General features: G+C 71.8%; 39 protein-coding genes, 1 tRNA gene and 2 pseudogenes. 25 read left to right on the top strand and 17 right to left on the bottom strand.

Annotated features, from left to right (window positions below; all coding sequences use genetic code 11):
* The 5 genes and pseudogenes from AB0G15_RS11770 to AB0G15_RS11750 all read left to right on the top strand — a co-directional run.
* On the top strand, positions 1–620 hold a 620-nt coding region (locus AB0G15_RS11770), incomplete at its 5' end, for a S41 family peptidase (RefSeq protein ID WP_362837781.1).
* An 11-nt stretch (positions 621–631) separates the two neighbouring features.
* Positions 632–1,786: an alpha/beta hydrolase gene (locus AB0G15_RS11765; protein WP_362837779.1), complete on the top strand. Its 1,155-nt coding sequence runs from the start codon at positions 632–634 to the stop codon at positions 1,784–1,786.
* Positions 1,787–1,831: 45 nt separating this feature from the next.
* Positions 1,832–2,050, top strand: a complete 219-nt coding sequence (locus AB0G15_RS11760; protein WP_362837777.1) for a transposase — start codon at positions 1,832–1,834, stop codon at positions 2,048–2,050.
* Between the two features lie 27 nt (positions 2,051–2,077).
* Positions 2,078–2,548: a transposase gene (locus tag AB0G15_RS11755; RefSeq protein WP_362837775.1), complete on the top strand. Its 471-nt coding sequence runs from the start codon at positions 2,078–2,080 to the stop codon at positions 2,546–2,548.
* Positions 2,469–2,687, top strand: a pseudogene (locus AB0G15_RS11750) (hypothetical protein); the annotation flags it as partial. The gene AB0G15_RS11755 and the pseudogene AB0G15_RS11750, both read left to right, overlap by 80 nt.
* A 456-nt stretch (positions 2,688–3,143) precedes the next feature.
* Here the strand turns inward: AB0G15_RS11750 and AB0G15_RS11745 are convergent.
* Both AB0G15_RS11745 and AB0G15_RS11740 read right to left on the bottom strand, forming a co-directional pair.
* The gene (locus tag AB0G15_RS11745) at positions 3,144–3,965 is read right to left on the bottom strand and encodes a hypothetical protein (RefSeq protein WP_362837773.1); all 822 of its coding nucleotides are present in this window, start codon (positions 3,963–3,965) and stop codon (positions 3,144–3,146) included.
* Positions 3,966–4,263: 298 nt separating this feature from the next.
* A complete protein-coding gene (locus AB0G15_RS11740; protein WP_362837771.1) occupies positions 4,264–4,461 on the bottom strand; it encodes a hypothetical protein in 198 nt (65 codons plus the stop codon).
* On the opposite strand from AB0G15_RS11740, the pseudogene AB0G15_RS11735 reads away from it, so the two are divergent.
* Positions 4,460–4,903 (top strand): annotated as a pseudogene (locus tag AB0G15_RS11735) (DUF418 domain-containing protein); the annotation flags it as partial. The gene AB0G15_RS11740 and the pseudogene AB0G15_RS11735 overlap by 2 nt on opposite strands.
* Before the next feature lie 225 nt (positions 4,904–5,128).
* Here the strand turns inward: AB0G15_RS11735 and AB0G15_RS11730 are convergent.
* Together AB0G15_RS11730 and AB0G15_RS11725 are read right to left on the bottom strand one after the other, a co-directional pair.
* Positions 5,129–5,200, bottom strand: a tRNA-Arg gene (locus AB0G15_RS11730).
* A 224-nt stretch (positions 5,201–5,424) separates the two neighbouring features.
* Positions 5,425–5,844, bottom strand: a complete 420-nt coding sequence (locus tag AB0G15_RS11725; protein WP_362837769.1) for a C40 family peptidase — start codon at positions 5,842–5,844, stop codon at positions 5,425–5,427.
* A gap of 1,322 nt (positions 5,845–7,166) precedes the next feature.
* On the opposite strand from AB0G15_RS11725, the gene AB0G15_RS11720 reads away from it, so the two are divergent.
* From AB0G15_RS11720 to AB0G15_RS11695, 6 genes are all read left to right on the top strand, one after another.
* Positions 7,167–9,944: an AAA family ATPase gene (locus AB0G15_RS11720; protein ID WP_362837767.1), complete on the top strand. Its 2,778-nt coding sequence runs from the start codon at positions 7,167–7,169 to the stop codon at positions 9,942–9,944.
* Between the two features lie 46 nt (positions 9,945–9,990).
* On the top strand, positions 9,991–10,578 hold the full coding sequence (locus AB0G15_RS11715; RefSeq protein ID WP_362837765.1) for an RICIN domain-containing protein: 588 nt from the start codon (positions 9,991–9,993) through the stop codon (positions 10,576–10,578).
* Between the two features lie 112 nt (positions 10,579–10,690).
* Positions 10,691–11,497 carry a class I SAM-dependent methyltransferase gene (locus tag AB0G15_RS11710; RefSeq protein ID WP_362837763.1) on the top strand — a complete coding sequence of 269 codons (807 nt, stop codon included), beginning with the start codon at positions 10,691–10,693 and terminating at the stop codon, positions 11,495–11,497.
* A gap of 149 nt (positions 11,498–11,646) precedes the next feature.
* Positions 11,647–12,168: a hypothetical protein gene (locus AB0G15_RS11705; RefSeq protein WP_362837761.1), complete on the top strand. Its 522-nt coding sequence runs from the start codon at positions 11,647–11,649 to the stop codon at positions 12,166–12,168.
* A gap of 160 nt (positions 12,169–12,328) precedes the next feature.
* The gene (locus tag AB0G15_RS11700) at positions 12,329–13,327 is read left to right on the top strand and encodes a serine hydrolase domain-containing protein (protein ID WP_362837759.1); all 999 of its coding nucleotides are present in this window, start codon (positions 12,329–12,331) and stop codon (positions 13,325–13,327) included.
* 152 nt (positions 13,328–13,479) lie between these two features.
* Positions 13,480–13,869, top strand: a complete 390-nt coding sequence (locus tag AB0G15_RS11695) for a response regulator (protein WP_362837799.1) — start codon at positions 13,480–13,482, stop codon at positions 13,867–13,869.
* Positions 13,870–13,927: 58 nt separating this feature from the next.
* On the opposite strand, the gene AB0G15_RS11690 is transcribed toward AB0G15_RS11695, so the two are convergent.
* Positions 13,928–16,744 carry an AAA family ATPase gene (locus tag AB0G15_RS11690; protein ID WP_362837757.1) on the bottom strand — a complete coding sequence of 939 codons (2,817 nt, stop codon included), beginning with the start codon at positions 16,742–16,744 and terminating at the stop codon, positions 13,928–13,930.
* 117 nt (positions 16,745–16,861) lie between these two features.
* On the opposite strand from AB0G15_RS11690, the gene AB0G15_RS11685 reads away from it, so the two are divergent.
* The gene (locus AB0G15_RS11685; RefSeq protein WP_362837755.1) at positions 16,862–17,482 is read left to right on the top strand and encodes a LysE family translocator; all 621 of its coding nucleotides are present in this window, start codon (positions 16,862–16,864) and stop codon (positions 17,480–17,482) included.
* A 206-nt stretch (positions 17,483–17,688) separates the two neighbouring features.
* On the opposite strand, the gene AB0G15_RS11680 is transcribed toward AB0G15_RS11685, so the two are convergent.
* A complete protein-coding gene (locus AB0G15_RS11680) occupies positions 17,689–18,528 on the bottom strand; it encodes an alpha/beta hydrolase (protein WP_362837753.1) in 840 nt (279 codons plus the stop codon).
* A gap of 505 nt (positions 18,529–19,033) precedes the next feature.
* Positions 19,034–19,822 carry a MerR family transcriptional regulator gene (locus AB0G15_RS11675; protein ID WP_362837751.1) on the bottom strand — a complete coding sequence of 263 codons (789 nt, stop codon included), beginning with the start codon at positions 19,820–19,822 and terminating at the stop codon, positions 19,034–19,036.
* 307 nt (positions 19,823–20,129) lie between these two features.
* Here AB0G15_RS11675 and AB0G15_RS11670 point away from each other — a divergent pair, with 307 nt between their 5' ends.
* On the top strand, positions 20,130–20,297 hold the full coding sequence (locus AB0G15_RS11670) for a hypothetical protein (protein ID WP_362837749.1): 168 nt from the start codon (positions 20,130–20,132) through the stop codon (positions 20,295–20,297).
* Between the two features lie 40 nt (positions 20,298–20,337).
* On the opposite strand, the gene AB0G15_RS11665 is transcribed toward AB0G15_RS11670, so the two are convergent.
* From AB0G15_RS11665 to AB0G15_RS11650, 4 genes are all read right to left on the bottom strand, one after another.
* On the bottom strand, positions 20,338–21,549 hold the full coding sequence (locus tag AB0G15_RS11665) for a hypothetical protein (protein ID WP_362837747.1): 1,212 nt from the start codon (positions 21,547–21,549) through the stop codon (positions 20,338–20,340).
* A 31-nt stretch (positions 21,550–21,580) separates the two neighbouring features.
* Positions 21,581–21,967: a Rid family detoxifying hydrolase gene (locus AB0G15_RS11660; RefSeq protein WP_362679598.1), complete on the bottom strand. Its 387-nt coding sequence runs from the start codon at positions 21,965–21,967 to the stop codon at positions 21,581–21,583.
* Between the two features lie 32 nt (positions 21,968–21,999).
* Complete coding sequence (locus AB0G15_RS11655; RefSeq protein WP_362837745.1) at positions 22,000–23,109, bottom strand: alanine racemase; 1,110 nt, start codon at positions 23,107–23,109, stop codon at positions 22,000–22,002.
* Positions 23,110–23,363: 254 nt separating this feature from the next.
* Entirely contained in the window at positions 23,364–24,887 is a 1,524-nt protein-coding gene (locus tag AB0G15_RS11650) for an amidohydrolase family protein (protein WP_362837743.1), read from the bottom strand.
* A gap of 219 nt (positions 24,888–25,106) precedes the next feature.
* Here AB0G15_RS11650 and AB0G15_RS11645 point away from each other — a divergent pair, with 219 nt between their 5' ends.
* Positions 25,107–26,807: a glycosyl hydrolase family 8 gene (locus AB0G15_RS11645; protein ID WP_362837741.1), complete on the top strand. Its 1,701-nt coding sequence runs from the start codon at positions 25,107–25,109 to the stop codon at positions 26,805–26,807.
* A 52-nt stretch (positions 26,808–26,859) separates the two neighbouring features.
* Here AB0G15_RS11645 and AB0G15_RS11640 read toward each other — a convergent pair whose 3' ends face one another.
* The 4 genes from AB0G15_RS11640 to AB0G15_RS11625 all read right to left on the bottom strand — a co-directional run bounded on the left by AB0G15_RS11640 (position 26,860) and on the right by AB0G15_RS11625 (position 33,738).
* On the bottom strand, positions 26,860–30,495 hold the full coding sequence (locus AB0G15_RS11640) for a DUF4153 domain-containing protein (protein WP_362837739.1): 3,636 nt from the start codon (positions 30,493–30,495) through the stop codon (positions 26,860–26,862).
* 166 nt (positions 30,496–30,661) lie between these two features.
* Complete coding sequence (locus tag AB0G15_RS11635) at positions 30,662–31,351, bottom strand: response regulator transcription factor (RefSeq protein ID WP_362837737.1); 690 nt, start codon at positions 31,349–31,351, stop codon at positions 30,662–30,664.
* 173 nt (positions 31,352–31,524) lie between these two features.
* Complete coding sequence (locus tag AB0G15_RS11630) at positions 31,525–32,496, bottom strand: GNAT family N-acetyltransferase (RefSeq protein WP_362837736.1); 972 nt, start codon at positions 32,494–32,496, stop codon at positions 31,525–31,527.
* A 228-nt stretch (positions 32,497–32,724) separates the two neighbouring features.
* Positions 32,725–33,738, bottom strand: a complete 1,014-nt coding sequence (locus AB0G15_RS11625) for a YafY family protein (protein ID WP_362837734.1) — start codon at positions 33,736–33,738, stop codon at positions 32,725–32,727.
* Between the two features lie 74 nt (positions 33,739–33,812).
* On the opposite strand from AB0G15_RS11625, the gene AB0G15_RS11620 reads away from it, so the two are divergent.
* The 3 genes from AB0G15_RS11620 (at position 33,813) to AB0G15_RS11610 (ending at position 36,606) form a co-directional block, all read left to right on the top strand.
* On the top strand, positions 33,813–34,904 hold the full coding sequence (locus tag AB0G15_RS11620; RefSeq protein ID WP_362837797.1) for an ATP-binding cassette domain-containing protein: 1,092 nt from the start codon (positions 33,813–33,815) through the stop codon (positions 34,902–34,904).
* Positions 34,901–35,650 carry an ABC transporter permease gene (locus AB0G15_RS11615; protein ID WP_362837732.1) on the top strand — a complete coding sequence of 250 codons (750 nt, stop codon included), beginning with the start codon at positions 34,901–34,903 and terminating at the stop codon, positions 35,648–35,650. Before AB0G15_RS11620 ends, AB0G15_RS11615 begins: the two co-directional genes overlap by 4 nt.
* 107 nt (positions 35,651–35,757) lie before the next feature.
* Complete coding sequence (locus tag AB0G15_RS11610) at positions 35,758–36,606, top strand: arylamine N-acetyltransferase (RefSeq protein ID WP_362837730.1); 849 nt, start codon at positions 35,758–35,760, stop codon at positions 36,604–36,606.
* 106 nt (positions 36,607–36,712) lie between these two features.
* On the opposite strand, the gene AB0G15_RS11605 is transcribed toward AB0G15_RS11610, so the two are convergent.
* A complete protein-coding gene (locus tag AB0G15_RS11605; RefSeq protein WP_362837728.1) occupies positions 36,713–38,413 on the bottom strand; it encodes a class I adenylate-forming enzyme family protein in 1,701 nt (566 codons plus the stop codon).
* 145 nt (positions 38,414–38,558) lie between these two features.
* Between AB0G15_RS11605 and AB0G15_RS11600 the strand changes: the two genes are divergently transcribed.
* The 4 genes from AB0G15_RS11600 to AB0G15_RS11585 all read left to right on the top strand — a co-directional run bounded on the left by AB0G15_RS11600 (position 38,559) and on the right by AB0G15_RS11585 (position 45,323).
* Positions 38,559–40,163 carry a protein kinase gene (locus AB0G15_RS11600; RefSeq protein WP_362837726.1) on the top strand — a complete coding sequence of 535 codons (1,605 nt, stop codon included), beginning with the start codon at positions 38,559–38,561 and terminating at the stop codon, positions 40,161–40,163.
* A 98-nt stretch (positions 40,164–40,261) separates the two neighbouring features.
* Positions 40,262–42,172, top strand: coding sequence for a hypothetical protein (locus AB0G15_RS11595; protein ID WP_362837724.1), 1,911 nt, complete (start codon positions 40,262–40,264; stop codon positions 42,170–42,172).
* On the top strand, positions 42,165–43,718 hold the full coding sequence (locus AB0G15_RS11590) for a serine/threonine-protein kinase (RefSeq protein ID WP_362837722.1): 1,554 nt from the start codon (positions 42,165–42,167) through the stop codon (positions 43,716–43,718). Before AB0G15_RS11595 ends, AB0G15_RS11590 begins: the two co-directional genes overlap by 8 nt.
* A 258-nt stretch (positions 43,719–43,976) precedes the next feature.
* Positions 43,977–45,323, top strand: coding sequence for a hypothetical protein (locus tag AB0G15_RS11585; protein ID WP_362837720.1), 1,347 nt, complete (start codon positions 43,977–43,979; stop codon positions 45,321–45,323).
* Between the two features lie 30 nt (positions 45,324–45,353).
* Here the strand turns inward: AB0G15_RS11585 and AB0G15_RS11580 are convergent, their stop codons facing one another.
* Entirely contained in the window at positions 45,354–46,271 is a 918-nt protein-coding gene (locus tag AB0G15_RS11580) for a helix-turn-helix domain-containing protein (RefSeq protein WP_362837718.1), read from the bottom strand.
* 258 nt (positions 46,272–46,529) lie between these two features.
* On the opposite strand from AB0G15_RS11580, the gene AB0G15_RS11575 reads away from it, so the two are divergent.
* From AB0G15_RS11575 to AB0G15_RS11565, 3 genes are all read left to right on the top strand, one after another.
* The gene (locus AB0G15_RS11575; protein WP_362837715.1) at positions 46,530–47,981 is read left to right on the top strand and encodes a carotenoid oxygenase family protein; all 1,452 of its coding nucleotides are present in this window, start codon (positions 46,530–46,532) and stop codon (positions 47,979–47,981) included.
* A gap of 35 nt (positions 47,982–48,016) precedes the next feature.
* Positions 48,017–49,186, top strand: a complete 1,170-nt coding sequence (locus AB0G15_RS11570; RefSeq protein WP_362837713.1) for an acetyl-CoA C-acyltransferase — start codon at positions 48,017–48,019, stop codon at positions 49,184–49,186.
* Positions 49,183–49,784: LLM class F420-dependent oxidoreductase (locus AB0G15_RS11565; protein WP_362837711.1), on the top strand; the 602-nt coding region annotated here is incomplete at its 3' end. The genes AB0G15_RS11570 and AB0G15_RS11565, both read left to right, overlap by 4 nt.

The following is a 49,784-nucleotide window of genomic DNA, read 5'->3' as shown; positions in this document are numbered from 1 at the left end:
AACGCGACCTGGACTCCCTGCAGGCGGTGAGATCGGAGCTGCTGGACGACGACATCGCCTACGTGCGGATGACCGGGTTCGCGCCCGACTCCGCCAACCGGGTCCTCAAGGCCGTCACCCGGCTGCGAAAGGGCCGGACACTGTCCGGCGTCGTACTCGACCTGCGCGGCAACGGCGGCGGCAGCCCCACCGAGGCGATCCGGCTGCTGAGCGCGTTCACCCACGGCAAGAACACCGCCTACCAGTGCACCGTCAACGGCACCTGCCAGGCCATGCCGACCGACGACACCGTCGAATTGCTGCACCTGCCCCTGGTGGTGCTCACCGACCGCGGCTGCGCCTCGGCCTGCGAGCACTTCAGCTCCGCGGTCAAGGACCTGCGCATCGGACAGCTGGCCGGCACCAGGACCGCCGGGGTCATCTCCGGCCCGGCCGGGTCCTACCTGCTCGGCGACAACACCCTCCTGAGCTTCCCCGAGAAGCACCACCTGGGGCCCGATCGCGAGGTGATCGACAAGATCGGCGTGCCGCCCGACCACCACCTGCCCCTGACCCCCAAGGACGCGGCCGCCGGGCGCGACCCCGCACTGGCCAAGGCCCTGGCCTTGCTACACAAGTGAATGGACCCCCCATGAGAAGACTCCTGATCCTCGCCGTGGGAATGACCGTCCTCGCCACGTCCGCCTGCTCCGCGCCCGCGCCCCCCAGAGCCGACGCCCCGCAGGCCAAAACGCCCGGCCCCGTCACCCTGCCCGCCCCCGCCGGCCCCCACCCGGTCGGCACCACCGCCCTGCATCTGACCGACACCTCCCGCCCCGATCCCTGGGACCTCGACGCCGACGCCAGGGAGCTCAAGGTCACCCTGTGGTACCCGGCCGAGCGGCGCGACGGGCAGCGCGCACCCTACATGACGGCCAAGGAGGCGGAACTCCTCCTGAGAGGCTCCGGGACCTCGACCGCGCCGTACGACACGCTGAGCAAGACGCGCACCAACGCCGTCAAGGACGCCGATCCCACGGGGCGCGGATTCCCGCTGGTGGTGCTCTCCCCCGGCTTCACCAAACCGATGAGCACCCTCACGTCCCTGGCCGAGGACCTGGCCGGCCGCGGATATGTCGTGGCCGGAATCGACCACACCCACGAGAGCCACGCCACCACCCTGTCCGACGGGCGGATCGCCGAATGCCTCGCCTGCGACAGCAACACCGACCCCGGCTTCGGCGCCAGGCTCGTCCAGGGCCGGGCGGCCGACGTCTCCTTCGTCCTCGACCGGCTGACCTCCGAATGGAAGCATTCCTCACTGATCGACCGTTCCCGGATCGCGATGGTGGGCCAGTCGATCGGCGGGGCAGCCGCCGTGGCGGCCATGGTCAAAGACCAGCGCATACGCGCCGGGATCGACATGGACGGCACCGGCTATGCCCGTATCCCCAAGAGCGGCCTCTCCCGGCCGTTCATGTTCCTGGGTTCGCGAGAGCATGTCCCGGGCGGCCGCGACACCTCCTGGGACCGTGACTGGAAGCTGCTGACCGGGTGGAAGCGCTGGCTCGTGCTGTCGGGCGCCGAGCACCAGTCCTTCACCGACATCCCCCTGGTGGCGGACGTCCTCGGCCTCGAACCTCTCCCCGGCATGCTGCCCGCGGCCCGAGGCGCGGAGCTCACCCGCACGTACGTGGCCGCCTTCCTCGACCGGCACCTGAAATCACAGCGGCAGCCCCTGCTGGAGGGGCCGTCGTCACGCTACCCCGAGGTCAGGTTCTGCCCCGCGACCTGCGGCCGATCCTGAGTAGGTGTTTGAAAGGTGATCGTTGGTCCGTTGTGCCAGGTGGGTATGAGTGGAGCACGACACGAGACCGGTTTTTACCCCTCTGACCTGACCGATGAGCAGTGGGCGCTGATCGAGCCGCTGCTTCCCGTCCCGCACTGGGATGGCGGCCCGGACAAGCATCCACGGCGCGAGGTCGTGGACACGATCATGTACGTGGTGCGTACCGGCTGCTCCTGGCGGCAACTGCCGGCCGGCTTCCCGCCCTGGCAGACCGTCTACTGACACTTCGTACGCTGGGAAGACCAAGGGGTGACCCAGAGAATCGTGGACGTGCTGCGCCGGCGGGCCCGCAAGGAGGCCGGTCATAAGGCCGAGCCGTCGGCCGCGGTCATGGACTCCCAAAGCGTCAAGGGCGCCGATACCGTCGGAGCCGACAGCCGCGGCTACGACGCGAACAAGAAGATCAACGGCCGCAAACGGTTCGTGGTCACCGACACGCTCGGGCTGTTGCTGGCGGTGATGGTGCGCCCGGCCGGCGTGCAAGATCGTGCCGGCGCCACCACCATGCGGCTGGGGCTGTACCTGACCGGTGGCTGCCGGGTGGTGTTCGCCGATCAGGGCTTCGCCGGACGGTTGGTGATCTGGGCGCGGCAGATGCTGAACATCGTGGTGCACATCGTTCGCCAAGCCCGCCGGTCAGCGCGGCTTTCGGGTGCATCCTCGGCGGTGGGTGGAGCGGGCGCTGGCTTGGCTGATGGCCTATCGGCGGCTGGCCCGTGATTATGAGCGCCGGCCATCGATCAGCGAGGCGATGATCCGCTGGGCCGTGATCAACATGCTGGCACGGCGCATCACCCGAGGCCACCTTGCCCATCGGCCCGGACCACGCCCCCTCACACGAGTCCGCCGAACGAAATGATCACTACTCAAACACGCAGTCAGCGATCGTACGCGCGCTCAGCGCTGTCGCGGCGGCCTGTGCGGCCTGGGGCCGGTCCCTGCCGGGACCGCACTCGGGCCGCCCGCCGCACCCACACCACACCTGTCAACGCACCACACATGGGTCGCACCGCCGTCCGGACGCAGCCCTTCCGATTGCCTGATGACGGCTGAGCTCTTGTGCGGTCAAGGGCGATCGGTGGGCCGTGACTTCGCTTCTCAGCCCCGGCCCACCGAATTGCCATAATGGTCAAGGGGCATATTCGGGTGCGACCCTGCAGGGGTTATGAGGACATGAGGAGGAGACCATGGATTCGCCGAATCCGGCCTGGTAGAAGCTCCAGAGTGAACTCGTCCGTACAAATCTCCCCGCAAAATCGTCAACCTCGACGGTCCGAGACGGATGCTCTCCGCGGCTTCATTAAGAATCAACGATTCAGCGAGATGACTGCTCGACGGTGAATTCACACCACGGCGACCATTCCGACACCGCGTCTCCCTCCTCAGCCCGCACGCGGAAATGATACGTGCCCGCCGTAGCAAACGCACCTGGCGGAGTGGAAACCGCGTAAATTTTTCCTACTACCACCAACGGTTCTTCGCCGGGACGGCCGATTTCGAATCTACCGATCAGGTTGGGGTTGTGAGGGTAGCTAAACGGGGTCGCGGTCGCTCCGAATGTCGGTTTGTTCACGGTGGAGATCACTGGGTTGCCGCAGAACTGGGAACCGGAGTACAGCGAGGCGGAGATTCGTAGTTCTGCGGGCACGCCGGGCTTCGGCACATTCACCGTGGCGACCGTGAAGGTGCACCAAGGCATCCAGGTTGACACCCCGTCGTCGTCCACGGTCCGCGCACGGAACCGGTACTCGCCCTCGGTGAGGATGTTCTCGGGCACCTGGTAGGTGGCGAGCGATCCGTAGAAGGGGACGGTGACGCGGACCAGTGGCGACCTCCCGACCGGGGCCACCTCGAATGTCGCCTGCAGGTCGGGGCGGTCAGAGTTGTAGGCGGGGATGCCCTTGTTGGTCCTGAGGAACGGCGTCAGGCTTCTGGACAGAGGTTTACCGTCGGAACAGAATTGCGGCGAAGTGAGAGAGGAGGAGCTCAGAGATGAGCCTATCGGCGGATGCGGCGGAGGCAGAACGGTCGCGGCCGATGTGGATGGCGCGATGGCCGCGCCCAGCGCGAAGACCGCCGTGAGAAGGACCGCTGTCCGGCGCCCCCATTTGCGCACCTTGGTATTGACTGAATTCACGAGTGTCGAACTCCTCTCACCGGAAGGGCAGATGAATTTATTTCACACCGTCATCGACCATCCGGTCACTATCAAATCGGTATACGTAAGAGATCTGTCATATTTCCCGCGCCTTGTCGTTATTGGTCGTCGAGCCAGGACTCGGTGTGAGTGGTTGTGGTTTCGGCCCGGCGCTCCCGAAGCTGCCCCCGCCGCAAGGTAGAGGGTTATCGCAGGTGGCCGCCGCGCACGGCCACTCGATCCGTCACCACAATTCGGCCTGGCTGGCTGTACTGCTACTGAGGTTGAAGGGCTGGGGTTACGGCGGTTCGAGGTCGAAGCCGGTCTGGGCGATGAAGCCGTCCAGCAGGCGGGATCGATACCGCATTCGCTTGAGTCTGGTGGCGACCAGTGCGGCGAGTTCATCGATGTCGTGAGGGGCGAGGTTGGCCAGAGCGCGCTTGAGCGCCGACCATACGCCCTCGGCTGGATTGAAGTTCATCGCCTGGCTGGGCATGTGGGCCGCCCGCAGCCGCGTCCTCGAAGAGCCGGCCCGTCACAAGACCCTGCTCAGGTGGACCGCCGTCCTCGGACTCGGCGTCGCCGTCGCCGGAGGTCTCCCGGCCGCCCTGGTCAGTGCCGGATGGCTGCACGTGAACGAGTCGGCCGCTGGTCTGATGCTGATGCTCCACGGCGCCAGCGGCATGTTCGCCGGCCCGGGTTACGTGGCCGTCTTCGGGCTGATCACCATGCGGGTCACCCGGTCCGGCCCCGTCGTCGGCGCGCTCTCGCCCCTGGGCCAGCGTTCCCTGTCCGGATACCTGTTCCAGTCGGTGGCCTGGCTGGTCCTCCTGGCACCCTTCACACTCGCCCTGGGCGGCCGTTTCGGCAGCCCCACAGTGACCGGCCTGATCATCGCGGTGGCCGTCTGGCTCGTGACCGTGCTGATCGCTCGCCTGCTCGACAAGCGCGAGCAGGCCGGTCCCGCCGAGATCGTCCTGCGCCGCCTGACCTACGGGCCTGGAGGAGGGGCCATCGGCGCACCTGAGAAACGGCGGATTGTCGGGTGCCATGTCGTGAAGGCACGTCCTCGCCATCATCGGTGGCACGGGATGGCACCCCCGGAACGCAGAAGGACCCGCGTTTCCGCGGGTCCCAGCGCATCTCACGATGCTGATCGAGTGTGCCCCCTGCAAGATTCGAACTTGCGCTCCCGGCTCCGGAGGCCGGTGCTCTATCCCCTGAGCTAAGGGGGCCAACGCGTGATTACATTACCAGCATCCTGAGGGAAACCGACACTCGGTTAGGGAAGCAAGTGATCTCCGAGGCAGGTCGAGGGCGACGGGAAAGCCGAGAGTGAGAGGTCATCGGGGCAGCCGGGCGCCGGCGGGGCGGCACGGGCCCGAGCCGCGCGGGGCGGGGCGCCGCCGGACGGGGGCGAGACGGCGACAGGTGGGGCGGACCGGCGGGACAGGGCGAGTCAGCGCGGGGTGGGGCGAACGGCGCCTCGATAACGGGAGAGATAGTAGGGCGAGGCGGCGAAGTCGGCCGTCCTGACGATGTCGCCGGTCTTGGGGGCGTGGACCATGACACCGTCTTTGACGTAGACGCCCACGTGGGTGGGGTCTCCGCTGCCTCCGCCGAAGAAGACGAGATCTCCCGGACGCAGCCGGGAGAAGGGCACCCGGCTGCCCTGCCTGAACTGGGTGCCGGTGTAGTGGGTGAGCCTGGCCCCCGCCTTGGCCCAGGCGTGCAGGGCGAGCCCCGAGCAGTCGAAGCCCCCGCCGGTCGGGCCCGCGCTCGAACCACCGCCCCATACGTATGGCCTGCCGACCTGGCGGAGTGCCGCGGCGGCCGCGATCCGGCCCCGCAGGGCCAAGGCGCCTTCGCGCGAGGACACCGCCTTCCCTCGCGAAGGCGCCGCCCGCCCGTCGGGGAAGGCCTTCCCTGGAGAGGACGCCACCCCTCGGCTGGAGGGCGCTTTCCGCTCCTCAGAGGGGCGCTGCGGCCATTTGATACCCGCCCGCGAGGATTCCGGTCCGGAGGAGGCCGGGAGATCTCTCTGTTCCGCTGAGGAGGATGCGCCGGTCCACACATCCGGGGTGTCCGAGGGCTCCACCGGCCCTCCCGGTTCCGGATCGGAAGGGCCGGGCGCCCACCCGGCACCCGCTCCCGAGAGCCCCGGCGGCCGTTCACCGAACGGAGCCGGGGCCGGGGCCGGAGCCGAGGTCGGGGCCGGGGCTGGGGCTGGGGCTGGGTCCGGTGCTGGGAAGGAGCCTCGCGAGGACATCGATCGACCGCCGCCCGCGTCCGGAGAGAACGGGGGCCGTGACTCGCAGGCGGCGGCCAGCGCGGCGCGGATCTCTTCCGGCAGCCAGTGAGGAGTGCCGTCCGGCGGGGCTGCCGGGAAGAGGGAGAGGAGGCGGTCCCAGGCGTCGCAGGCTTCCGGGGAGAGGCGGGGCGCGGGAAACGGGGAGCTTCCCGCGAGGGCCGCCGAGAGGATGGTGACGGTGACGAGTGCCGTGATCACGCACGCCCTCCTTGGGCTCGATGAAGGATCGAGGCCCCAGGATCGGCGGGAGGAGGTGATCGCCAACGAGCCGAACACGACTCTGTGGATAACGCGTGGACCATCCAGCCCGAGAAGTGATCGACTCCACCCATGGCGGAGGGGACGCGGGAGACGGGAACGGCAGTTTGCGGGTACCCACAACCATGGGGTCGCATCCAAGAGCCCGACGACCGTCTCCCAGGAGCCCCGCACCCTCGCCCTCCCCCCAGTCCGCCCTTGACCCGCGTCCCTCCGCCCTGCCGACCGGCACCACTCAGCCGGCCCCCGCCACACCCTCCCCCGCGTCGTGACCGTTCATCGGCCCCGTGAGGAGACCGGCATTCCAGACGGCTGCGGAACGTCATGGCCTCGCGTCTTGATCAAGGCTGCCGGGAGGCTCTGATCTGGTCTTTCTCGTTACTTGGAGCTGGTGGTACCGGCCCGGGCGGAGGGACTTGACCCAGAGGTTCGGCATCTTGGGCGAGAAGGACCTCGGGCTTACGCGCGCCGAACCCGGCAGGATCACATGAAGGTTCCCTACGCCCTCTTCCGTCTTACGGTGAACGGGTGCCTCGCATCGGTTTTGTCCGCCGTCCACCCAGGTGATCCAGGGCTCGCGGCAGGAGGGTATGGAGTTGGTGGGATTGATGGAGCCGCCAGGGGAGCGGATCGTGGGTCGGGCCACGGACATCGCGGTGATCGAGGAGCTCATTGAGGCTTCGGCCGACGGCCGTGGTGCGGCCGTGATGATCGTCGGCGAGGCGGGCATCGGCAAATCGCGGTTGCTGGCGGAGGCGTCGGCCCGGGCGTCGGCGGCGGGCATGGAGGTGCTGGCGGGCCGGGCGGTGCTGGCGGGAGGCACGTACCGGGCGCTGGCCACCGCGTTGGTCGGGCGGTTGCGGGATGCCGTGCTCGCGGGGGACGCCGAGCTGCGGCCGTATCGGGCGGCGCTGGGGCGGATCATTCCCGATTTCGGGCCGGCCGGCGATGCCGAGAAGGCCGACACGATGGTGGATCCCGCCGTGGTGGTGGGGGAGGGCGTGCTGCGGCTGCTGCGCGTGGTCGGCGCAGGACGCGGCTGCCTGCTGGTTCTGGATGACCTGCACTGGGCAGACCTCGACACGCTCGCGGTCCTGGAATACCTGGTCGACCAGGTGGTCGACCAGCGGATCATGATCTGTGGGGCGGCACGTGAGGAGCCGCGTGCCGCCGATCAGATCGAGCGGATCGGCCGGCGACCGGGCGTGCGGGTGCTGCGCCCGGCTCGGTTGGACGCGGCCCAGGTGGCCGAGCTGGCCGGCGATCGGGCCGGTGTGCCGCTCGCGGCGGCGACCGCCTCGTTCGTGGTGGAGCGCTGCGACGGGCTGCCGCTGCTGGTGGAGGAGCTGACGGCGGGGCTGCGCGAGACGGGCGTGGATCTGGCCGCCCCGCGGGAGGCGTTGAACGACATCGGGGTACCGCCGACGTTGCGGGCGCTCGTCGGTGAGCGGATGGCGGCCCTGGCCGGTGAGCACCGCCGGTTGCTGCACGTGGCCGCGGTGGTGGGGGTCGACCTGGGCTGGGACGTGGTGGCCTCAGTGGCGCAAGTGGACGAGGCTGTGTTGCTGGCGGGTCTGCGCGCCGCCACCCACGCGCATCTGCTGCGGGCCGAGGCCGATGAGCTGACCTGGCGGCACGCGCTCACCCGGGAGGCGGTGCTGGCGGGATTGCTGCCGCCGGAGCGGGCCGCGATAGCACGGCGCGCCGCGGATCTGCTTGACGGCGGTGGCGTTGGTGAGGCTGACGTACGGACCGCAGAACTGCTGGCTGCGGTGGGAGAGCGTGAGCGGGCCGGCCGGATCCTGCTCCGTCTGGCCCGCCACGATCTCGCCCGAGGGGCGTTGCGCAGCGCGCGGGCGCTGCTGGCCCGGGTGGAGGCCACCGGTGCGATCCGCACCGCGTGGGCCATCGAGCAGGTCCGGCTGCTGACTCTGGCCGGCGAGGTGGAAGCGGCGTTGCGTACTGGGGAACAGGCCATCGGCACCGCGACCGGGGACGAGTACGTCGAGCTGTGCCTGCAGCTGGCCCGTGGCTCCGTGGTGGGCGGACGCCGGGCGGCGGCGATCGAGTACGCCGAGCGAGCCGGCCGGCCGCACGATCCGCGTTTCGCCATCGTGCGGGCCGACGCCGCCTACGGGGAGGGGGATCCGCACCGCGCCGGCTCCCTCGCCGCCGACGCGGTCCGTGAGGCCGAGCGCGCAGGTGATGGCGAGTCTCTGGCGGGGGCGCTGCTGGTGCAGGGGCGCTGCCTGGCCCATCGTGATGCGGCTGCGGCGCGGGTGGCGTTCGGGCGGGCGGTGCAGGTGGCCGCCGAGCGCGGCCTGACCCCGCTGCGCGTGTCCGCCCTTTTCCACCTGGCCGCCGTTCAGCGTGGCCAGCCGGACCCGCCCGCGCTGGCCGAGGCCCGCGAGATCGCCGAGTCCGCCGGGCTGCTGGGGCAGCTGGCGTCGATCGACCTGCTGGTGGCCGATCTGGCGCTGGTGGCGCACGGTCCCCGCGTGGGTGAGCCGGTGGCCCGCAGCTGTGCCGAGCTGTCGGCACGGCTGCGGCTGACGAGCGTCCAGGCGGTCGCCGAGCTGTTCGTCGCCGCCGCCCGCGCAGGCGCCGGAGACCGCGACGGCGCGGAGCGATGGCTGCGCCGGGCCGGAGCCCGGCCCAACGCGCCGCGGGAGGTGCGAGCAGGCCTTGACCTGGTACGCGCGATCTGCTCAGTGGTGACCGGAGACCTGCCGGGCGCGGCCACGCAGGCGGATGACGGCGCCGCGATCCTGGCCGGTCACGCCTCGGCGGCCCCCACCCACTGGTGGGGGCTGTGGTTGCTGCTGCGCGAAGTGACCGGTCACGAGCCGCAGGACGCCCGCGCGGTGTTCCATCGCGCCCGGGCGGGCCGCCGGCGGGTCAACCGGGGCGCGCTGCTCTATGCCGACGCCGTCGCCGCGGGGCGTGAGGGCGGGGCGGAGGAGTCGATGCAGGTGCTGGCCCGCGGGGACGCGGCGCTCGAGGAGCATCCGTGGTGGCATCGACTGCTGCGGCTGCCGGTGTGGACTGCGGCGGTGAGCGAGGGATGGGGCGATCCCGTACCCGGGCTGCGCGCCGACCTGGCCTGGCACGAGCTCAACGGTGACGAGGCGCCGGCACGGCAGTGCCGGGACCTGCTGAGGCAGGCAGGTGCGCCGTCCCGCCGCAGCAGGGGCACGACCGTGCCGCCCCGGCTACGCGCCGCCGGGGTCACCGGCAGGGAGGCCGAGGTGCTCGCCCTGGTGGCCGAGGGGCTGGGCAACGCGCAGATCGCAGCACGGCTGCACCTGTCCGTACGCACGGTCGAAACCCACGTCAGCAGGCTTCTGGCCAAGACCGGCGCGGCCGACCGGACCCAGTTGCGTACGTACGCGCCCGGCCAACATCAGTAGTCGGCACGGACGCGTAGCCGGCCCTGACCCGGCGACCCTGGGGGACATGACCACAACACCCGACGACACCGCACAACCAGTCAAGGAAGGCAAGGGCGCCCGCGTGCGCAACATTGCCACTGCCACCGCACTCCTCATCTCGGCCATCACCGGCTTCGCCGGTGTGGCCTCGCCGGCCTCAGCCGGAACCACCGCCGACCAGATCGTGAAGATCAGGCCACTGCACACCACCGACAAGTGTCTGGACGTCCAAGACGGCAGCCACGCCAACAGCGCCAACCTGATCCAGTACGACTGCACCGGCGCCACGAACCAGAGATTCCGCCTGATCCGCGTGAGCGGCAATGATTTCGAGATCCGGCCGACCCACGTCACCGGGAAGTGCCTGGACATCCAAGGCGGCAGCCCGGCCCTGGGAGCGCGAGTGATCCAGTTCGACTGCACCGGCGCGTCGAACCAGCGCTTCACGCTCGACAACGGCGGGTCATCGCTGAACAGCATCAGGCCGCGGCACGTCTTCAACCTGTGCTTCGACGTTCCGAGCGCCGGCACCGCGAACAGCGTGAACATCATCCAGTTCACCTGCAAGGGCGGGGCCCGCAACCAGCTGTTCGAGTTCCTGCCGACGCTGTGACAACGATCGCGGGCGAGCCCGCGTCCGCCCCCAGGCCTATCTCGGGCGGCAGGGAGCGGGCGGTGTGGGCACGGCGCGACCATCCCTCCCGGCCATGAGGAGAACAACACCCATGCCACAAGACCCCTTGGCGAGCCCGCTGTTCCCGCGAACCTCGCGGTACCACCCCGACTGGATCCGCTCCAGCGTCAGCGGCGGAGCCAACTCACTCTGGCTGACCGAATGGCTCACCCATGCGATGACGCTGGAGCCCGGGATGCGGGTGCTGGATCTGGGCTGCGGCCGCGGCGCGTCATCGATCTTCCTGCACCGCGAGTTCGACGTCCAGGTCTGGGCAACGGACCTGTGGTTCGGTGCGGACGAGCGACTGCGCCGCATCCGCGACGCCGGCGCCGGCCACGCGGTGTTCCCGATCCACGCCGACGCCCGAGCCCTGCCGTTCGCGGCGGGCTTCTTCGACGCCGTCATCAGCATCGACTCCTTCGTCTACTACGGCACCGACGACCTGTACCTCAACTACCTGGCCCGGTTCGTCCGGCCGGGCGGCCAGATCGGCATCGCGGGCGCGGGACTGACCCAGGAGATCGACGGGCCGGTTCCCGAGCATCTGCGGGGCTGGTGGGAGCCGAGCATGGCCTGCCTGCACTCGGCCCACTGGTGGCACCGCCACTGGGAACGCAGCGGCATCGCCTCCGTGGACCTCACCGACACCATGACGGACGGCTGGAAGCACTGGCTGGAATGGCAACGGGCGATCGCACCTGACAACGAGCCGGAAATCAACGCCGTCACCGTCGACCGCGGTCGCCACCTCGGGTACGTACGCGCGGTCGCCCGGCGTCGAGCGGACACCGCACTCGACGAACCCATCTCCTCCATCCCTGTGACCTATGCGAAGCAGCCCCTGTATCGCGCCTGAACGGAGAGGACGGAGGAGAGCTGAAGACGTACCGCCGGTACCGGCGTACTTCGAGCGGGTCGGCCCACCGCCGGACCGTAACACCACCTATTCACTCGCATCACACGCTCACGCACGTACAAACCTCAACGATCAGACGGGATATCACCATGTCGCTCATTCACCGCTCCCTCACCGCTCTGGCGCTGGCGGGGACCAGCTTGATCACTGTCGCCGCCTCCGCCTCGCCCGTGCAGGCCGCGGCCGTCACCGCCGTCCATGTCAGCAGCCGCACAGTGTTCATCACGGGCACGTCCGGTGTTGACACCATCAAGATCGACATTCTTGAGGGCAAGGTCACCGTGGACAGCACATCAGGGGTGAGCGCCGGCGCCGGATGCATCAAGTCAGGTACCAACGTGGTGCAGTGCGCCGGGACCGGCAGCACGATCCAGTTCATCGACGCGGCCACCCTCGGCGGCAAGGACAGCGTGACCAACAACACCTCGCTGCAGTCGTCGATCTTGGGCGGGAGTGACAATGACACCCTGACCGGCGGTTCAGGCCGCGACGGGCTCAACGGCGGCGGTGGAGACGACACACTGAACGGCAACGGCGGCATCGATGTCGCCAACGGCGTCAGCGGCTTCGACACCTGCACCGCCGAAACCGAGAGCTCCTGCGAGGCCTGATCCGGACACACTCTCGCCGTGACATGGATCAACGACCCGGACAGCCGCGAGAGCGAGGTCCCCTCGCAGGCACAGAACAGCTGAAGCAGCCGTGTCTCACCGAGCTTGACAAGTTCCGATCGAGATTGCCGCCGAGATGTGCGTCAACTATGGTTGACGCATGGACGGCAGGCGGCCAACAGACTCGTACGGTGACGAAAAACTCGCGGCGCGGCTCCGCGAGCTCGTGGGCGACAGGCATCCTGTGATCGCGGTCGCGACGGTCTCGCCCAAGGGGACGACGGTGGCGAGTGCGGGCGCGCCCCTGAGCGCGGATTTCGAGATCGGCTCGGTCTCGAAGGGGGTGACGGGCCTGCTCTACGCCGACGCGCTCGCACGGGGAGAGATCCGCGCGACGTCGACCCTCGGCGAGTTCCTGCGGCTCGACGGGACGGCGGTGGCGGGGGTGACACTGGCGTCGGTCAGCACGCACCGTTCGGGACTGCCGGGGCTGCCCAGGTCGGCGGAACCGTGGCGGCGAACCCTCGCGCTGTGGCGGCACGGGACGAATCCCTACGGCGAGGACCTCGAACAGCTCCTCACCCAGGCCCAAGGAGTGAGAGTCGGGAAACCACGGGCCCGATATTCCAACTTCGGGTTCGAATTGCTCGGTCACGCGATCGCGCACGCGGCCGGGACGAGCTACCGCGATCTCGTCCGCACGCGGGTCGCCGAGCCCTTGGGGCTCGGCGTGTTCTACACGCCTTCGAGCCCGGAAGAGCTGCGGCCCGGCGCGGTCATCGGCAGGAGCAGGTCGGGACGGGTACGGCAGCCGTGGACGGGTGAGGCGATTGGACCGGCGGGTGGCATCCGGGCGTCGGTCGAGGACATGGCGCGCCTGACGTCCGCCCTGCTCGACGGCACGGCCCCCGGTGTCGCGGCTCTCGACCCCGTGGCGAACCTCTCCGGGCCCGCGGTGCGCGTCGGCGCCGCGTGGATCACCGTCGAGGTGAAGAAGCGTCCCGTCACCTGGCACAACGGCGGCACCGGCGGGTTCCGTACGTGGCTCGGAGTCGACCGCGCGGCGGGCACCGGTGTGGTCGTCATGTCCGCGACCTCGGTCTCGGTGGACCGCCACGGGTTCGCCCTGCTGGCACGGCTCACCGGGGAAGGCCGATGATCGCCGGGCACCGCCCGCCCTGGCCGCCGCGCCCGGAGTTCTCGGGGAAAAACGGGAAACACCTGCCGCCCGTGGATAACCGTACGTACACATCTTCGGAAACCCGCGCGGGCACGGGAGAGAGGAGTTAGCCTCACGCCGTGGGAGAGGTTCTGGGCAGGGTCTTGGTAGTGGATGACGACGACGTCATCCGGCAGCTCATCGCGGTCAACCTGACCCTGGAGGGGTTCCAGGTGGATACGGCCTCCGACGGGCAGGATTGCCTGGACCGGGTGCTGGACGTGATGCCCGACGTCATCACGCTGGACGTCATGATGCCCAGGCTGGACGGCTGGATGACCGCCACCAGGCTGCGCAACGACGAGGGGACCCGCCATATCAAGGTGGTCCTGATCACCGCGCGGGCGCAGGAGGACGACAAGCGGCGGGGCCTCGGAATCGGGGTCGACGCCTACCTCACGAAACCCTTCGACCCGGCGGAGCTGATCCAGGTCGTGCGCGAGCTGGCCCTGACCGCGCGCAGCGGCCAGGGCAAGACGTGACCGCGCGGAGCGATCAGGGCAAGGCCTGACGCGGAGCGATCAGGACCGGCCTCACGGGTCAGAGCAGGCCGTCCCGGTGGGCCACGGCGGCCGCCTGGGTGCGGGAGGAGACGCCCAGCTTGCTCAGGATGTTGGAGACGTGCACGCTCACCGTCTTCTGCGCGATGAACAGCCGTTCGCCGATCTCGCGGTTGGGCAGGCCCTCGGCCACCAGGGCGAGCACCTCCTGCTCACGGGCGGTGAGCACGGTCGGCGGCGCGGAGGTGAAGCGCGCCCTGCGTCCCAGCTCCGCCAGGGCCGCGCCGAGCGGCTGGGCGCCCAGTGACTCGGCGGCCTCGACGGCGAGCTTCCATTCCTTCAGGGCGTCGGCGCGGTCGCCCTCGACGAGCAGCGCCTCGGCCAGCCGCCACCGCGAGCGCGCGACCTCGTAGACGAATCCGAAGGAGTCGAAGGCCTCGACCACCGCGCGCCACGCCGCGACGTCGGGACGGCCGTGCGCGCGGTGCCGTTCGGCCTCGGCCCTGGCCAGCCAGGCCAGTCCCTCGGGGCCGAGCGGGCCGCGCCGCACGGAGCCGGGGCCGACGGCGGCGGGCACCCTGGCCCGCTCCAGGAAGGCGTCGGCCTCGTCGGCGCGTCCCAGGTCCGTCAGCGCCCACAGGGCGGTGCTGCTGAGCCGGATCACGGCGGGATCGTTGGGAAGCATGGCGTCGAGCCCCGCGCGGGCGTGGTCGAGCGCGCTCTCGGGGTCGCCGCGCCACAGGGCGTGCTCGGCGGCCAGGCCGCGGCTTATGGCGATGATCGTGACGTCGTCGGCCCAGAAGGTCTTCAGCCAGGACAGGCGGTCCTCGACGACGGGCAGGCCCCTGGCCACCTCGACGAAGAGTGCGAAGGACGACAGGAGCGCCTCCTGCGGGGTGCCGACGCGGACGGCGAACCCGGAGGCGACCTTCTCCGCCAGGTCCCACTCCCCCGCGACGTAGTGGATCATGAGGCGCAGGAAGCGCAGGTCGGTGCCGTAGGTGCTCCAGTTGAGGCCGCTCTCGCGTGCGAGCCGCAGCCCCCGGTCGGTGGTGATCGCCGCCTCGGCGAGGTCGCCGCTCTCGTACTGGACCCGGGCGTAGGTGTATATGGCCCGCAGGTCGATGGCGAGGTTGCCCGAGCTCTCGGCGCTCGCGCAGGCGAGCAGCTCCTTGGCCCGGGAGATGTCGTCGGCGAGCGTGGCGAGGGCGGCGAGGGTGATCAGCGCGCTGGTCTCCGCGTCGGCGGCGCCGCTCGCGCGGGCCGCCTCCAGGGCGCGGCCGGCCAGGGACTCGACCTCGTCGTGCCGCTCGGTCCAGTAGAGCGAGCGGGCGTAGGTCGCGAGCGCGCGGGCGAGCACCGGCCCCTCCGGCGCCGCCTCGACGGCCGCGTACGCGGCGGCGATCGAGCCCTCGACGTCCTCGGTGTCGATGAGGTAGTACGACAGCCGCTCGTTGATCTCGGCGGAGGGCGGGAGGCGCCGGAGCTGGGAGATCGCCCGGTGGTTGTCGCCGCTGTCGGCCGCGGCGGCGGCGCTGCGCGCGGCGAGGGCGACGTGGTCGATCCCGGCCAGCCGCTCGGCGTCGGGAACCCGGTCCCAGAGCCCGAGCGCCCGGTCGAAGTGGCGGTGCGCCTCGGCGGGAGCCCCCAGCCGCTCGGCCCTCCGCCCGGCCTCCACGGACGCGGTCAGCGCCCCTGGCAGGTCGTGACCGGCCAGGTAGTGGTGGGCGAGCTCGGCCGCCGACCCCCCTCGGGCGGTCAGCAGGCGGGCGAACTCGGCGTGCATCCTGGTCCGCTCACCGGGCAGCAGGTCGTTGTAGACCACCTCCTGGAGAAGAGCGTGCCGGAAGGCGTAGCCGTACTCCCCGTCGGGGCGGAGCAGGCCGCGCGAGACGATCTCCCGCATGCCCTCCTCGAAGGCCAGGTCGTCGAGGCCGGAGGCCTGCTGGAGCAGGTCGTGGTCGGCCCGGCGGCCCGCGACGGCCGCGCCGCCGAGCACCCGCTGCGCGGGGTCGGAGAGCAGCTCCGCCCGGGAGAGCAGCAGGCCAGCCAGGCCGTCGGGCATCGAGGAGCCCTTGGAGGCGGCCTCCAGCAGCTCCTGGGCGTAGAAGGGATTGCCCTCGGCCCGGTCGACGACCTTCCGCATCACCCCGGCGTCGGTGCCACCGAGCGCGGCCAGGTAGTCGGTCATCTCGTGGCGGTCGAGAGGCTCCAGCTCCACCGGCGTCACCGAGGGGAGGCGCTTGAGCTCGGCGAGGACCCGGCGCAGCGGGTGGCGGCGGTGGAGGTCGTCGGTGCGGTAGGTGCCGACGAGGCAGACGTGCTCGGTCTGCAGCATCCGGCTGAGGAAGACCAGCAGGTCGCGGGTGGACTGGTCGGCCCAGTGCAGGTCCTCCAGGACGAGCAGCACGGGCCGCGTGGACAGGAAGCCGAGCACCGAGCCGAAAAGCTGCTGCTGCGTCAGACCTGACGTGCTCTCCCTGCCCGGGTCGGTGCCGCCGGGCAACAGCCTGCCGAGGACCGGCCGCGCGTCGAGCGCCGCGCGCAGCTCCCCGCGTGCCGAACGCAGGGCGTCGGCGAGCGGGAGGTAGGGAAGGGCGTCGCCGAGTTCGGCGCACTGGCCGATGAGCACGGCGAATCCGGCGGCCTCGGCACGCTCGGCCAGCTCGGTGATCAGACGGGTCTTGCCGATGCCCGCGTCACCTCCCACGAGGGCCACCCCCGCCTGCCCCGTGGCCGCCGTGTCGAGCACGGCGGTGAGGCGATCGAGCTCAACCGACCGCCCGATCAGAACACCCCGCGTGCTTTGCCACCCCACGTCGGCGAGTATCGCACGCGGTACCGACGGAATCGACATTCCGGCTGCGGGGACCCATTGGCCCCCGAGAGGGGACGAACACGGACCGATTGGTACACCAAAGGGTCCGGGCATTGGCCCTGACGGCGAGGACCGGGACGACCTTAGGGTCGGGGCATGATCTCGCCGTCCACATTGCTGATCTTCTCGCTCGCCTCGCTGGCCCTGGTCCTGGTACCGGGCCCGAACCACATCTACATCATCACCCGCGCCGTCTCGCAGGGCCGGGCCGCCGGTGTGGCGAGCGCGTTCGGCGTCGAGGTGGGCACGCTGGTGCACATCGCCGCGGCGGCGGCCGGTCTCTCGTACGTGATCGCGCGGTCGGCGACCCTGTTCAACGTGATCAAGTGGGCGGGCGTGGCCTACCTGGTCTATCTGGGCATCCGGGCGCTGACGAGCAGGCAGGAGTTCGCGAGCCGGGAGGCCGCGCCGCAGCGGCTTCGGGCGATCTTCCTCGAGGGCGTGGTCGTCAACGTGCTCAACCCCAAGGTGATCCTCTTCTTCCTCGCGTTCCTGCCCCAGTTCGTGGAGCCCGAGGCGGGCGCGGTGCCGTTGCAGATCGCCGTCCTGGGGGGAACCCTGCTGCTCCTGGGCCTGCTCTCCGACATGATCTACGCCATGGCGGCGGGCGCCATCGGCGGGCGGCTGAGGAGCAGGGCGCCCCTGATCGGCCGGTTCAGCGGCGTCGTCTACCTGGGTCTCGGCGTCGCGACCGCGCTCTCCGGCCGCTCCGCCTGAACGCGCGAGGCCGTCCGAACACGCGAGGCCGCCTGAACACGCGAGGCCGCCTGAACGTACGAGCGGTGGTCCACCTGGACGCACAGGCTCCTCCTCCGCACCGGCCGAAGGCCTGCGCCGGCTCGGCGAGATCCCCGGCCTGCCCGACGGCGGGGACACGGTGGAGGGAGAGGGCGTGTAGACCTCTGGCTTTGCGCCGGCGGCTGTCAGGATTCTCCCGTGCGGGATTCACCGTGACGGCGGCGTCCTCGGTTCCCCTCGTGGTCGAGGGCGGCGACCTCGCGTACGGCCTCGGCGATGGCGCGATAGTCCTTACGCAGGATCGAACCGTGGTTGCTGGCGACTTTCGCGCTGATTTGGATGTTCGGATTGCGGGCAGTCACCGCGGGGAGGCTGGCGCGTATCCGTTCGTGCCCGCCCTGGCTTCCGAAGGACTCCCCAGAAGCGACCACGTAGCGCGCCGGGACGGTGATGCTGTCCAGCACGGGGCCCAGGTCACGCTCGCGGGCGATCTTGCCGACCTCGATGTTGCTGTCTGCCAGCTGGTCGCCGGTCATCCGTGGAGCCATACCGAACGGGCGCAGCAGCTGCATGGGCCACCAGATCCGCTTCCATATCTTGCGCATCCCCGGTTCCATGGACTCGTCGAACCAGTCGTAGGGCTGCGCGCCCTCCACCAAGACCGCGCCCACGGTACGGGCCGGATTCCGGCCGGCCCAGTGCGCCGCGACAAACGCTCCGTAGGACCAGCCCACCATCACCGCCCGGGCCACACCCCGGGCTGCGAGGACAGCATCGACGTCTCGGATGTTCGTCTCGAACGAATAATCCGCCGAACGCTTCGACTTACCCCGTCCCCGCATGTCGTAGGTGATATGCCGCCACTCCGTCCCCAACTCGGCAAGGACCCGCCGCCATTGCCGCTGAACGGCGGCGTGGCCGTTGAGGTAGATCACGGGGACACCGTCGCCGTCGGTGTCGGTGACGGCCAAGGCCGTATCGTCTACCGGGACCATGCCGGTCCAGGGGAATCGCTTGATGGTCATGATCTTCCTTTCTCAGAAGTGGATCGGGAACGGCGGCTGGTGCCGGTGGCCAGGTCCCGGACGGGGCGCTCTTCGTAGGTGATGTGCCGGTAGTCGCTGCCGAGGTCAGCGATGACGCGCCGCCAGTGCGGCTGGCCGGCACGGGCGCCTCCATTTCCACGATCGTCTCGTCGAGGTGCTCCACGAGCGCCTCGTCGAGGTGCTCCATGAGCGCCTCGTCGAGGTGCTCCACGAGCGCCTCGAACTGTGCGGGCCTGAGCTGGGTCAGGTCGATCGGAACGCCCGCTTTGACCAACTCGGCGTTGGCCCGGTCCAGCGCCCGCGGCGGGATCAGGGCGACGAGCTTTACACCGGCTCGCAGCAGGTGCACCGGACGGTGGCCGGCTGCCATCCTGCTGTCTCGGGGCGACGCCGGCCTTGTACCGCGCTCCACCAGCCTGGTCCTGCACCCCGTCGCCCGCCGACATGAGTGGTGGACGTCCAGGTGTGAAACGACGCCCGCAGGTTAGTCGGGGGGCTCCGCCAGCCGCTCCATCCGGTGCCAACCGGCCCAGCCGCGCTCGCGCATCAGGTCCAGCAGCCGCTCCACCCGCGGGTCGGACTCGACGGCAAGTGCGTCCAGAAGGTCAACCGGTAGGTCGTCGTGCGCGACCTCGTCGGGGTTGATCTCGCCGGAGGTGTATGCCTGCTCGGCCAGGCCGGCCATGATGTCGGCGGCTTCCGCCAGACGCGGATCGTCGTCGCCCGCGTCGTCGTCTTCGATGATCTCCGACAGGATCCGGTAGAGCCGGACGAGTTGCGGGTCATCGAGCTGCGAGAATTTTGCGGCCATAACCGCGGAGAGGTCTTCGGGCCAGGAGGCAGCAACAACCAGGATCCACCCGTCCCGCTCCGCCTCCACCATCCGCTCTCCTACCCCGATCTCCCGAAGCAGATCGAGGTAGGAGATCACCTCCGGCGGAAGCGTCAGACTGTCCCCGGCGGCGAGCTGCGCGATCTGCTTGCGGCTGGTCTCAAGCCGTTCGATCTCGTCGTGCAGGTGACTGTCGATCCGTTGGACCGCTTCGGCAAAGGTCGATGCGCCGGCTTGGAGCATCTGACCGATCTGAGACAGCGGCACGCCGGCGTTGGCGAGGGTTCGGATCTTGATGAGCGACACGACTGCCTTTGCGCCGTAGCGCCGGTAGCCCGAGGCATCCCGGTCCGCTTCGGGCAGGAGGCCGATCTGGTGATAGTGCCGCACCGCCCGCACCGTGACGCCGGCATACGACGCCAATTGACTGATGGTCAGCATGCTCTCAACTTCGCCTGGACCCGGTCGGCGCCGGCTCAGGAGGTCCTGCGACGGTAGGAGGGGTCGGCGAACAGGCAGGCAATGATGACCCACCACATCGGCAGGCGTACGGCCCCGCCACACGGCGGGACCGTACATCTGCCGTCAAGAGATCATGTCTGGCCACGTAGCTCCGGAGATTCCCGGCCATTTTTCGCCGGAACCTACATGCGGTCTCCTGGACGTGATCGGTTGTTGGCGGGATGCTCATGACAGCCAGCATGCAGGGTTGACGCAGCGTCAGGGTCAAGTCCGCCGGCGGATTCGTGTGTCTGGCGGCGACAGCAGGCGGACACGAGCCGGCGCGGACATCGTGCTGGTCTCCGAATCGCTCGGGCACGCCTCGCTGAACTCGATCCGGATCCACACCCTGTCCACCGCTGCCGACCGGGTCCGCGCCCTGAGCACCGTCCTGGACGGCGCCCGCGCGTCGTGAACCCGCCCGGCGAGCCCGGGCGAACCGGATCGGGACGGCGTCAGGCGGAGAGCGCGCCCGGAATGCGGTCCAGGATCGGGTAGGGCATGAGCCCGTACGCGTAGAAGTCGACCGCGTCGGCCCCCGAGGCCCGCACGGCGCGGACCTTGGCCGCGAGGCGGTCGGCCGAGTCGGTGTCGGGCAGGCCCGGCCGCAGGACGACCCGCAGCTCCTTGTCCTTGCCCGTCGAGCGGCGATAGGCGACCACGTCGTCGGCCACCCTGGCCGCGTCGCGGGCGTAGGCGAGCACACCGAGCGAGGGCACCAGGTCGCCGAGGGCGACCAGGTCGACGCCGAGCTGCCAGGAGTCGTGCGCGGCGAGCCCCGGTGAGGGCAGGCCGTCGCTGTAGCCCTTGACCGCGCCGGTGGCGTCGAGGAAGACGAGGCGCGAGCCCTCGTCGGTGACGGCGGTGGAGACCTCGGAGACCAGCGAGGTCACCACCTCGGAGCGGGCCCGCGCGTAGGCGACCACCTCGGGCCCCGCGTACGCGGTCAGCGCGGCGCGGGTCACCTCGCCCTGGGCGGGAGGGTCGCCGTCGAGCACGGCGCCCACGATCCTGGAACACTCCTCGCGCGCCACCTCCGCGTTGACGCCCAGGTCGGCGGCGCGGCGCATGCAGAAGCCGCAGAAGCACAGGCCGAGCAGGAACGCGTCCATCGGCCCGAGCGGGACGAAACTGCGCTCGTGGTGGTAGCCGTGGCCGAAGGTGCCGAAGTGCAGTGCCTCGGCCACCACGCTGTCGACACCCTGCCTGGCCACCGCCCGGCCCAGCGCGACCGCGTACAGGCGCACGTCGGGGTGGGAGGGGCACAGGTCGGCGGGCGAGCCGCGGTCGCCGAAGCAGTTGCGTACGGTCACGTCCGGGTCGGCCAGGCCGAGCGTGGTGTTCTGCAGGAAGACGGTCCAGCCGTGCAGCGCCAGCCCGCGCTCGGCGGTGGCCCGGCGCAGGGCGGCCAGCGGCTCGTCCCCGGCGCCGTCCTGGACGGGCGGGACCAGCCGCAGCCCGCCGAACAGGTCGGCGGGCGGCGTGAAGTGCGCGCCGTCCCTGCGGAGCGTCACCCGGGAGCGGCCGTGCGGGGTGACGTCACGGGCACGGTGGTAGGCCGCGGCCACGGTCACGCCCGTCACGCCGTATCCGGCGATCCGGTCGAGGACCGTGTCGAGGCCCTCCCCGCGCACGTCCTCGACGTAGACGTATAGCGAGCTGTCCAAGCCGCCGCCCTCCCACGAAGTCGGTCAGACTCTAACGCGGCTTGTAGGCCACGAAGTCGATCTCGACGAGGATGTCCATCAGGTCCGACCCGACGGTCGTGCGGACCGGGTACGGGCGGGTGAAATACGACTTGTACACCTCGTTGTAGGCGGCGAAGTCACGCTTGAGGTGCTCCAGGTGCACGGTCGACTTCACCACGTCGTCGAAGCCGAGCCCGTGCGCCGCGAGGATCGCGCCGAGATTGCGCATCACCTGGTGGGTCTGCTCGGCCACGTCGGTCCCGACGACCTCGCCGGTCTCGGGGCTGAGCGGCCCCATGCCCGAGGTGTAGACGAAGTCGCCGACCACGAGCCCCTGCGAGTACGCCCCGACGGGCGCGGCGCCCTCGTCGGTCCTCAGCTCCTGCTTGTCGCTCATCTCACCAATCCTCAACAACGAAGAACAAGAAATCAGAAAAAGGTGTTTATCAGATCAACAACGACATAGTCCTCGTCGACCACCGGCATGGTCCGCCACTTGTCGAAGGCGGTGCACGGGTGGGAAATGCCGAACGACACCAGGTCCCCCGGCTTCACCGGCGAGCCCGGCGCCAGCCTCAGGACGGTGTGCTGGTCCTGGACCTTGAGCACCGTCGCGTCCGCGACGGCTCCGCGCGGGATCGGCAGCCCCTCGTCGAAGGGGGCGTCGCGCTTGCCGAACCCGACCACGGCCAGCCCGGGCTCGGGGACGCTCAGCACGTGCGCCCAGATCTCCAGCGCCGCGCGCAGCTCCCCGTCGATCCGGGTGTACGGGGTGCGCTCGCGGTAGTAGCCGTCGTCGTGGGAGACGTAGGCGCCGCTGCGCAGCATGACCCTGGCCTGGCAGGCGGCGAGCTCGCGGCCGATCACGTCGAACCACTGGCTGCCGCCCACCGACAGGATCGGGTCGCGCACCCGCAGGTGCTCCAGCGCCTCCAGCAACCGGTGCAGGTAGGCCCGCACCTCCCCCGCCGACCCCAGCGATCCCTCGTACCCGGCGACGCCCGCGAGCTCCACGCCCTCGGCGGCCTGCGCCGCGGAGGCGACCTCCAGCAGCTGGGCGAGGGTACGGCTGCCGCCCCGCCCGCCCTCGTGGCCGAGCTCGGCCAGCACGCGGAACGGCCGGGCCCCGGCGTGCCGGGAGAGCGCCTCGACCCCGGCCGTCGAGTCGACGAAGCAGAGGAACTCGAACGCGGGATCTGTGGCCAGCTGGGCGGCGAGGGCCGACAGCCCGGCCGGGTCGAAGACCTGGTTGGCGAGGACGATCCGGGACACGCCGAACTCGCGCAGGGTGAGCGCCTGGCTGGGGGTGGCGACCGTGAGCCCCCACGCGCCCGCGTCGAGCTGCGCCCTGACGAGTTCGGGCGACATGGTGGTCTTGGCGTGCGGGGCGAAGGTGAGCCCGTACTCCCGGGTGAAGGCCGCGAGGGTCGCGATGTTGTGCTCCAGCGCGGCGCGGTGGGCCACCATCACGGGGAAGGTGAACGCCCCGCCGAACAGCGAGGCCCCCAGCGCGGCCCCGGGATCCACGATCCCCTTCACGTCCCGTCCCCCTCTGGTCGCCTCGGCGGATCCGCCGGCTCGCCGGCCGCCGGATCCGGGCGTGGGAGATCGCGTCCCCGTTGGCCGCCCTGAGGACCCTATCCTCACGGCGGCCTCTCCAGGGCGCGCCCTCGTGGCTTCATGAGAGCTCAGGGGCGCACGGCTCAAAGGCGCAGCAAGGCTCAGGAGCGCGCACGGCTCAGAGGCGCGCACGGCTCAGAGGCGCAGCAGAGCCTCAGGGGCGCAGCAGAGCCTCAGGGGCGCAGCGCCCTGCCGGGGGTGGCGCCGGTGAGCTCTCTTCCGGCGAGGACCGGGACCCCCGAGACGAGGACGTCGCCGATCCCGGTGGCCGGGGTGCGCGGGACGGCGTACGTGGCCAGGTCGGCGACCGCGGTGGCGTCGAGGACGACCAGGTCCGCGACCTGCCCGGGGCGGACGAGACCCCGCCCTCCGAGACCGAAGCGGCGGGCCGGGTGTGAGGCGAGGTGGACGACGGCCTGTTCCAGGGTCCAGTCGCCGGTCTCGCGGACGTGGTGGCCGAGCATCCTGGCGAACGCCCCGTAGCCCCGGGGGTGGGGGTGGCCGCCCACGTAGATGCCGTCGGAGCCGCCGGTGTGGGCCGGGTGGCGCAGGATCGCGCGGACCGACGCCTCGCCCTCGGGGCCCTCGTCGGGGCGGGCCGACACGCATCCGGCCTCCAGCCGGGTGTCGATCAGGATCCTGCGGCAGAACTCGCCCGGCTCCAGCCCGGCCTCGGCGGCGGCGTCGGGCAGCGTCATCCCCTCGGCCCACTCGGCGCCGGGCACGTGGGAGAAGGTGATCCTCGGCCAGAGCGTCTCGTCCCACTCGATCGGCTCGGACTCCAGGATCTCCAGCGCGCGGCCGGTGTCGGCGGCCGGGACCCACGCGGGCAGCGCGACCATCGCCAGGATCGTGCTGCCCCGCAGGTAGGGGTAGGTGTCGAAGGTGATGTCGATCCCCATGAGCCGGGCCTCGTCGACCAGCGGCAGGAGCGTGGCGGCCGGGCCGTGGTAGTGCGAGACGTGCACGGCGGCGCCCGAGCGCCGGGCGATGTCCGTCACCTCGGCCATCCCCGCGGGGGCCGCGGCGCCGTACCCGCGCATGTGCGTCACGTACGGCAGGTGGTCGAGAGGCGCGCAGAGCGCGGCGATCTCGGCGGCGTCGGCGTAGCGGCCCGGGGCGTACTCAAGGCCGGTGGAGAGGCCGCAGGCCCCCTCCGACAGGCCGCGCTCGACGCGGGCCAGCATCGCGGCCAGCTCGTCGGCGGTGGCGGCCCGCTCCGCGGCGCCCATCACGTCGTGGCGGATCGTGCCGTGCGGCAGCAGGTACGCGGTGTTCAGGGCGGTCGCCCGGTCGTAGCCCGAAAGCAGCTCCCCGACGCCGATCGGCCCGTCCGCCGAGGGGTGGACACCGTTGATCGCCGCGAAGTAGCGGGTGGCGTAGGCGAAGGTCTCCGGGGTGGTGGAGGGGGCGAAGGAGAGCCCGTCCTGGCCGAGGACGAACGTGGTCACGCCCTGCCGGAGCGCGGCGAGCTGCACCTCCTTGTCGAGGACGAGGGCGTCGCCGTGGGCGTGGCAGTCGACGAGGCCGGGCATGACGTGGCGCCCGGCGGCCTCGACGACGGTGGTGGCGTCCGCGCCGTCGAGCCGGCCCACGGCGGTGATCCGGTCACCGTTGACGCCGACGTCGGCGCGGCAGGCGGGGGCTCCGGTGCCGTCGAGCACCCAGCCATCCCTGATCAATACATCGAACGACATGCCGGGATTCAATCACCCGGAAGGTGTTCGCCACATCCAGCGCTCACCTTCGTTCTCCCTGCCCATGTCCTGGATTTCCCCTCGATCACGGAGTGGGGGAATTTGGGCCCCCCAACCCCTTGACCGTGACCTGTCAGGAATGGTGCCATCTTTCCCTAGTTAGGAATCTTTCCTAACTAGTTGACCGCAGACTAGTTGATCGCAGAGAGGGCACCCCCTGTGCATGCGAGACCGCGTCTCCAACGCCCCTCGACCGTCCTCGTCCTGGCACTGGCGTCGGCACTGATCGCATCGGTGTTCGTGCTGGCGGCCCCGCCCGGTTTCGCCGCCGACTCCCTGCTCTCCCAGGGCCGCCCGGCCACCTCGTCCTCCGACGAGGACGCAACGCTGTTGCCCGCCGCCGCCTTCGACGGCAACACCGCCACCCGCTGGGCCTCCGCCGAGGGCCACGACCCCGAGTGGATCCGCGTCGACCTCGGCGCCTCCGCCACGATCTCCCGGGTCAAGCTGACCTGGGAGGCGGCGTACGGGAAGTCGTACCGCGTCGAGGTCTCGCCCGACGGCTCCACCTGGACCCCCGCCTACTCGACCACCACCGGCGACGGCGGCGTCGACGACCTGGCCCTGTCGGGCACCGGCCGCTACGTGCGGATGTACGGGACCGCGCGAGGCACCTCCTACGGCTACTCGCTGTACGAGATGGAGGTCTACGGCAGCGCGGGGGGCACGACCCCGACGCCCACGCCGACGGTCACCCCGACCCCCGGCGGCCCAGGCGTGCCGTTCGGCTCTCACAAGATCCCCTACGCCTCCGGGATGCTGCGCCCGACCGGCGCCCAGGCCACGCTCGACCAGAAGGTGGTCGACTACTACCAGCGCTGGAAGGCCGCGTTCGTCAAGCAGAACTGCGGCAACGGCTGGTACCAGATCATCTCCCCCGACGCCGACCACCCGTACGTGGCCGAGGCGCAGGGCTACGGCATGGTCATCACCGCCACGATGGCCGGGGCCGACCCCGACGCGAAGAAGATCTTCGACGGCCTGGTGAAGTACGTCCTGGCCCACCCGTCGTCGATCACCCCCGGCCTGCTCGCCGCCGAGCAGAACACCTCCTGCCAGAGCGTCAACGGCGGCGACTCCGCCACCGACGGCGACCTGGACGTGGCCTACGGGCTGCTGCTCGCCGACCGGCAGTGGGGCAGCTCGGGCACCTACAACTACCGGCAGCTCGCGATCAACCACATCAACGCCATCAAGGCCGGTGAGGTCAACGCGACCACCAAGCTCATGAAGCTCGGCGACTGGAGCAGCGCGGGCGACCAGTACTACTGGATCAGCCGCTCCTCGGACTGGATGATCGACCACTTCAGGGCGTTCCGTAAGGCCACCGGCGACACGACCTGGGACACCGTCCGCACCAGCCACCAGAACCTGATCGCCTCCCAGCAGTCCGCCTACGCCCCGAACACGGGCCTGCTCGCCGACTTCGTCGTCGACACCAACACCACCCCGAAGCCCGCGCCGAACCAGGTGCTGGAGGACGCCAACGACGGCAAGTTCTGGTGGAACGCCTGCCGCGACCCGTGGCGGATCGGCAACGACGCGGTGACCAGCGGCGACACCAGGTCGCTCGCCGCCGCGCGCAAGCTCAACACCTGGATCAAGGGCAAGACCGGCGGCAACCCGAACAACATCGCGGTCGGCTACTCCCTCAACGGCACCCAGATCTCCGGCGGCAGCGAACCGGCCTACTTCGCCCCGTTCGCGGTGGCGGCGATGACCGACTCCGGCAGCCAGGCCTGGCTGGACGCCCTGTGGAACAAGATGCTCAACACCCCGTTCACGGCGAGCGACTACTACTCCACCAGCATCCAGCTCCAGGTCATGATCACCGTGACCGGCAACCACTGGGTCCCCTGACCCCCAGGTGAACCGACGCGGCCCCCGCACCCGGGGCGGGGGCCGCGTCCTTTCAGTCCTGGGACGGGATGTCCAGCCGGGAGGACTCCCGCGGGCATGAGGCGCCCCTGTCGACCGGACGCCGTTCCAGCAGTTCCCTCGCCTCGCGACGGGCCAGGTTCCAGCCGTTCCACGGGTCGGGCCCGGCGAGCTCGTTGGCCGCGACCACGTCTCGCAGGACGCAGCTGCGGGCCGGCTCCGGCAGCCTGTCCAGGGCGGGCACGGCCTCCGCGCCGAGGTCGCCGAGGTATTCGAGGTCGACCCGCTCCACGCCCCGTACGGCGATCTGGGTCTCCGCGACCCGCAGGTCGGGGTTCCAGACCGCGAACGCCAGCAGGGAGGCGCTCGTCATGATGACGACGGTCCTGGGCAGCCAGCGCGCGTGCCCGCGTCCGGTGAGCCGGGCCGCGCCCGCGACGAGGACCAGGGCGAAGATCCCGCCCAGCCACAGCACCGTCGCCGACACCGAGGCCCGCAGCCGGGACAGGCCGTAGGCGTCGGCGTACAGGTCCAGGCGGTGCAGCGCGGAGAACAGGATCACCAGGGTCAGCACGCAGAGCACGCCGAGCAGCCCGGCCATCAGCCAGCGGTCGGCTCCCTTGAGCTCCAGCGTCCCCGAGGCGACCGCCACGATGGCCAGCACGAACACGCTGACGACGACGAGCTGGAAGAACCCGGAGCGCGCGTACTCGGCGTAGGTCAGCCCGGTCGCGGACAGCACCCACCGGGTACCGCCGAACAGCACGGTCAGCTGCATCCCCACGAACGTGGCGAACAGCAGGTTGAGCGCCGTCAGCGGGGTCACCCAGAGACCGCGGCCGACCGCGACCTTCAGGTCGGGTGCCTTCGGCTCGGCCACGGGCCGCAGCCCCACCAGTACGGCGGAGGCGACCACGCCCGCGAAGACGACGAAGAGGAGGATCCGCAGCGGCATCGACTCCGCCCACTCCTGCGCGCTGAACACCCGCTCGACGGCCTCGGCGAAGACCGCGTCCGCCGAGGCGAACAGCGCCCCGAACACCACCAGCAGCACGACGGTGAGCCCGCCCCCCAGCAGCAGCGGCATCACCCGGCGGCGGGACGCGAGGCCCTTCAACCTCGCGCCGAGGAACCACGGCACCGGCAGCAGGCCCAGGACCACCGACGCGCCGCCCCTGATCACCCCGAGCCAGCCGCGCCCGGCCCCCGACAGAGCGAGCGCGGCCGTCAGGAACCCGGCCAGCAGAAGGATCCCGACCAGCCAGTCGGCGTCCCTGAACATCACCGTCGCGACCAGCCCGTAGGCGATCGCCCCCATCCCGGCCGACCAGGGGTTGATCCTCCTGCGCGCCGCGGGGATCGCCGCCAGCCCCATCGCCACGGCCACCAGCACGAGCCCCAGCCCCGCCCTGCTGTACGGCACCGCGACCGCGGCGAGCGCCCCGACGGCGGCCGAGACCGGCAGCGCCCAGCGGGGCGTGTCCGGCAGCTCGGGCCGGGGGAAGATCGGCGGTGCCTCGTATCCGCCCGGAGCCCCCGGGCCCCGCCCCCCGCCCTGCCGGGAGACCGCCGACGAGCCCGTCGATGAGCCCGGCGACCCTTCCCTGACGCCTACCGGCTGCGCCCCGCCTTCCCGCCGCGGAGCCTCCGGACCCGCCACGGTGACGCGCTGCGCGACGGGTCCCCGCGCCGGAGGCCGGGGCGGGGGCTGCTCGGCGGGAGCCAGGATGTCGTCGGTGGGCGTGGTGGCGCCGATGACCGTACCGATGAAAGCACCGATGGCGAAGATGGCGGCCCCGGCGAACGCCGCCAGCAGGGGGTCGACCTTCGCGAGGCCGATGCCCACGATCACGGCGCACACCAGCCCGCCGACGCCGCCGACGAACACCCCGATGAACGCTCCCGCCCAGTTCCGCATCACGACCGGCTTCTGACGCGCGCTCCCCTGCCGGGCGAGAACGGGCTGCGGGGGGTACGGCTGCGGGGCGGGCCGTACGGGAGGAGAGGGTGTGGCGACGTCGGGGCCGGTGGCTCCGGGGGCCGTTCCAGGGGTCGCCCCGGAGCCCGCAGCGGCGGGCACCGGCCCGGACGTCACGCCGTGCCCGGGTCCGCCCGCGGCCGGGCCGGAGGTACCCGAGGTCCCGGGCGCCTCGCCGGTCTCCCGGGGTCCGGCGGCCTGAACGGCTCCGACCGGTTCGCCGGTACCGGACCCCGGACCGGTCACCGGGCCGGTCGTCGGACCGGCCACCGAAGCGGTCACCGATCCGGGCGCGGAAGCGGTCGCCGCGACCTCTCGCGACCGGGACGCCCGCCCGGCCCCGACCGTCTCGCGGACCTCGGGCTCCCGGCCGGTTTCCAGCGGTTCACCCGGTTCGACGGATCCGGAGCCCTGATCGGCCCCGGACACCCGACCGGTTTGCACCGGTCCGCCGGATTCCGACCCCCCGGAGGCCCCGGAGGCCCCGGAGGCCCCGGCGGCCCCGGAGGCCCCGGCGGCTTCGGCGGCTTCGGCGGCCCCGGCGGCCTCGCCACGTCCGGGCGGCGCATCGGCCGCGGACGGGACGAAGGACGCGGGAGCCACCGCCCCCGTGGGGGCTTCACCGGGAGGGGCCTCGCCCGGGGCGACGGCGTCCGCCTCCGCGGGGAGGGAGCCCTTGGCGGGGAGAGACGGGGGGTTCATCTCGATCCTTTCCGGAAGGTCGGCCACGATGTGGCAGCCGACACCGTCGTCGACGTGGATGGAGCCGCCGTGGAGCTCGACGATCTCCTTGGTGATGGCCAGGCCCAGTCCGGCGCCGCCGTCGTCGGCGGCCCGGCCCGCGTCCAGGCGCGAGAAGCGCTCGAACGCCCGCGCCCGGTCCTCGGCCGCGATCCCCGGCCCCTGGTCGCTCACCCGCAGCCGGACGCCCTCTCCCCTGGCCGTGGCCGTCAGCACCACCAGCCCTCCGGCGGGGCTGTGCCGCACCGCGTTGTCCAGCAGGTTGGCGAGGACCTGCGCGAGCAGGTCGGGATCGGCGCGCACGCTCAGCCCCTCCGGAACCTCGCAGCGCGCCACCACCCCCTCCCTGGCCAGGACGGCCTCCCGCAGGGCCTGCTCGCACAGCTGGCGCAGCTCGACGTCCTCACGCTCGATCAGCCGGGCCCCGGACTCCAGGCGGGACAGGTCGAGCAGCTGCGCGACCAGCCGGCCCAGCCGCTCGGTCTGGGCGAGCGCGGTGCCGAGGGTGACGGGGTCGGGGTCGGAGACCCCGTCGACCACGTTCTCCAGCACCGCCCGGAGCGCGGTGATCGGCGTACGGAGCTCGTGGCTGACGTTGGCCACCAGTTCCCGGCGCTGCCGGTCCACCTCGCCCAGGTCGGCGGCCATCGCGTTGAAGGCGCGGGCGAGCTCGCCGACCTCGTCACGGGAGGACGCGGTGACCCGCAGGCCGTACCGGCCCTTGGCGATGGTCTGCGCGGCGGCGGCCATCTCGCGCAGCGGCTTGGTCATCCCCCGCGCGAGCAGCTGCACCATGATCAGTGCGAACACCGCGGCCACCGCGACGCGCACGTTGCGCGAGTATCCGGCGTTGATGCCGACCTCGTTGACGACGAACGCCGCCACCACGGCCAGCAGGATCACCATGCCGAGCTTTATCTTGATCCGGCCCAGGAAGTCGAGAGGTCTCAATGGTCGGCGCGTCCCGGTGTCGAAGTCGAAGGGCACATGAGTGTCTGAGTGACGGAGAGGGCGATCGGTTCTCGCCCGGCCGCGAGCGCCGTTTCCGGGGCGTGCCGGCACGCCTCCTCGCGGCCGTGCCCGGGCGCGTGTCCACCGGCCGCGCCGGGATGCCCGCTCACGGTTTGACGAGGGCGTAGCCGACGCCGTGGACGGTACGGACGACGCCGGGGCCGAGCTTGCGGCGCAGGGCCCGCACGTGGCTGTCGACCGTGCGGGTGGCCGCGGCCTCGGAGAAACCCCAGATGTCGGCGAGCAGCCGCTCGCGCTCGAAGACCTGGCCGGGGCGCTCGGCGAGGCGGCAGAGCAGGTCGAACTCGGTCCTGGTGAGCTGGGCCTCGGCGCCCCGCACGTAGACGCGGCGCTCCGCGGTGTCGATCTCGACGTCGGCGAGGCGGATGACCGTGTCGGCCACGGCCAGCTGGGAGGCCCGCTCGACCCTGCGCAGCAGGGCGTGCACCCGGGCGACCAGCTCGCGCATGCTGAACGGCTTGGCCATGTAGTCGTCGGCCCCGACCCCGAGTCCCACGAGCAGGTCGGTCTCCTCGCCCAGCGCGGTGAGCATGAGGACCGGCACCGGCCTGGCCGCCTGCATGCGCCGGCACACCTCCAGCCCGTCGAGGCCGGGCAGCAGCCGGTCGAGCACCACCACGTCGGGCCCCGTCCTCGCGTAGGCGGCCAGCGCCGCCTGCCCGTCCCCGACGACCTGCACGTCGAAACCCTCGGCGGCCAGCCTGTGGCGTACGGCCCGCGCAATCGTCTCGTCGTCCTCGACCACGAGGACACGTCGTTGTTGAGGGGTTGCCATATCCGGCAGCGTAGACCGGAGCCGTGCAGAAGAACTGTGGTGAATTGTGCAGATTCTGCGCACTCGGTGACGGGGGCCGGCCCGATGAGCAGGGCCCTCGCGCGGACGAGGGCCCCGCCCGGCGGGCCGGAGAGGCCGGATCACGGGCCGGAGAGGCCGGGACCAGACGGGGATCAGGTGAGGATCAGGCGGCGGCCGGTGATCCGGTAGCCGACCCGGGCGAACGAGGCCGCCATGGGCGCGTTGCCCACGTCGGTGTTGTCCTTCACCTCGGGTTCGCCCTCGGCGACGAAGACGTGCAGCGCCTCGGTGACCAGGTCGTCGGCGTAACCGCGGCCCCGGTGGGCCGGGTCGATCCCGAGGTAGCCGATCGTGGCGTTCCTGGAGTTGCGCGTCGCCATCACGATGCCGACGAGCTCCCCCGACGCGTCGTGGGCGAGCCGCCACCACCGGCGCCCGCCGGGCATGTCCGCGACCTCGGCCACGGTCTTCTCGGCCGTCGCCCTCGCGCCGTGAGCCGCGAGGTTGCGCCGGTCCCAGTCGTCGAGGCTGCCCTCGGCGACGCGGGCCAGCAGGTTCACCACCACCTCGTCGTCGTCGGCCGGGGCGAAGGTGAGCCGGGCCGACCTTGACGGCAGGCCGTACTCGGGGAGCCAGTGCAGGTTGAGCCGCTCGACGGACCGCCTCAGCCCGGCCTTCTCGGCGGCGGCGATCCGGTCGGAGGCGTCCGCGAACGCGTCGGGGCGCTCTCGCCAGTCGGCGGGCAGGAACAGGTGGTAGTCGGGCCGCGCCCCGGACGGTGTGGCGTACCCGGGCGTGACCAGGGTGGCGTACGCGGCTCGCAGCAGGGCGGCCCCCACCTCGATCCGGTCGGGGCCGAACCCGGGGTCGAGCCAGTCGAGGCTGAAGGGGTGCTCGGAGCCCGGCGGACCCCAGAAGGCGGCCCTGGCGACGACCTCGTCGCCGCGCAGCGCGACCCAGACCCATTCGGGCCGGTAGCCGAGCTCGTCGAAGGGCAGGTGGCGGGCACCGACGCCGGAGGCGGGGAGCGGGCCGTAGCGGTGGAACAGGTCCGACTCGCCCGCTTCGAGCGGACGGAACCGCAGATCGGACATGGACCGGTCGGAAAGGGACAGCTCGGACAAGCGAAACTCCAGAAAGCGGGTGCGCCTCCCGGGCTCAGGCGGCCTGTCGCCCGAGGCGGGAGCGCGTGACCAGGGTGGCGAACATCTGCTCCTCACCTCCTCACGCTCGAAGGGACGGTCAGGCTACCGGCATGTCCGGCGCCGCTTCAATCGGATAAACCGGCCACGGAGATGGACACGGACGCGGCACGGCCGCCGGTGCCGCGCGGCGGACCGCCCGTGCCCCGTTCAGGACGCCGCGTCCCCGCCCTCGTCCTCCGCGCTCCCGCCCTCGTCCTCCGCGCTCCCGCTCGCCGCGCGGGTGAACCGTTCGCCGGTCGCGCGCAGGTAGTCCCGGAACTCCACCGGCCGGACCACCTCGACGTCGGCGCCCAGCGCGGCGAGGACCAGGACCGGCCACTCCATCCCGTCGGCGTTCATCAGCAGCCGGCACGACCGGTCGTCGACGGCCTCGACCACCCCGCCCAGGGGTGACGCGACCCGCTCGACGTCGGCGGCCGCCGCCTGTACGACGACCACGATCTGATACTGCGCCGGCATCGACGTGATGCCGGCGCGGACGAACTCCCCGGCGTCGCCGCCGGGCAGTTCGCGCGGGCGGAACCGGGCACCGGTCGACTCCGCGGCGGCCAGCCGGTCGACGCGGAAGGTACGCCAGCCGTGGCGCTCGACGTCCCAGGCGACGAGATACCAGCGGCGCCCCAGCGACACGAGCCGGTGCGGCTCGACCAGCCGGGTCGTCCGGTCGCCGCCGCGCGCCGTGTACTCGAACCGCAGCCGCTCGTCGTCCCGGCACGCCTGGGCGATCACCGTCAGGGCGAGCGGGTCGACCGTGGGACCCCCGCCGACGACGGCGGGCACGGTGTAGGCCCGCAGCGCGTCGACCCTCCGCCGCAACCGGGGCGGCATCACCTGGATGACCTTGGTCAGCGCCCGTACCGACGTCTCCTCGATACCGGCCACGGCGCCGCCGGCCGCCGTCCGCAACCCGACGGCGATGGCCACCGCCTCCTCGTCGTCGAGCAGCAGGGGCGGCATGGTCGCACCGGTCTGGAGCTGGTAGCCGCCCGCGACACCCCGGTTGGCGTCGACCGGGTAACCCAGCTCGCGCAGCCTGTCGACGTCGCGCCGCAGCGTCCGCTCGCTCACGTCCAGCCGGTCGGCGAGCTCTCCGCCCGGCCAGTACCGATGAGTCTGCAGCAGGGACAGCAACCTCAGCATCCGCGCACTCGTGTTCGCCATGAATCCAGCTTCCCGTCAATTCCGGTCAGAAAGTGGCCTGAATGGATTTTAACGTGGTCCCCATGAACAGCACGATGATCCGCACGAGCGGACTGACCAGGCACTTCACCGTCAGGAAAGAGACGGTCGAGGCGGTACGCGGCCTCGACCTGCACGTCGCCTCCGGCGAGATGGTGGCACTGCTGGGACCGAACGGGGCGGGAAAGTCGACCACCCTGCGGATGCTCACCACGCTGCTCCCCCCGACCTCGGGCAGCGCGGAGGTCGCCGGGCACGACGTGACGACCGGGCAGCGCGGCGTGCGCGGCCGGATCGGCTACATCGGCCAGGGCAACGGGGCCGCGCACAGCCAGCGGGGCCGTGACGAGCTGATCAGCCAGGGCCGCGCGTACGGGCTCGGCGCCCGCGCGTCACGCGCCCGGGCGGCCGAGCTGATCGCCTCCCTGGACCTGGAGGGCGTCGCCGACCGGATCGTGTCGTCGCTGTCCGGCGGCCAGCGACGGCGGCTGGACATCGCGATGGGCCTGATCCACGCCCCCGACCTGCTGTTCCTGGACGAGCCCTCCACCGGGCTGGACCCGCAGAACCGGGCCAACCTCTCAGAGCACATCCGCGCGCTGCGCGCCGAGCACGGAACCACGATCGTCCTGACCACCCACTACCTCGACGAGGCCGACCAGCTGGCCGAACGGGTCATCGTGATCGACCACGGGCGGGTCATCGCCGACGACACCCCGGCGCGGCTCAAGGCCGACCACGCGGGCGACCGCGTCATCCTGACGTTCGGCAACGAGCGGGACGCCCGGCGGGCCGTCGCCGAGTCGCTGGGCGTCGTGGCGGGCGCGCGGGTCGAGCGGACCGGCGCGCGGGTCGTGATCGAGGTGGCCGGTGGCGCCCAGCTCGCGCCGAAGCTGCTGCGCGGCCTGGACGACGCGCTCCTCGAGGTGACCGGTGTCGAGGTCACCCGACCCACCCTCGACGACGTCTTCCTCAACCTGACCGGCCGCAGCCTCCGCGAGGACGGCACCGCCGGGGCCGCGGAACCCGGGACCACGGAGACCGGGACCACGGAGACCGGGGCCGCGGAACCCGGCACCGCGGAGACCGCGACCACGAAGCACACCGCCGAGTCCGGCGTCACCACCACCGAGGAGAGCGCGGCATGAGCGGCACCACCATGATCACCGACACCGTCACCGTCTTCGGCCGCGAGCTGCGCCCCGTGCTGCGCAACCCGTTCTCCGTGATCTTCACGATGGTGCAGCCGCTGTTCTTCCTGGCGCTGTTCGCGCCCCTGCTCCCCGCCGTGGAGGGCGGGTCCGCGCTGCAGTGGTTCGTCCCCGGCATCGTGGTGATGTCCTGCCTGTTCGGCGCCTCCTCCACCGGGGCGAACCTATTGTTCGAGATCCAGACCGGATCGCACGAGCGGATGCTCGTCTCCCCGCTGCGCAGGCCCGCCCTCATCGTCGGGCGGGCCCTGAAGGAGATCGTGCCGATGCTCGCCCAGACGGTGGTCGTCGTCGCCGCCACCATCCCGTTCGGGTTCCGCCCGCACCTCGCGGGAGCCCTCCTCGGCCTGCTGATCCTCGCCGTCTTCTGCGTGGGCCTCGGCGCGCTGTCCTACACGCTGGCGCTGGCGTCCAAGGACAGCGAGTGGATGTTCTGGGGGGTCCAGCAGACCCTGCTCTTCCCGCTGATGCTGCTCGCCGGGATGCTGCTGCCCGTCAGCGGCGGCCCGGGCTGGTTGCTGGCGCTCTCGCGGCTCAACCCGCTGACGTACGTCGTGGAGGCCGAGCGCGCCCTGTTCAACGGCGAGATCGTCTCGGCGGCCACCGGCGGCGGCGCGGTCGCGGCCGTGATCGTGGCCGCGCTGGGCCTGCTCGTCGGCACCCGGGCCATGCGCCGCGCCTGACCGGGCCCGACCGGGCCCGGCCTCGCCCGGCCTCGCCCGGCCTCGCCCGACGCGCCGCGCCGCGGTATACCGCCGGGCCGCGCCCGCCTCGGCGTTACCGTGACGGAGTGATCGATGTCCCCGCCTACCTGCGCAGGATCGGTGTGAAGGTCGACGGACCTCCGAGCGCGGAGTCGCTGCATGTGCTGCACCGGGCACACGTGGAACGTGTGCCCTACGAATGCCTGGAGATCTGGCTGGGCCGCCCGACGACCGTCGACCCGGTGGAGTCGGCCGCGCGGATAGTGCGGGGCCGGGGCGGCTACTGCTACCACCTGAACGGGGCCTTCTCCCTGCTGCTGAAGGCGCTCGGCTACCGGGTGACCCGGCACCTCGGCGGGGTGCAGGGCCGCGCCGGGGGGCCGCCGAACGTGGACGGCGGTCACCTCGTGCTCACGGTCTCGGGACTTCCCGCTCCGGGCAATCCCGGCGGGGAGTGGCTGGTCGACCAGGGCCTGGGCGACGCGATCCACGACCCGCTCCCGCTCGTCGAGGGCACGTACCGGCAGGGACCCTTCACCTACGGCCTGCGTCCCTCCGAGGTGGCACCCGGAGGGTGGCGGTTCGACCACGACCCGCGCGGCGACTTCCTCGGCATGGACTTCCGCGCCGGACCCGCCGGGATGCCGGAGTTCGCCGCGATGCACCGGTTCCTCTCCACCTCGCCCGAGTCGGGCTTCGTCCGCGTGGCCACGGTCCAGCGGCGCGACGCGAACGGTGTCGACATCATGCGGGGTCTGGTCCTGACCCGTCTCGGCGACCGCGAGCACACCCTGACCGCGCGGACCGAACGCGAGTACTTCGAGATGCTGGCCGACGTCTTCGGCCTGTCCCTGCCCGACGTCACCCCTGCCGAACGCGCCAAGCTGTGGCAGCGCCTGTGGACCGCCCACGAGGAGTGGTCCGACTCGTACTGACTCCTCGGGCAGGGCACGGCCCCGCCTCCGGACGGCCCGCGCGGGCCGGTCCTCCCGGCGGCCCGGTCGCGGAGGGCCACGGCCGCCGGGGTGGGGGTCGCGGGGCTCAGCCGTCCGCCGCCAGCGACTCCTTCAGCTCCCGCTTGAGGATCTTGCCCAGCGGGTTGCGGGGCAGCGCCTCGACGATCTCCAGGCGTTCGGGGAGCTTGTACGAGGCGATGCCCTTGCCCCGCAGGTGCTCCACGACCGAGGCGAGATCCACGGTCTGGCCGGGCTTGGGGACGAGCACGACGCAGACCCGTTCGCCGAGGACCTCGTCGGCGTAGCCGACCACCGCCACCTCGGCCACCGCCGGGTGCCCGGAGACCAGCGCCTCCAGCTCGGCCGGGGCGATGTTCATGCCGCCCCGGATGACCAGGTCCCTGGCCCGGTCGACGTAGCGCAGGTACTGCCCCTGCTCTCCGGCGATCTCGAACACGTCGCCGGTCCTCAGGTAGCCGTCCTCGTCGAACGGGTCGGCGGCGGCCGTGCCCGGCAGGTAGCCGGAGAAGACGGTCGGCCCCGACAGGCGGAGCTCGCCGGGGATCCCGGCCTCGACGATCTCCTCGCCGAGGGGGTCGACCAGCTTGGTCCTGGTCGCGCCGAGGGTGCCGGGCCACGTGGTGCCCGGGGCGTCGGGCCGGGGGAAGAAGCGGGCCCTGTCCTCGGGGTCGGGCATGCGCACCGGGTCCGAGAGAAGCGCGACGCCCTCGTTGGAACCGAAGAAATTGATGATCGCGATGCCGTACCTGTCCTGCCAGCCCTTCACCATCGGCGGCGGCAGCGGCGCCGAACCCGAACCGATCCGGGTCAGCGTGGTGAGATCGGTCCTGGCGAGGACCGCCTCCTGCTGGAGCAGCATCGTCAGCAGCGCGGGCGGGGCCAGGGTGTAGGTGACGCCCTCGGCCGCGATCTGCCCGAGGTAGGTCGGCAGGTCGAACGGGTGGTGCTGGACGAGCACCGCACCGGTCTTCAGCCAGGGCAGGAAGACGCCGCCGATCCCCGCCATGTTGACCATGGGGAAGGGGTTGAGGATGACGTCGTCCTCGGTGAGCCCGGGAGCCTCGGCACAGGTGGACGCGACCGCGAGCCAGTCGTAGTGGCACCTCGGCACACCTTTGGGAGTGGCCTCGGTACCGGAGGTCCAGCAGATCGTGACGGGGTCGGCGGGGTGGGCCTCGTACGGGACGCCCTGCCCCTCGTGTGAGAGCGATCCCGGCTGCGGCTCGCGCGAGGAGGGGTCGGGCCCGCCGGAAGGGGCGTCCGGAGTGGGGACGGTGTCGAGGGGGGTGGCGGTGTCGAGGCCGGCGCCCCAGGTGAGGGACGGGATGATCGTAGGCACGCGGGCGGCGGCGGCCGCCGAGGTGACGAAGATCGTGACCCCGGCGAGGGCGCAGAGCTGGTTCAGCTCGTACTCGCGGTACTGCACGGGAAACGGGGTGACCACCGCGCCCACCCTGATCACGGCCAGGAAGGTGACCGCGAGCTCCACGCTGTTGGGCAGCTGGACGGCGACCACGTCCCCGGGTCCGGCGCCCCGGCCGCGCAGCACCCCCGCCACCCGGTCGACCTCGGCGTCCAGCTCGGCCCAGGTGAGCCTCTTGACCCCGCCTGGTAGCAGGTCGGCCTTGTTGGGCGGGTCGGCGATCGCGAGAGCGCCTGGGCGGGCGCTCACCTGGGCACGGAGCAGCCGGTCGATCGTGTCTCCGGTCCACCAGCCGCCGGCGGTGTAGTGGTCGATCCGCTCTTGCGTGTGCAGGCGCTTCATCGCGGCTCCAGGGACGTCGTGGGGAGTGCTCGTGACACTACGAAAACAGAAGCCAGGGGTCAATGGATGGGGTGGAATCATCGTTCATTGGTTCATGTGCCGGTAAGTGACTATGTTGCTGTCCGCGATGGGATAAGCGAACGGGGTGAGCGGGATCGACACTCGAGTGCTGGCAGGCCGTTACCGGCTGCTCAACCCTCTCGCCGAGGGCGGGGCGGGCACGGTCTGGCTCGCCACCGACGAGACGCTCGGCCGCGACGTGGCCGTGAAAGAGGTACGGCTTCCGCCTGACCTCGACCCCGTCAGGCGGCAGGAGGTCTTCGCCTCGGCGATCCGCGAGGCCAACCTCGCCGCCCGGCTCAAACACCCCTCGATCGTGACCGTCCACGACGTGGTCATCGACCAGGACCGGCCCTGGCTCGTCATGGAGCTGCTGTCGGGCTCGTCCCTGGAGCAGACCGTCCTCGGCCGGAGTCCGCTTCCCGCGCACCAGACGGCCAGGATCGGCGTGGGCATCCTCAGCGCGCTCGGTGCCGCCCACGCCGCCGGGGTGGTCCACCGCGACGTCAAGCCGGGCAACGTCTTCCTCACCAGGACCGGCAAGGCCGTCCTCACCGACTTCGGCTTCGCGGTCGCCGACGGCGAGGCCACCTCCGGCCGGACCGGCCACCTGGTCGGCTCGCCCAACTACATCGCGCCAGAACGGCTGCGCGGCGAGCGCGGCGGCCCCGCCTCCGACCTGTGGTCCCTCGGCGCCACGCTCTACTTCGCCGTCGAGGGGGTGCCGCCGCACCCGGCGGAGACCCCCATCGCGGCGATCAGCCGGGTGCTCACCGAGCCGCCGAGGCCGCCGGAGCGCGCGGGCGAGCTGGGCCCGCTGCTGACGCGCATGCTCGACCCGGTCCCCGAGGCCCGGCCGTCCTTCGAGGCCGTCGCCCACGCCCTGGGAGAGCTGGCCGCCGGTCGTACGGTCACCGGGATCCCGGCTGCGTCCCCCGCGTCCCCCGCGTTCCCCGGGTCCTCCGTGCCCCCCGCGCCCTCGCCGTCCCCGGCCCTCGTCTCCGCCCGCTCCGCCGAGCCGCGCCGGAGCCGCACGGCGCTGTGGGCCGCCGCCGAGACGGCCGGGATCGCGGTGGTCATCGGGGTCACCTTCGGAGTGACGTTCCTGCTGACCTCGAACCCCACGGCCGCCGAGAAGCGGGTCAGGCTCAGCGAGAGTCCCGGCGCCTTCGCCACTCCGGTGGACGTGTGCAAGCTCATTCCCGGCGCCATGGCCAGGCAGCTGCTGCCCGCGCTGGCGGGCGAGGGCAAGCCGACCAACGACGGCGGCTGCCAGTGGCCGGCACGGGGCATGGGGCTGGAGGTGCGTCTCTCCGGCGCCGACCAGTGGGGCAAGAGCCCCCGGCAGGCCCACGAGCTGTTCGTGAACCGGCGCCAGAGCGCCATACCGAGCGGGGAGAACGCCTGGAGCTGGCCGGAGATCCAGGCCGGCATCCGCTCCTCCCGCTCCACGGCGCCGAGGACGGTGAAACCCGTCGGGGACGAGGCGTTCGGCTACGACGTCTACGAGAATCGCAAGACCGGCAGGCTGGAGCAGAGCTACGTGGTCGTACGCGTTGACAACCTCGTCCTCGACGTCGGTTACACCGTGGTGGACGGCAGCAAGGACGGCCCGGCGATCCAGGCGGGCGCCCACACCACCGCGACGTGGATCGCGAACGCGTTGAACAAGCAGAAAGCGAGCGGATGAACCATCCAGACGTCCCTCGATCGCAGGGCAGGCACGCGGGCGGGCACACCGCTCCCCCCGCGCCGGGACCCGGGATCGCCGGAGCCGAGGGGCCGCCGATGCTTGAGCAGAGCTCCCTGGAACAGGTGATCGCCCGGTTCGGGCCGATGTCCCCGCAGCAGGCCGCGGTGGTCGGGGTGGCCGTGCTGGACCAGCTCGTGGCGATGCACAGGCAGGGCATGCTGCACGGCGACGTGCGGCCGGGTTCGGTGCTGCTCGGCCCGTACGAGCAGATCGTCCTCGCCGCGCCGTCCCTGCCCTCCTCGCTCTTCACCTCTCCCGAGGGGGTGACCAGCCCGGCCGCCGACCTGTGGTCGCTCGGCGCGACCCTCTACACCGCCGTCGAGGGCCGTCCGCCGTCGCCCGGCGGCTCCCTGGACAACGCGGGCCCGATCGCGCCCGTCCTGTTCCACCTGCTCGCGGGCGACCCCGCCCAGCGGCCCGACCCGGGCGTCCTGCGCGGCGCCCTGATCGACGTCTCCCAGTACCGTCCCGAACCGCCGGCCGCTCCACCCCTCCCGGGCGCGTTCCCGCCGCCCCCGGGGGGCTCGCTTCCCCAGGTTCCGGGAACCCCCGATCCGGGAGTGTCCGCCCCCTCCGGCCCCTTTCCTCCCTTCGCCCCCGGAACCCCGGCCCCCGGAGGCCCGGCCGCCTTCGGGCAGGCGTCCTTCCAGGGTCCCGGAACACCCGGGGCACCCGGGACGCCGGGGCCGCACACCGCGACGGGACCCGGGACGACCGGGCCCACCGCGACCGGGCCGGACATGACAGGGCCGGACATGACAGGGCCGGGCGCGGCCGGACCCCAGGGGTTCGGCACGACCGCGCCGCCCGGGAGTCCCGTAGCCCCCGGGGCCTCCGGATCCCCCGGAGGGCAGGGGGAGGACGGCACCGCTCCGGTCAACGAGAGCGAGGTGACCGCGCCCTTCAGGAAGAACCTGACCGAGCAGATGTCCGCCATCACGGCGAAGCTCCCCCCTCAGGACGTCCCCGTCCCCTCGCAGGTCGCGCTCTCCTCCTCCCCGGGAACGCCGATCGTCTGGCAGGCCCCGCCCTCGATCCCGCCGCAGCAGGACGCCGTCCACCAGGGCCCGCCCCACCCCGGCTCCCCCCAGCAGGGGCCGCCTCATCGGGAATCACCTCCGCAGGGACCGCCCCGGCAGGTGACACCCCAGGGGGGACACCTCCCCTCCGGCGCGCCCGGCTCCACGCCACCGCGCCCGAACCCGCCGGACGCCCCCGCCTCACGCGAGCCGGCCCGTCACCCCTCCCCCGCGGCGGGGGACGCGCCCACCGAGCGGCCGACGCGGACGACGGGGGTGCTCGTACCCCGGCCGGTCGTGGCGCTGACCGGCGTGCTGCTCTTCGGCATGGCGGTCACCATCGGCGTCCTTCTCACCTCGGTGGTCGCGAACTCGGACGACGACCTCTCCGCCGCCGAGCCCTCCGGCGCCAAGGGCCGCTTCGCCACGGTCCCCCGAGCCTGCAGCCTGCTCGACGACAAGCAGGTGAACGAGGTCGTGCCGGGCTTCAAGAGCTCCGAGGTCGAGCGCTCCGTCTGCAACTGGCTCAACCAGCACGACTGGCGCAAGCCCAACGTCGAGAAGTACGACCTGCGGGTCCGGCTGATCGCCCAGAAGCAGGACGGGTCGGAGGTCGCGAGGGCCAGGGAGTATCTGGCGGGCAAGAAGAAGGACCTCGTCGACAAGGGCCAGTTCACCACTCCCAAGCCCCTGCCGCCCAAGGACCTGCGGGGCATCGGCGAGGAGGCGTTCACCTCCGGCGCGTACAACTCCATCAACCTGTACGGAGGCTCCTACAAGGCGACCGTGGTCTTCCGGATCAGCAACCTGATCGCCGAGGTCGACTACGAGCGGGGCGGCGTCAAGGAGGACCCCGACGGCAAGATCTCCGAAGGCGCGCTGAAGGTGGCCCGCTGGCTCACCGAGTCCCTGAAGACCGATGACTGATCGGATGACGGGCCCGCTGCCCGTGCTGGCGGGCCGCTACCGGGCGATCGCGAGGCTCGGCGCGGGAGGGATGGGCGTGGTGTGGCGGGCTCGCGACGAGCTGCTCCACCGCGAAGTGGCGATCAAGGAGGTCAAGCTCGACCCGAACCTGCCCGAGGCGCAGCGCGCCGAGGCGCGGGAGCGCACCCTGCGCGAGGCGCGCGCCGCGGCCAGGCTGGGGCACCCGTCCATCGTGGCCGTACACGACGTCGTGGCGCAGGACGGCCGCCCGTGGATCGTGATGGACCTGGTCGACGGCCGTTCGCTGGAACAGGCGGTCCAGGCCGAGGGACCGCTGCCGCCGCGGCGGGTGGCCATGATCGGCCTGGCCGTGCTGGACGCGCTGGCCCTCGCGCACAGCCGGGGCATCGTGCACCGCGACGTGAAGCCGGCCAACATCATGCTCGACAGGAGCGGCGGGGTGCTGCTGACCGACTTCGGCATCGCCACCGTGGAGGGGGACGTCCAGCTCACCTCCCCGGACGCCCTGGTCGGCTCCCCCGCGTACATGGCCCCCGAACGGCTGCGCGGCGGCGACGGCCCGGCCACCGACCTGTGGTCACTGGGGGCGACCCTGTACACGGCCGTCGAGGGCCGCAGCCCCTTCCGTCGCGACACCTCGGCCGCGACCATCGGCGCGATCCTCACCCAGGAGGCGCCCCCGCCCCGCCGGGCGGGGGACCTGGCTCCGGTGCTCGTCGCGGCGCTGGCCAAGGATCCCCGGCAGCGCCCGGGAGAGGCCGGGCTGCGCGCCGCCCTGCGGCAGGTCTCCCAGGGACTGCCCGCGCAGCCGCTCTCCCAGCTCGCGCCCGCCCTGCCCGGCTCGCCCCTCTCCACGCAGGAGACCGTGCCCGGCAGGCGGGTGGCCTCGCGCCGTCGTACCGGCCTGATCGCCGGGGCCGCGCTGGTCACGGTGGCGGTGCTGGCGACCGGGGCGGTACTGCTGACGACGACCGCGGGCGACCCCGAGGCGTCCGGGTCCCAGTCCCCGGCGCCGCCTGCGGCCGGCACCGGACGGTTCGCCACCGTGCCCGACGCCTGCTCGCTGCTGTCCGCCGCCCAGAGCCGGGCCGTGGCGCCCGGCTCCACTCCGGAACCCGCGGAAGGGCTGAAGGAAGGGGAGGCCCGCTGCGCCTGGGGCGGCCCGACGGAGGCGCGCTGGTTACGGCTCTCGCTGACCCGCAAGGAACCCGTGAGGGCGAAGGCCGCCCCGGAGGTGGCCCACGAGTTCTTCGCCTCCGAACGCACCAGGATCGTCGCCGATCGGGGGGAAGGCCTCCTCGGCGAGACCGGCGCCCTCAGAAACGTCGGCCGGCTGGGCGCGGAGGCCTTCGTCTACGACGTGATCGTGCTGGACCGGGTCAACTCCACGGTTCGTTTCCGGATCAGCAACCTGCTGGTCGAGGTCGACGTGTCGCGGGAGGGCGAGCGCCCGGACGCCGGGCTGCGCGGGCAGGCCCTCCGCGTCGCCCGCCAGGTCGCCGAGAGGCTGAACAGCCGTGACTGAGCGCCCCCGGCCCGCGCTCGGCGCCGCCACACCCGGACGACTCACACCACTCGGCACCGCCCCCGGACCACCCACACGGCTCGGCGCCGCACCCGGACGACAGGCACCGCTCGGCGCCGCACCCGAACGACAAGCACCGCTCGGCGCCGCACCCGAACGACAAGCACCGCTCGGCGCCGCACCCGGACGGCCCACACGGCTCGGCGCCGCACCCGGACGACAGGCACCGCTCGCCCCCACCTCCCCCGGACGACCGACATGACCGATCCGAACCTGCTGGCCGGTCGCTACCGGCTGCTGGAGCGCCGCGACCAGGCCGGGACCAGCTGGCGTTCCCGCGACGAGCTGCTCCAGCGCGACGTCACGATCACCGGGATATCGCTCCCGCCGCCCGGTCCGCACCGCGACCGGCTTCTCGGCCGCATCCGCGCCGCGGCCGACTTCAGGCATCCGAACGTCATCACCCTGCACGACGTCGTCTCCTTCCCCGACCGGGTGTGGCTGATCCTGGAGTCGGTCGAGGGCCGCTCGGTGCTGCGTACCGTCCGGGCCGAAGGACCGCTCACCGCCGAGCGGGCGGCCGAGGTCGGGCTGCACGTGCTGGACGCGCAGACCGCCGCCCACGGGCGGGGCGTCCATCTCCTGGCCGGCCCGGAGAGCGTGCTCCTCACTCCGGACGACAGGGTCGTGGTCACCGACTTCGCCATCTTCGACACCACCGACGAGTTGCGCGACCTGGGCACCGTCCTGTTCACCGCCGTCGAGGGACAGGCCCCGGGCACCGGGCCGCACACCGGGTCGCGCCCGGCGGGCGGCATCGCCCCCGCCTCCGGGGACGCCGGCGGAGCCGGACCCGCCGCGGGGGACACCGGCGCGACGGACTCCGGTGCGACGGGCTCCGGCCCGCTGGCCCCGCTGCTGGAGGGCCTGCTGGCGACCGGGCCCGCCCACCGCCCGGACGCCACCACGGCCCGCACGGTCCTGCAGGGACTCACCTCCCGCCCCGCGAGGTCCCGCCCCCGCCACCTGCTTCCCGTGGCCGCCGCGCTCGCCCTCCTGGCCGTCGGCGGTACGGCGTTCTGGCTCTGGCCCCGCCCCGCGACCCAGCCGCGGAGCGCGGCTCCGGCTCCGCTGCCCACCTTCTTCGCGAAGGCTCCGGACCCGTGCTCCCTGATCTCGGGGGAACACGCCGGACGTCTCTACCTCGCGCCTTCCCCGTCGAGGAAGAAAACGGCGTGCGCCTGGCACGCGGCGGACCCGACCGCGCCCGACAGCCTCCGGAACACGCTGGAGATCACCGTCGTCCGCGAGCCGAAAGCGGCGCTCGCCCATGCCACCTACCTCCGCCTCCGCTCAAGGGACGCGAAGGACACGCGGATCGTGAGCGCTCCGGCCGACGTGCCCGGTCTCGGCGACGAGGCCTACGTCTACCAGCTCAGCAACGGCCATTCGAGCGTCAACTCGGTGGTCGTCCTCCGGGCGGGAAACGTCGTGACGGCCCTGCAGTATCACCGGTTCACCGTTCCGGACGCCGGCGGCAGAGGATACGCCGGAGCGCTCCAGGCGGCCCGCTGGGCGGTCGACTCGCTGCGCGGCCGGAAATGAGCGCGGCCGGAGACGAGCCCCGGACCGCCGTCACCCCGGTAGGACGAAACGGACCTCGCGCCGCTGGAGCGGCCGGCCGCACGCCTGGCACAGCAGGACCGGCTGGAAGGTGGCGCCGCAGGGCGCGTGGGTGATCGACAGGGCCGAGCCCTCGGGGGCGGGGAGCTCGCGCTGGGCCCAGTCGACCAGGAAGGCGAAGACCTCGAAGAAGGCCAGCCCCTTGTCGGTGAGCCGGTACGAGCCGTCGGGCCGGGCGTCGAAGACGCGCAGCTCGACGAAGCGGCGCAGCCGGTCGGTGAGCACCGAGGGCGCGATGCCGAGACCGGACTGGAAGTCGACGAAGCGGCGGATGCCCAGGAACGCCCCGGCCAGGACACTCGTGCTCCACCGGTCGCCGAGGATCTCCATCGACGCCGGGCAGTAGCCGATCAGGTCGGCCGGGGCGTCGGAGCGGACCGTGCGGCGGTGCCGCCGAGGCGGGCCGATCCTGGAGAACGTGGCCAGCGGGCCGGGCTCGGTCCGAGTGTCACGTGCGCTCATCGGCTCCAGGCAGGAACCGCACCCGAGGTACGGTTTGGCGTCCTGGCCGCACCGCTCGTGCAGCAGCGGCGGGAGCCGTCCCGGATCGACCCAGTCGCGTTCCCACGCCTGGATGGCCACCAGCAGGGCCCACAGCCGCAGCCCGCGCTCCGTCAGCCGGTACTCGTAGCGGGTGCGGCCGTCGCGGTACGCCGACAGCTCGAAGACGCCGTGGTCGACCAGCTCCCTGAGCCTGGCGGCGAGAACCGACTCGGAGATGCCCAGCGCGTCGCGCCAGCCGGCGAAGGTCCTGATCCGCAGCAGGAACGCCCGCTGCAGGATCAGCAGCACCCACCGGTCCCCCAGGATCGCCAGCGCCTGCCCGATCGCACTGAGCTCGGCTCGCGGCTCCCCCTCGGTGCCGTCCACAGCCTGTCCTCCCGATGGTCGCGTGGTCGTGCTCGTCGCCGGCGGGCGGGGCCGTACCCGTTTCCGACGCACACGGTGATGTTCGTCGTCATCAAGCATGATCGTGCCCGTTTCCGGCGAGCACGGTCGTTCCCACTCCCGGCGAAACCGCCAAACTACCAACCCGGCGCCGCCCGGACGGCTCGGTGCCCCTCCCGGCCACGCGTGGGCGGAGAACGGTCATTGACGGGCTGACTTCTTTTATCATAGCGTCAGGGCATGGCGGAACCTGTGGTGGTCATGGACGAGTCGGGCGAGCCGAATCCGTACCTGCTGGGCGTCTACGCGCCGGTCCAGGACGAGATCACGGCCGAGAACCTCAAGGTCATCGGCGAGATCCCGAAGGACCTCAACGGCGTCTACCTGCGCAACGGGCCCAACGCGCGGTTCCCGATGAAGGGGCGCTACCACTGGTTCGACGGCGACGGCATGGTGCACGCGATGCACTTCGAGAACGGCAAAGCCCGTTACCGCAACCGCTACGTCAGGACCAGGGCGTTCGAGGCCGAGTCGGCGGCCGGGCGGTCCCTGTGGACCGGCGTGATGGAGAACCCGAAGGGCAATCCGTTCGGCAACACCCGCGGGCTCGGCCTGAAGGACTCCGCCAACACCGACGTGATCTTCCATCGCGGCCAGGTCCTCACCACGTGGTACCTGTGCGGCTCCCCGTACGGCATGGACCCCCTCAGCCTGGAGACGCTCGGCGTCGAGACCTTCCTCGACACGCTGACCGGCGACTTCATGGCCCACCCCAAGGTCGACGAGCGGACCGGGCAGCTGTTCTGGTTCGACTACGGGCCCCGCAGGCCCTACCTGCGCTACGGGGTGGTCGGCGCGGGCGGGCAGGTCGAGCACTGCGTGGAGCTGGAGCTGCCGGGAGCGCGGCTGCCGCACGACATGGCGATCACCGAGAACCACGCGATCCTCATGGACCTGCCGCTCTACCAGGACATGGACGCCGCCCGCCAGGGCCGCTACAAGCTGACGTTCGACCGGGAGCTGCCCTCGCGCTTCGGCGTCATCCCCCGGCGCGGGCAGGCGCACGAGATCCGCTGGTTCGACGCGAAACCCTGCTACATCTACCACGTCGTCAACTCCTGGGAGGAGGACGGGGAGATCGTCCTGGACGTCTGCCGGGTGAGCCGGCCCGCGCCCGCCGGGAGCGGCAGCCCGCTGGCCCGCATGATCTCCTACCTCAAGCTCGACGCGCGGATGTACCGCTACCGCTTCGACCTGCGCACCGGCCGCACCTCCGAGGGGTTCGTGGACCCGGACCACAACACCGAGTTCCCCTCGGTGGACGCCAGGCTGACGGGTCTGCGCTCGCGCTACGCCTACAACGTGTCGGTCAAGGACGCCGCGACCAATCTCTTCGACGGCCTGGTCCGCTACGACAACGTGAGCGGCGCCAAGGAGACGTACCACTACGGCGAGCACCGCTACGGCAGCGAGGCCCCGTTCGCGCCGCGCGACGGCGCGACGGACGAGGAGGACGGCTACCTCGTCAGCTTCGTCACCGACGAGCGCGAGGGCACCTCCGAGGTGCAGGTCCTGCACGCGGCGAACCTGGGCGCCGGGCCGATCGCCCGGATCGTCCTGCCCCAGCGGGTGCCGCTCGGCTTCCACGCCACCTGGGTACGCGCCGACCAGCTGAGGGGCTCGGCCACGTGAGGCCCGCGCACGACCTTCGACGGGAGCCGGAACAGGTGACGACATACATCTACGAGACCGTCAGAACCCCCCGGGGCAAGGCGAGGCCAGGCGGGGGGCTGGCGGACGTGACGCCGCTGACCATGCTGGAGAGGCTCCTGGACGCCCTGCGCGAACGGACCGGCGTGGAGCGGGCGGACGACATGATCGTCGGCTGCGCCTCGCAGAACGCCGAGCAGGGCGGCAACCTGGCCAGGACCGCGGCGCTGACCTCGGGTTTCGACGCGCCCGGCATGACCGTCAACCGCTACTGCACCTCGGGCATCGACGCGGTCCGCACGGCCTTCGCGCTCGTGCAGTCCGGGCAGAGCCGCACCGTGGTCGCCGGAGGGGTCGAGTCGGTCTCCCGGGTGCCGATGTTCTCCGACGGCGGGCCGCTGTGGACCGACCCCGCGGTGGTGGACCGGGTCGGGTCGATCCACATGGGCGTCGCGGCGGACCTGGTCGCGACGGTCGAGGGCTTCGAACGCGAGGAGCTCGACGCGTACGGCCTGCGCACCCAGACCCTGGCCGCCGAGGCGTGGGCCGCCGGGCGCCACGACCGCTCGCTGGTGCCGGTCAACGACCTGCGGCGCGACGAGCACGTGCGGCCGGGCGTGACCCTGGAGGCGCTCGCCGCGATGGAACCCGCCTTCGCCGGGCAGGACGACCAGGACGCCGTCGTCCGCAGGCACCGCCCCGAGGTCGGCGAGCTGCGCCACCTGCACACCCGGGGCACCTCGCCCAGCCTGTGCGACGCGGCCGGCCTGCTCCTGGTCGGTTCCGGGACGACCGGCGCGGAGCTCGGCCTGCGGCCCAGGGCCAGGATCGTGGGCACCGCGACCGCCTCCGTCGACCCGGTCACCATGCTCACCGCGGGCCAGCTCGCGGTCGAGCGGGTCGTCGCCAGGGCCGGGCTCACCCCCGACGACGTCGAGGTCTACGAGTTCGCCGAGGCGTTCGCCGCGCTGTGCCTGAAGTTCCAGCGGGACCTGAAGGTCGGCGAGGACCGCTTCAACGTCAACGGCGGCACCATCGCGATGGGCCACGCCTTCGGCGCCACCGGGGCCATCCTCGTCGCCGCCTGCGCGGACGAGCTCGAACGCCGCGGGGCCCGGTACGGCGTCGCCGCGGTCAGCGGGGCCGCGGGCAGCGGTTCCGCCGTGCTGCTGGAGCGTGTCGCGTGAGGCTGGGCGTCTCCCTGGGACTATGGCAGGACCGGCCGGCCGAGGAGGCCCTGCTGACCGCGAGGGCCGCCGACGAGCTGGGCTACGACGAGCTGTGGGTGGGCGAGATGGCCACCTACGACGCCTTCGCGCTGGCCACCGCGATCGGGCTGTCCACCGGCCGGATCGGGCTCACCGTCGGGCCGCTGGCGGTGGCCGTACGGGACCCCATGATGATCGCGATGGGGGTGGCGTCGGTGGCCGGCCTCGTCGGGAGGCCGGTGAACGTGGCGGTCGGCACGTCGAGCCCGCTCGTCGTCGAGGAGTGGCACGGCAGGTCACGGGCGCGGTCGGCCGCCGTACTGCGGGAGACGGTACGGGCGCTCAGGCCACTACTCGATGGCGACAAATCCGATTTTTCAGGTGAATGGGTGAAGAGTCGCGGCTACCGGCTCCGGCTCCCGGCGCCCCGCGCCGAACTGACCGTGGCCGCCTTCGGCGCCTCCGCCGTGCGGACCGCCGCGACGGCCGACCGGATGGTGCTCAACCTGATCACGCCCGCCTCCGCCGCCCGCCTGACCGCCGGCCTCCGCGCGGCCTTCGGGGCGGTACCGGTGCT

This window comes from Streptosporangium sp. NPDC023825, assembly GCF_040639575.1.
Classification (GTDB): domain Bacteria; phylum Actinomycetota; class Actinomycetes; order Streptosporangiales; family Streptosporangiaceae; genus Streptosporangium.
This window is presented reverse-complemented; position numbering and strand designations above follow the sequence as displayed.

Coding starts and splice junctions, on each gene's coding strand:
- AB0G15_RS11615 (WP_362837732.1), top strand. CDS start 34,901: ATGAGCGGCACCACCATGATCACCGACACCGTCACCGTCTTCGGCCGC.
- AB0G15_RS11585 (WP_362837720.1), top strand. CDS start 43,977: ATGACCGATCCGAACCTGCTGGCCGGTCGCTACCGGCTGCTGGAGCGC.
- AB0G15_RS11675 (WP_362837751.1), bottom strand. CDS start 19,822: ATGCTGACCATCAGTCAATTGGCGTCGTATGCCGGCGTCACGGTGCGG.
- AB0G15_RS11595 (WP_362837724.1), top strand. CDS start 40,262: ATGCTTGAGCAGAGCTCCCTGGAACAGGTGATCGCCCGGTTCGGGCCG.
- AB0G15_RS11635 (WP_362837737.1), bottom strand. CDS start 31,351: ATGGCAACCCCTCAACAACGACGTGTCCTCGTGGTCGAGGACGACGAG.
- AB0G15_RS11710 (WP_362837763.1), top strand. CDS start 10,691: ATGCCACAAGACCCCTTGGCGAGCCCGCTGTTCCCGCGAACCTCGCGG.
- AB0G15_RS11700 (WP_362837759.1), top strand. CDS start 12,329: ATGGACGGCAGGCGGCCAACAGACTCGTACGGTGACGAAAAACTCGCG.
- AB0G15_RS11650 (WP_362837743.1), bottom strand. CDS start 24,887: ATGTCGTTCGATGTATTGATCAGGGATGGCTGGGTGCTCGACGGCACC.
- AB0G15_RS11590 (WP_362837722.1), top strand. CDS start 42,165: ATGACTGATCGGATGACGGGCCCGCTGCCCGTGCTGGCGGGCCGCTAC.
- AB0G15_RS11765 (WP_362837779.1), top strand. CDS start 632: ATGAGAAGACTCCTGATCCTCGCCGTGGGAATGACCGTCCTCGCCACG.
- AB0G15_RS11605 (WP_362837728.1), bottom strand. CDS start 38,413: ATGAAGCGCCTGCACACGCAAGAGCGGATCGACCACTACACCGCCGGC.
- AB0G15_RS11705 (WP_362837761.1), top strand. CDS start 11,647: ATGTCGCTCATTCACCGCTCCCTCACCGCTCTGGCGCTGGCGGGGACC.
- AB0G15_RS11625 (WP_362837734.1), bottom strand. CDS start 33,738: ATGGCGAACACGAGTGCGCGGATGCTGAGGTTGCTGTCCCTGCTGCAG.
- AB0G15_RS11715 (WP_362837765.1), top strand. CDS start 9,991: ATGACCACAACACCCGACGACACCGCACAACCAGTCAAGGAAGGCAAG.
- AB0G15_RS11660 (WP_362679598.1), bottom strand. CDS start 21,967: ATGAGCGACAAGCAGGAGCTGAGGACCGACGAGGGCGCCGCGCCCGTC.
- AB0G15_RS11620 (WP_362837797.1), top strand. CDS start 33,813: ATGATCCGCACGAGCGGACTGACCAGGCACTTCACCGTCAGGAAAGAG.
- AB0G15_RS11760 (WP_362837777.1), top strand. CDS start 1,832: ATGAGTGGAGCACGACACGAGACCGGTTTTTACCCCTCTGACCTGACC.
- AB0G15_RS11680 (WP_362837753.1), bottom strand. CDS start 18,528: ATGACCATCAAGCGATTCCCCTGGACCGGCATGGTCCCGGTAGACGAT.
- AB0G15_RS11575 (WP_362837715.1), top strand. CDS start 46,530: ATGGCGGAACCTGTGGTGGTCATGGACGAGTCGGGCGAGCCGAATCCG.
- AB0G15_RS11690 (WP_362837757.1), bottom strand. CDS start 16,744: ATGTCGATTCCGTCGGTACCGCGTGCGATACTCGCCGACGTGGGGTGG.
- AB0G15_RS11740 (WP_362837771.1), bottom strand. CDS start 4,461: ATGCCCAGCCAGGCGATGAACTTCAATCCAGCCGAGGGCGTATGGTCG.
- AB0G15_RS11685 (WP_362837755.1), top strand. CDS start 16,862: ATGATCTCGCCGTCCACATTGCTGATCTTCTCGCTCGCCTCGCTGGCC.